This window comes from Noviherbaspirillum sp., from assembly GCF_036563305.1.
Taxonomy (GTDB): Bacteria; Pseudomonadota; Gammaproteobacteria; order Burkholderiales; family Burkholderiaceae_D; genus Noviherbaspirillum.
On the sequence record NZ_DATCMQ010000012.1, the window covers coordinates 1 to 56,847 of the forward strand.

49 protein-coding genes, 2 tRNA genes and 1 other RNA gene (1 of these 52 only partly in view) are annotated in these 56,847 nt (G+C 64.1%); 39 read left to right on the plus strand and 13 right to left on the minus strand.

All coding sequences use genetic code 11. From position 1 onward, the window contains the following. Together VIM12_RS09430 and VIM12_RS09435 are read left to right on the plus strand one after the other, a co-directional pair. On the plus strand, positions 1-274 hold a 274-nt coding region (locus VIM12_RS09430; RefSeq protein WP_331941368.1), incomplete at its 5' end, for an ABC transporter substrate-binding protein. Positions 275-382: 108 nt separating this feature from the next. Continuing rightward, positions 383-1,303: a delta(1)-pyrroline-2-carboxylate reductase family protein gene (locus VIM12_RS09435; protein WP_331941369.1), complete on the plus strand. Its 921-nt coding sequence runs from the start codon at positions 383-385 to the stop codon at positions 1,301-1,303. 88 nt (positions 1,304-1,391) lie between these two features. Here the strand turns inward: VIM12_RS09435 and VIM12_RS09440 are convergent, their stop codons facing one another. Beyond that, the gene (locus VIM12_RS09440) at positions 1,392-1,700 is read right to left on the minus strand and encodes a c-type cytochrome (protein WP_331941562.1); all 309 of its coding nucleotides are present in this window, start codon (positions 1,698-1,700) and stop codon (positions 1,392-1,394) included. Positions 1,701-1,831: 131 nt separating this feature from the next. On the opposite strand from VIM12_RS09440, the gene VIM12_RS09445 reads away from it, so the two are divergent. Further along, a complete protein-coding gene (locus tag VIM12_RS09445; RefSeq protein ID WP_331941370.1) occupies positions 1,832-2,047 on the plus strand; it encodes a TIGR04438 family Trp-rich protein in 216 nt (71 codons plus the stop codon). Between the two features lie 43 nt (positions 2,048-2,090). Here the strand turns inward: VIM12_RS09445 and ilvD are convergent, their stop codons facing one another. Continuing rightward, entirely contained in the window at positions 2,091-3,965 is a 1,875-nt protein-coding gene (ilvD, locus tag VIM12_RS09450) for a dihydroxy-acid dehydratase (protein WP_331941371.1), read from the minus strand. 122 nt (positions 3,966-4,087) lie between these two features. Here ilvD and VIM12_RS09455 point away from each other — a divergent pair, with 122 nt between their 5' ends. From VIM12_RS09455 to VIM12_RS09465, 3 genes are read left to right on the plus strand one after another with little or no spacing between them, the layout of a single operon-like run. After that, entirely contained in the window at positions 4,088-4,993 is a 906-nt protein-coding gene (locus tag VIM12_RS09455) for a LysR substrate-binding domain-containing protein (RefSeq protein WP_331941372.1), read from the plus strand. Continuing rightward, positions 4,994-5,803 carry a prolipoprotein diacylglyceryl transferase gene (gene lgt, locus VIM12_RS09460; protein ID WP_331941373.1) on the plus strand — a complete coding sequence of 270 codons (810 nt, stop codon included), beginning with the start codon at positions 4,994-4,996 and terminating at the stop codon, positions 5,801-5,803. Beyond that, positions 5,800-7,308, plus strand: coding sequence for a malonyl-CoA synthase (locus tag VIM12_RS09465; RefSeq protein WP_331941374.1), 1,509 nt, complete (start codon positions 5,800-5,802; stop codon positions 7,306-7,308). Before lgt ends, VIM12_RS09465 begins: the two co-directional genes overlap by 4 nt. Here the strand turns inward: VIM12_RS09465 and VIM12_RS09470 are convergent, their stop codons facing one another. The 5 genes from VIM12_RS09470 to VIM12_RS09490 form a co-directional block, all read right to left on the minus strand. Further along, positions 7,309-8,112 (minus strand): sulfite exporter TauE/SafE family protein, encoded by an 804-nt coding sequence (locus VIM12_RS09470; protein ID WP_331941375.1) that lies wholly within the window; start codon positions 8,110-8,112, stop codon positions 7,309-7,311. A 17-nt stretch (positions 8,113-8,129) separates the two neighbouring features. Then, positions 8,130-8,588, minus strand: a complete 459-nt coding sequence (locus VIM12_RS09475; RefSeq protein ID WP_331941376.1) for an EVE domain-containing protein — start codon at positions 8,586-8,588, stop codon at positions 8,130-8,132. Positions 8,589-8,716: 128 nt separating this feature from the next. After that, positions 8,717-8,894: non-coding RNA, 6S RNA (gene ssrS, locus VIM12_RS09480), on the minus strand. A gap of 69 nt (positions 8,895-8,963) precedes the next feature. Next, on the minus strand, positions 8,964-9,275 hold the full coding sequence (locus VIM12_RS09485) for a cell division protein ZapA (RefSeq protein WP_331941377.1): 312 nt from the start codon (positions 9,273-9,275) through the stop codon (positions 8,964-8,966). Then, a complete protein-coding gene (locus tag VIM12_RS09490) occupies positions 9,272-9,535 on the minus strand; it encodes a DUF904 domain-containing protein (protein WP_331941378.1) in 264 nt (87 codons plus the stop codon). Before VIM12_RS09490 ends, VIM12_RS09485 begins: the two co-directional genes overlap by 4 nt. A gap of 98 nt (positions 9,536-9,633) precedes the next feature. Here VIM12_RS09490 and VIM12_RS09495 point away from each other — a divergent pair. The 18 genes from VIM12_RS09495 to VIM12_RS09580 all read left to right on the plus strand — a co-directional run bounded on the left by VIM12_RS09495 (position 9,634) and on the right by VIM12_RS09580 (position 30,617). Next, positions 9,634-9,709 (plus strand) — tRNA-Ala (locus tag VIM12_RS09495). A gap of 212 nt (positions 9,710-9,921) precedes the next feature. Beyond that, complete coding sequence (locus tag VIM12_RS09500; RefSeq protein ID WP_331941379.1) at positions 9,922-11,436, plus strand: ArnT family glycosyltransferase; 1,515 nt, start codon at positions 9,922-9,924, stop codon at positions 11,434-11,436. 550 nt (positions 11,437-11,986) lie between these two features. Then, on the plus strand, positions 11,987-13,555 hold the full coding sequence (locus VIM12_RS09505; protein WP_331941380.1) for a hypothetical protein: 1,569 nt from the start codon (positions 11,987-11,989) through the stop codon (positions 13,553-13,555). Positions 13,556-13,567: 12 nt separating this feature from the next. Then, a complete protein-coding gene (locus VIM12_RS09510; RefSeq protein ID WP_331941381.1) occupies positions 13,568-14,272 on the plus strand; it encodes a WbqC family protein in 705 nt (234 codons plus the stop codon). Next, positions 14,269-15,222, plus strand: a complete 954-nt coding sequence (locus VIM12_RS09515; protein ID WP_331941382.1) for a glycosyltransferase family 2 protein — start codon at positions 14,269-14,271, stop codon at positions 15,220-15,222. Before VIM12_RS09510 ends, VIM12_RS09515 begins: the two co-directional genes overlap by 4 nt. Further along, positions 15,206-15,931 (plus strand): class I SAM-dependent methyltransferase, encoded by a 726-nt coding sequence (locus VIM12_RS09520; RefSeq protein WP_331941383.1) that lies wholly within the window; start codon positions 15,206-15,208, stop codon positions 15,929-15,931. Before VIM12_RS09515 ends, VIM12_RS09520 begins: the two co-directional genes overlap by 17 nt. A gap of 3 nt (positions 15,932-15,934) precedes the next feature. Next, positions 15,935-16,909, plus strand: a complete 975-nt coding sequence (locus tag VIM12_RS09525) for an ATP-grasp domain-containing protein (RefSeq protein ID WP_331941384.1) — start codon at positions 15,935-15,937, stop codon at positions 16,907-16,909. Next, positions 16,890-17,588 carry a metallophosphoesterase family protein gene (locus VIM12_RS09530; RefSeq protein WP_331941385.1) on the plus strand — a complete coding sequence of 233 codons (699 nt, stop codon included), beginning with the start codon at positions 16,890-16,892 and terminating at the stop codon, positions 17,586-17,588. Before VIM12_RS09525 ends, VIM12_RS09530 begins: the two co-directional genes overlap by 20 nt. Next, on the plus strand, positions 17,581-18,012 hold the full coding sequence (locus VIM12_RS09535) for a GtrA family protein (RefSeq protein WP_331941386.1): 432 nt from the start codon (positions 17,581-17,583) through the stop codon (positions 18,010-18,012). Before VIM12_RS09530 ends, VIM12_RS09535 begins: the two co-directional genes overlap by 8 nt. 2 nt (positions 18,013-18,014) lie before the next feature. Continuing rightward, positions 18,015-18,794 (plus strand): class I SAM-dependent methyltransferase, encoded by a 780-nt coding sequence (locus VIM12_RS09540; RefSeq protein WP_331941387.1) that lies wholly within the window; start codon positions 18,015-18,017, stop codon positions 18,792-18,794. 36 nt (positions 18,795-18,830) lie between these two features. Then, complete coding sequence (rffA, locus tag VIM12_RS09545) at positions 18,831-19,970, plus strand: dTDP-4-amino-4,6-dideoxygalactose transaminase (RefSeq protein WP_331941388.1); 1,140 nt, start codon at positions 18,831-18,833, stop codon at positions 19,968-19,970. Between the two features lie 180 nt (positions 19,971-20,150). Continuing rightward, a complete protein-coding gene (locus VIM12_RS09550; RefSeq protein WP_331941389.1) occupies positions 20,151-21,965 on the plus strand; it encodes a methyl-accepting chemotaxis protein in 1,815 nt (604 codons plus the stop codon). A 12-nt stretch (positions 21,966-21,977) separates the two neighbouring features. Next, the gene (locus VIM12_RS09555; RefSeq protein ID WP_331941390.1) at positions 21,978-22,439 is read left to right on the plus strand and encodes a chemotaxis protein CheW; all 462 of its coding nucleotides are present in this window, start codon (positions 21,978-21,980) and stop codon (positions 22,437-22,439) included. Further along, positions 22,436-23,704: a CheR family methyltransferase gene (locus VIM12_RS09560; RefSeq protein WP_331941391.1), complete on the plus strand. Its 1,269-nt coding sequence runs from the start codon at positions 22,436-22,438 to the stop codon at positions 23,702-23,704. The genes VIM12_RS09555 and VIM12_RS09560 overlap by 4 nt, the downstream gene beginning before the upstream one ends. Then, positions 23,701-24,363 carry a chemotaxis protein CheW gene (locus tag VIM12_RS09565; protein ID WP_331941392.1) on the plus strand — a complete coding sequence of 221 codons (663 nt, stop codon included), beginning with the start codon at positions 23,701-23,703 and terminating at the stop codon, positions 24,361-24,363. The genes VIM12_RS09560 and VIM12_RS09565 overlap by 4 nt, the downstream gene beginning before the upstream one ends. Further along, positions 24,360-26,651, plus strand: a complete 2,292-nt coding sequence (locus VIM12_RS09570; protein ID WP_331941393.1) for a hybrid sensor histidine kinase/response regulator — start codon at positions 24,360-24,362, stop codon at positions 26,649-26,651. Before VIM12_RS09565 ends, VIM12_RS09570 begins: the two co-directional genes overlap by 4 nt. Next, positions 26,648-27,664, plus strand: coding sequence for a chemotaxis-specific protein-glutamate methyltransferase CheB (cheB, locus tag VIM12_RS09575; RefSeq protein WP_331941394.1), 1,017 nt, complete (start codon positions 26,648-26,650; stop codon positions 27,662-27,664). Before VIM12_RS09570 ends, cheB begins: the two co-directional genes overlap by 4 nt. A 250-nt stretch (positions 27,665-27,914) precedes the next feature. Beyond that, a complete protein-coding gene (locus VIM12_RS09580; protein ID WP_331941395.1) occupies positions 27,915-30,617 on the plus strand; it encodes a putative bifunctional diguanylate cyclase/phosphodiesterase in 2,703 nt (900 codons plus the stop codon). On the opposite strand, the gene VIM12_RS09585 is transcribed toward VIM12_RS09580, so the two are convergent. Together VIM12_RS09585 and VIM12_RS09590 are read right to left on the minus strand one after the other, a co-directional pair. After that, positions 30,577-33,921 carry a UvrD-helicase domain-containing protein gene (locus tag VIM12_RS09585; protein ID WP_331941396.1) on the minus strand — a complete coding sequence of 1,115 codons (3,345 nt, stop codon included), beginning with the start codon at positions 33,919-33,921 and terminating at the stop codon, positions 30,577-30,579. The genes VIM12_RS09580 and VIM12_RS09585 overlap by 41 nt on opposite strands. A gap of 2 nt (positions 33,922-33,923) precedes the next feature. Beyond that, complete coding sequence (locus VIM12_RS09590; RefSeq protein ID WP_331941397.1) at positions 33,924-36,611, minus strand: PD-(D/E)XK nuclease family protein; 2,688 nt, start codon at positions 36,609-36,611, stop codon at positions 33,924-33,926. Between the two features lie 254 nt (positions 36,612-36,865). On the opposite strand from VIM12_RS09590, the gene trxA reads away from it, so the two are divergent. From trxA to VIM12_RS09635, 9 genes are all read left to right on the plus strand, one after another. After that, the gene (gene trxA, locus VIM12_RS09595; RefSeq protein ID WP_331941398.1) at positions 36,866-37,192 is read left to right on the plus strand and encodes a thioredoxin TrxA; all 327 of its coding nucleotides are present in this window, start codon (positions 36,866-36,868) and stop codon (positions 37,190-37,192) included. A 107-nt stretch (positions 37,193-37,299) separates the two neighbouring features. Continuing rightward, the gene (gene rho / locus VIM12_RS09600; protein ID WP_331941399.1) at positions 37,300-38,565 is read left to right on the plus strand and encodes a transcription termination factor Rho; all 1,266 of its coding nucleotides are present in this window, start codon (positions 37,300-37,302) and stop codon (positions 38,563-38,565) included. A 189-nt stretch (positions 38,566-38,754) separates the two neighbouring features. Continuing rightward, on the plus strand, positions 38,755-39,021 hold the full coding sequence (locus VIM12_RS09605) for a type B 50S ribosomal protein L31 (protein ID WP_331941400.1): 267 nt from the start codon (positions 38,755-38,757) through the stop codon (positions 39,019-39,021). Positions 39,022-39,175: 154 nt separating this feature from the next. Next, on the plus strand, positions 39,176-40,891 hold the full coding sequence (locus VIM12_RS09610; RefSeq protein ID WP_331941401.1) for a glycosyltransferase: 1,716 nt from the start codon (positions 39,176-39,178) through the stop codon (positions 40,889-40,891). Beyond that, positions 40,888-42,264 carry an MATE family efflux transporter gene (locus VIM12_RS09615; protein ID WP_331941402.1) on the plus strand — a complete coding sequence of 459 codons (1,377 nt, stop codon included), beginning with the start codon at positions 40,888-40,890 and terminating at the stop codon, positions 42,262-42,264. The genes VIM12_RS09610 and VIM12_RS09615 overlap by 4 nt, the downstream gene beginning before the upstream one ends. Positions 42,265-42,275: 11 nt before the next feature. Next, the gene (locus VIM12_RS09620) at positions 42,276-43,214 is read left to right on the plus strand and encodes a PfkB family carbohydrate kinase (RefSeq protein ID WP_331941403.1); all 939 of its coding nucleotides are present in this window, start codon (positions 42,276-42,278) and stop codon (positions 43,212-43,214) included. A 120-nt stretch (positions 43,215-43,334) separates the two neighbouring features. Beyond that, positions 43,335-43,502, plus strand: a complete 168-nt coding sequence (locus VIM12_RS09625) for a hypothetical protein (protein ID WP_331941404.1) — start codon at positions 43,335-43,337, stop codon at positions 43,500-43,502. Positions 43,503-43,642: 140 nt separating this feature from the next. Further along, positions 43,643-44,275 carry a hypothetical protein gene (locus VIM12_RS09630; RefSeq protein WP_331941405.1) on the plus strand — a complete coding sequence of 211 codons (633 nt, stop codon included), beginning with the start codon at positions 43,643-43,645 and terminating at the stop codon, positions 44,273-44,275. Between the two features lie 64 nt (positions 44,276-44,339). Continuing rightward, positions 44,340-44,804, plus strand: a complete 465-nt coding sequence (locus tag VIM12_RS09635; protein ID WP_331941406.1) for a hypothetical protein — start codon at positions 44,340-44,342, stop codon at positions 44,802-44,804. Positions 44,805-44,810: 6 nt separating this feature from the next. Here the strand turns inward: VIM12_RS09635 and VIM12_RS09640 are convergent, their stop codons facing one another. Together VIM12_RS09640 and VIM12_RS09645 are read right to left on the minus strand one after the other, a co-directional pair. After that, positions 44,811-45,359 (minus strand): thermonuclease family protein, encoded by a 549-nt coding sequence (locus tag VIM12_RS09640; RefSeq protein WP_331941407.1) that lies wholly within the window; start codon positions 45,357-45,359, stop codon positions 44,811-44,813. An 82-nt stretch (positions 45,360-45,441) separates the two neighbouring features. Then, entirely contained in the window at positions 45,442-45,897 is a 456-nt protein-coding gene (locus VIM12_RS09645; protein ID WP_331941408.1) for a response regulator, read from the minus strand. A 287-nt stretch (positions 45,898-46,184) separates the two neighbouring features. On the opposite strand from VIM12_RS09645, the gene VIM12_RS09650 reads away from it, so the two are divergent. Further along, on the plus strand, positions 46,185-46,445 hold the full coding sequence (locus VIM12_RS09650) for a hypothetical protein (RefSeq protein ID WP_331941409.1): 261 nt from the start codon (positions 46,185-46,187) through the stop codon (positions 46,443-46,445). 40 nt (positions 46,446-46,485) lie between these two features. On the opposite strand, the gene VIM12_RS09655 is transcribed toward VIM12_RS09650, so the two are convergent. Next, positions 46,486-46,971 (minus strand): DUF1579 domain-containing protein, encoded by a 486-nt coding sequence (locus tag VIM12_RS09655; RefSeq protein ID WP_331941410.1) that lies wholly within the window; start codon positions 46,969-46,971, stop codon positions 46,486-46,488. 599 nt (positions 46,972-47,570) lie between these two features. Between VIM12_RS09655 and VIM12_RS09660 the strand changes: the two genes are divergently transcribed. Beyond that, a complete protein-coding gene (locus VIM12_RS09660; RefSeq protein ID WP_331941411.1) occupies positions 47,571-51,392 on the plus strand; it encodes a patatin-like protein in 3,822 nt (1,273 codons plus the stop codon). A 74-nt stretch (positions 51,393-51,466) separates the two neighbouring features. Next, positions 51,467-51,958: a hypothetical protein gene (locus VIM12_RS09665; protein WP_331941412.1), complete on the plus strand. Its 492-nt coding sequence runs from the start codon at positions 51,467-51,469 to the stop codon at positions 51,956-51,958. Between the two features lie 241 nt (positions 51,959-52,199). Here the strand turns inward: VIM12_RS09665 and VIM12_RS09670 are convergent, their stop codons facing one another. Next, on the minus strand, positions 52,200-54,155 hold the full coding sequence (locus VIM12_RS09670; protein ID WP_331941413.1) for an APC family permease: 1,956 nt from the start codon (positions 54,153-54,155) through the stop codon (positions 52,200-52,202). 188 nt (positions 54,156-54,343) lie between these two features. Between VIM12_RS09670 and VIM12_RS09675 the strand changes: the two genes are divergently transcribed. The 3 genes from VIM12_RS09675 to VIM12_RS09685 form a co-directional block, all read left to right on the plus strand. Further along, positions 54,344-54,428, plus strand: a tRNA-Leu gene (locus VIM12_RS09675). A gap of 129 nt (positions 54,429-54,557) precedes the next feature. Beyond that, positions 54,558-55,487, plus strand: a complete 930-nt coding sequence (locus VIM12_RS09680; protein ID WP_331941414.1) for a 5'-nucleotidase — start codon at positions 54,558-54,560, stop codon at positions 55,485-55,487. Between the two features lie 122 nt (positions 55,488-55,609). After that, on the plus strand, positions 55,610-56,847 hold the 5' portion of the coding sequence (locus tag VIM12_RS09685) for an adenylate/guanylate cyclase domain-containing protein (RefSeq protein WP_331941415.1). 13 nt of this gene lie beyond the right edge of the window; 1,238 of the gene's 1,251 nt are visible here — the first part of the coding sequence; the start codon lies at positions 55,610-55,612; its stop codon lies beyond the right edge, outside the window.

The window sequence follows — 56,847 nt, forward strand, 5'->3', positions numbered from 1 at the left end:
GGAAGACTTCCGCGCAGCATTCAAGAAGAAGTTCAACGCCGACGTCCAGATCTACGCACCGTACGTGTACGACGCGGTCATGGTGATGGCCGAAGCAATGAAGAAGGCCGATTCCAGCGATCCGAAGAAGTACCTGCCCGAACTGGCCAAGGTCAACTACAAGGGCGTGACGGGCAATATCGTGTTCGACGCCAAGGGTGACATCAAGGACGGCACGCTGACCCTGTACACTTACAAGGGCGGCAAGCGTGAGCAACTCGCTGTCGTGAAGTAATCACTGCAGCCAGGAGTACGCCGGGCAGCAGGCTGTCCGGCACTTCCTGCGGGGGCGCCAATGGAGACATTGGCGCCCTTTGTCCTTTCAGAACCAGGCGACATTCTCATGAAGATTCTTGACCAGGCCCAGACGGCCAGTGCCCTTCCCTATACCGACCTGGTGCCGGCGCTTGCCCGGGCGGCGCAGGAACGTGCAGCCGGTGTCATCAAGGCGCCCGAGCGTCAGGTGGTCACGATCGATGCCGACAGCGTCCTGCTCGGCATGCCGGCAATCGCACCCGACCTCGGCGTCACCAAGCTCATTACCGTGCACGCACGGAATGCCCGACACGGTCTTCCCGCGATCCAGGGTGAGGTGGTGGTGTTCGATGCCGCGACCGGGCGCCGGCTGGCACTGCTCGACGGCCCCACCGTGACCGCGCGCCGCACCGCCGCAATGACACTGCTCGGCATACAGGAACTGGCGCCTGCGCGTCCAGCTTCCGCCCTCATCATCGGCACCGGCGTGCAAGCCGTTGCCCATGCCGATGCCATCGCCGGGTATTTCAGCGTCGGCGAATTCCACGTGGCCGGCCGTACCATGGCCGCCGCGGCGTCCTTCTGCCAGGCGCTGCAGTCGAGACTTCCAGGCGTGCGCGCCCTGCCCCTGGAGGCCGCATCGCTCGCGCATGCGGTGCCGGAGACCGATATCGTGGTCGCGCTGACCACCTCGAAAACACCGGTGATCCCGGCCGATATCGCTGCGCGCACGCTCGCGATCGGCGTCGGAGCATTCAAGCCGGACATGGCGGAGTTTCCTGCTGCGTTGCTGCACGCGCGTTCGATCGTCGTCGATGACCTCGCAGGCGCCCGGCATGAGGCCGGCGACCTGATCCAGGCTCGCGTGGACTGGGCCGGCGTGCAGGAACTGGGCGCGATCCTCGGCGACGGCCGGGCGCGTCCTGCCATGACACCGGTATTCAAGACAGTCGGGCAGGCCGCCTGGGACCTGGCGGCGGCTCGGGTGGCGGTTGCGGCACTTGCTTGACCGTGAAGATGGCGCGGGAAAACCGCGCGGCCAGAAAAAAAGCGCACCTGAGGTGCGCTTTGCCTTCCAGCCCTGGGATTTGCCCTGACTACTTCTGTGCCAGGATCCACTTCACGAGGGTGCGCGCCTCGGCCTCGGTGACCTGCGCGTTGGCGGGCATGGGGACCGCGCCCCAAACGCCGGCGCCGCCCTTGATGACCTTCTGCGTCAGCTTGTCTTCAGCGTCCTTCTGACCTGCATACTTTGCCGCGACATCCTTGAACGACGGGCCGACGACCTTGTTCGCCACGGAATGGCAGGCCATGCAATTCTTGGACTTGGCCAGATCCGCGTTGGCCATCGCCACATTGGATACCAGCGCGCCGGCGACCAAACAAACCAACAAAGAACCTTTCATTACTTCCTCCAGTAGAAATAGCCGCATCATTCTACACGTTGCGGCCTTGCTGAAACGTGCCCCATCCGGCGCTGGTTGACCGTGGGCAGAACAATTAAAATCTTTCTTCACTGCAGCGACACGGACCTACCATGCCGATCATCTTCGTTATTGTTTTGCTATCTGCCCTGCGCTACTTGGAAGTGGGTCCGTTCGCCGCGCTGTCCTGGTGGTGGATCGCCGGCCTGTTCGTGCTGGCGTTCGTCTGGTTCGAGTTCATCGAGCGCGCGCTCGGACTCGACAAGCGCAAGGAGCACAAGCAGGCGGAAAAAAACCGCAAGGACCGCATCAAGCGCACGCTGAAATGAAAAAGGGGCGGCACCGCCGCCCCTCTCCCCATCCCGCCGCGTCTCAGCGCTTCAGTTGCGACAGGTCGCGCACCGCGCCGCGATCGGCCGAGGTCGCCAGCGCCGCGTACGCCTGCAGCGCCTGGGACACGAACCGATCCCGGTTTTCCGGCTTCCAGGCCTTGTCGCCGCGCGCTTCCATCGCAGCCCGGCGCTGCGCCAGTTCGGCGTCGCTGATCCGCAGGTGGATCCGGCGCCCGGGAATGTCGATCTCGATGATGTCGCCGTCATTCACCAGGCCGATGGCGCCGCCCTCCGCCGCTTCCGGCGAGGCGTGGCCGATCACCAGGCCGGAGGAGCCACCGGAGAACCGGCCGTCGGTGAACAGCGCGCAGGCCTTGCCGAGGCCCTTGGACTTGATGTACGAGGTCGGGTACAGCATCTCCTGCATGCCCGGCCCGCCCTTGGGGCCCTCGTAGCGAATGATCACGACATCGCCTTCCTTCACCTGGTCGCCGAGGATGGCCTCGACCGCGGCGTCCTGGCTTTCGAATACCCGGGCAGTACCGGTGAACTTCAGGATGCTCTCGTCGACACCCGCGGTCTTCACGATGCAGCCCTTCTCCGCCAGGTTACCGTACAGGACCGCAAGACCGCCGTCCTTCGAATACGCATGGGCCTTGTCGCGGATGCAGCCGTGGGCGCGATCCAGGTCCAGCTTGTCGAAACGCTTGTCCTGCGAGAAGGCCACCTGCGTCGGCACGCCGCCTGGCGCGGCCAGGAAATGCCGGTGCACCGCGCTGTCCTGCGTCTGCATCACGTCATTGGCGGCGATCGCTTCGCCGAGGGTCTTCGCGTGCACGGTCGGCACGCTGGTATCCAGCAGGCCGGCACGATCCAGCTCGCCGAGGATGGCGACAATGCCGCCGGCGCGATGCACGTCCTCGATGTGGTAGTCCTGCGTCGCGGGCGCCACTTTGCACAGGCAGGGCACCTTGCGCGAGATGCGGTCGATGTCGGCCATCGTGAAGTCGACGCCGGCTTCCTGGGCGGCGGCCAGCAGGTGCAGCACGGTATTGGTCGAACCGCCCATCGAGACGTCGAGCGCCATCGCGTTCTCGAAGGCGCGCTTGGTCGCGATATTGCGCGGGAGCGCCGACGCGTCATCCTGCTCGTAGTAGCGCTTGGCCAGTTCGACGACAAGCCGACCGGCGCGCAGGAACAGCTGCTTGCGGTCGGCATGGGTTGCGACGATGGTGCCGTTGCCCGGCAGGGACAGGCCGAGCGCCTCGGTCAGGCAGTTCATCGAGTTTGCCGTGAACATGCCGGAGCAGGAGCCGCAGGTCGGGCAGGCGGAACGCTCGATGTTGGCGACCTGCGCATCCGACACGCGCGGATCGCCGGCCTGGATCATGGCGTCGATCAGGTCCACCTTGATGATCTTCTGTGTGCCTTCCTGCTTGCCGTGCAGCGCCTCGATCACCTTGCCGGCCTCCATCGGGCCGCCGGAGACGAACACCACCGGAATGTTCAGGCGCATCGCGGCCATCAGCATGCCGGGAGTGATCTTGTCGCAGTTGGAGATGCAGACCATCGCATCCGCGCAGTGGGCGTTGACCATGTACTCGACCGAGTCGGCGATCAGCTCGCGGGACGGCAGCGAATACAGCATGCCGCCATGGCCCATCGCGATGCCGTCATCCACGGCGATGGTATTGAATTCCTTGGCAACCCCGCCGGCCGCTTCGATCTCGCGTGCCACCATCTGGCCCAGGTCCTTCAGGTGCACGTGGCCGGGCACGAACTGGGTAAAGGAATTGACGACCGCGATGATCGGCTTGTCGAAGTCGCCGTCCTTCATGCCGGTCGCGCGCCAGAGGGCGCGTGCGCCGGCCATGTTGCGGCCGTGGGTGGTCGTGCGTGAGCGGTATGCGGGCATGTCGGTCTCCTGGGTTCGCCTGGGTTTGCGCCGCCGCAGGGACAGCGCAAAGAGCGCCAGAATGCCTTGCCCGGTACTGCGTGTCAAATATATGATTCCTTCGCTATTGATACGGAAAACATATGACTATCGAGCTTCGGCAACTGCGTTATTTCCTGGCGGTGGCGGAGGAAAACCACTTTGGCCGGGCGGCGGCACGGCTGCACATGACCCAGCCGCCGCTGTCGCAAACCATACAGGCGCTGGAGGCCGACCTCGGCACGCCGCTGTTCCAGCGCACCCGCCGGAGCGTCGGACTGACGCCGGCCGGCGCTGCGCTGCTGCCCGAGGCAAGGCGCATCCTGCAGCAGGCCGCCGCCCTGCCCGAGCTGGCCCGACGCGCGGCAGCGGGCGAATCCGGCACGCTCACCCTGTCCTTTGTCTCGACCGCCGACTACAACGTGCTGCCGCCGTTGCTGCGCGAGTTTCGCGAGCGGTATCCACAGGTGCGGATCGAGCTGCGGGAAGCCACCAGCGACGTGCAGCTGGCCGACCTGATGCAGGGGCGCATCGACGCCGGCCTGCTGATTCCCCCCCTGGACGAAAAGGCCAGGACCGAACTCGACTACATGACGGTCCTGTCGGAACCGCTGGTGCTGGCCGCGCCGCAGGGATTGAAGGCACTGCGCAGCAAGGGACGCGCGGCGGCGGCCAGCCTGCAGGCGGTGGCGGGACTGCCGCTGATCATTTTTCCGCGCCGCATCGCGCCGGCACTGCACGACGCCATTCTCGGCTGCTTCCGGGACGCCGGTCTGACGCCGTCCATCGGCCAGGAAGCGATACAGATGCAGACGATCGTCGGGCTCGTGTCCGCGGGCATGGGCATCGCGCTTGTGCCACAATCCGTGTCGAACCTGAAGCGGCCCGGGGTGGAATACCGGCCGCTGGCAGCCGCCAGCGCGACGGTCGACACCGGCCTCGCCTGGCGCCGCGACAATGCCTCGCCGGTGCTGCATGCCTTCCTCGAACTCTTGCGAAAGAAAAGTTAGATGCTCGTACACCCCCTTCCCGATCCGATCGCGTTTTCCCTGGGCCCGGTCTCCGTCCACTGGTATGGACTGATGTACCTGCTCGCCTTCGTGCAGTTCCTGGCGCTGGGCCGGCTGCGTGTCGGGCAGCCGCACATGGCGGCGGCGGGCTGGAAGAAGGAAGACCTGGACGACATGCTGTTCTACGGCGTGCTCGGTGTCGTGCTTGGCGGGCGGCTGGGAGAAGTGCTGTTCTACCACCCTGCCTACTATCTCAGCCATCCGCTCGAGATCCTCGCGGTGTGGAAGGGCGGCATGTCCTTCCACGGCGGCTTCCTCGGGGTGCTGCTGGCGATGGCGCTGTGGGCGCGCAAGCGCGGGCGCAGCGTGCTCGACGTCTATGACTTCATTGCGCCGATGGTGCCCCTCGGTTACGCCGCCGGCCGCATCGGCAATTTCATCAACGCGGAACTGCCCGGCCGCGTCGCCGACCCGTCCCTGCCCTGGGCGATGATCTGGCCCAACGTCGACAACCTGCCGCGGCACCCGTCGCCGATCTACCAGGCGCTGGTGGACGGCGTCCTGCTGTTCATCATCGTCTGGATCTTCGCGCGCAGGCAGCGACCGCCGCTGGCCGTCGGCGGCCTGTTCGTCGCGCTCTACGGCCTGGCCCGTTTCTGCACCGAGTACTTCCGCACCCCCGACTACGAAGTCAGTTTCGGCCCGGTCACGATCTCCGCCGGCCAGATGCTGTCGCTGCCGATGGTCGCCGCGGGCCTCGTCATGCTGGCCGTGACCTATCGCCTCAACCGTACGCCGCAAGCGCAATGAACGCCAACCTGTACGCCCTGTTCGCTTCGCACTTCCCTGCCGACCGCCAGGCCTGCTGCCTGGAGACCCACGACGGCAAGTACTATTCGTGGAATGACCTCGACCGTGCCAGCGCCAAGATCGCCAACCTGCTCGCCGGCCTGCAGCTGCCGCCCGACGCCCGTATCGCGGTACAGGTCGAGAAGTCGGCGGAAGCGCTGATCCTGTACCTGGCGACCCTGCGCGCCGGATATACCTACCTGCCGCTGAACACGGCCTACCGGGCCGCCGAAGTCGCCTACTTCATCGAGGACGCGGCACCGGCCGTCGTCGTCTGTTCGCCGCAGAACTTCGGCTGGGTCTCGCAGATCGCGTTCTCCGGCGGTGCAAAGCACGTATTCACCCTCGGCGACGACCGCACCGGGTCACTGCTGTCGCGCGCCGCGCTGCAGTCGAACAGTTTCGATACGGTGCTGCGCGACGCCGATGAACTGGCGGCCATCCTTTACACCTCCGGCACCACGGGCCGCAGCAAGGGAGCGATGCTCACGCACGGCAACCTGGCGTCGAATGCACGGGTGCTGCAGCAATACTGGCAATGGCGCGACGACGACGTGCTGCTGCATGCGCTGCCGCTGTTCCATATCCACGGCCTGTTCGTCGCGGCCCACGGCGCCCTGCTCAACGGCAGCAAGATGATCTTCCTGCCGCGCTTCGACGCCGCCGAGGTCGTCGGCCACCTGCCGCGCGCAACCGTGTTCATGGGCGTGCCGACCTACTACGTGCGGCTGCTGGCGGAACGGGATTTCGATGCCCCGCACTGCGCCGGCATGCGCCTGTTCATCTCCGGTTCGGCGCCGCTGCTGACCGACACCTTCACCGCCTTCGCGGAACGCACCGGCTTCACCATCCTGGAACGCTACGGCATGACCGAGACGGCGATGCTGACATCCAACCCCTATGCCGGGGAACGCAGGGCCGGCACCGTCGGGCTGCCGCTGCCGGGCGTGTCGGTGCGCGTGGTGAAAGCCGACGGGACGGCGTGTGCGACCGGGGAGATCGGCGACATCCAGGTGCGCGGCCCCAATGTCTTCAAGGGTTACTGGAACATGCCGGACAAGACCGCCGAGGAATTCACTTCGGACGGCTATTTCAGGACCGGCGACGTCGGCCGCTTCGACCAGGACGGCTACCTTGCCATCGTCGGCCGCAGCAAGGATCTCATCATCACCGGCGGCTACAACGTCTATCCGAAGGAGATCGAGTCGGTGATCGACGCGCTGGATGGCGTGCTGGAGTCGGCGGTGGTGGGCGTGCCGCACCCCGACTTCGGGGAAGCGGTGACGGCGGTGGTGGTCGTCCGCGATGGCGCTGCGCTGCACGAGGCCGGCCTCATCGACAGCCTGAAGCAGAAGATCGCCAACTACAAGGTGCCGAAACGGGTCCACTTCGTCGACGAACTTCCCCGCAACACCATGGGCAAGGTCCAGAAGAACCTGCTGCGCGCACGTTTCAGGGACGCCTGATCAGTCGAGGCCCTTGTACAGCATGTAGGCTGCCAGCAGATACAGCAGCACCGCAAACACCTTCTTCAGCGACTTCACCGGCAGGCTGTGGGCGACGCGCGCGCCGAACGGCGCGGTGGTCACGCTGGCAATGGCGATGACCAGCAGCGCCGGCAGGTAGATGAAGCCGAGCGAACCATCAGGCAGTCCGGACTCCTGCAAGCCGAAGTAGATATTGGACAGCGTGCCCGCCAGCGCGATCGGAAAGCCGAGCGCCGCACTGGTCGCCACCGCATTGTGAATCGTGACGTTACACCAGGTCATGAAGGGCACCGACACGAAGCCGCCGCCTGCACCGACCAGCCCCGACAGCACGCCGATCACGCCGCCCGCGCCGAACATCCCCGGGGCCTTCGGCAACTCGCGCGAGGCCGCGGGCTTCTTGTCGATCAGCATCTGCGTTGCCGAGAACGCCACGAACACCGCGAACGACAGCGCCAGGGTCGTGGAATCCATTTTTGCGCCGATCCAGGGACCGACCCAGGAGCCGATCAGGATGCCGGGCGCCAGCAGCCCGACCACCCGCCACAGCACGGCGCCGCGCTTGTGATGCGCGCGCACCGACGACAGGGAGGTGAACATGATGGTGGCGAGGGACGTCGCGATCGCCATGTGAACGATATGCTCCTCCGGAAACTGCTTGGCCGTGAGGATCATCGTCATGAACGGCACCAGCAGCATGCCGCCGCCGATACCGAGCAGGCCGGCCGCAAAACCGACCGCTGCGCCGAGGGCGAGCAGCCCCGCGACGAGGGATATGTCCATCCGAATCTTTCGTGAAATTATTCGAGTTCGCGGATGATACACCGCCACTCCGCGGCGGTGACCGGCGTGATTGAAAGCCGGTTGCCACGCCGGAGTACCTGCATGTCCGCCAGGTCCGGGTGGGCCCGCAGCGCCGGCAGGCCGAGCAGCCGCGTCTTGCGCAGGGCGCGCACGTCGACCAGCAGCCAGCGCGGCTGCTCCCGGGTCGACTTCGGATCGTAGTATTTGCTGTCCGGGTCGAACTGGGTCTCGTCCGGATACGCGCCGCTCGCCACTTCGGCAATGCCGGCAATGCCCGGCTCCGCGCATCCCGAGTGATAGAACAGCACGCCGTCGCCCGCCCGCATTGCGTCCCGCATGAAGTTGCGCGCCTGGTAGTTGCGCACGCCGAACCATGGCACGATCGCGCCCGGCGCTGCCAGTGCATCGTCGATGCTCACCTCCTCAGGTTCGGATTTCATCAGCCAGTACTGCATCTGTTGCTCCCCAACGCCGCGGCAGGCCGCGCAACCGGCACGCGCGCACATCGAACGCGCGCAAACCGCCTGCGCACAAATCGAACGCGCACAAAAAAGCGGCTGCATCAAATGCAGCCGCTTGTGAATTAAGTCCCGCCTGTGCCGTCTTTGCCGGCATCCCGAACCTTACGGTTCAAGGTGGCCGCAGTAGTTCAATTTCGGGTTCATCGGACTAGCGACGATCACGCCCATCAAACGATCCCGCGTCCTATGCACATAAATGGTTCAAGGAATATATGGCAATCGCGAACACGGCAGGAGAGCTTTAGTGTACTCGAAGCGTCCCGCGAATCAAACCCCCTGCATCAAAAAATTCGACCGGTTTCGCAAGGATCAAAACAGCTTTTCCTGGGGAGCAAGCGCGGCGTCCAGAACACGGTGCATCGCGTCGATCTGTTGCTTGACCTCCGCCACGGCCATGCCGGAGAAAGGCCCGTCCGACGATTTCGTCTCGAGCAATTCCGCGGCGATGCCGAGCGCCGCCATGACCGCGATGCGGTCGGTGCCCTTGATGCGCCCGGCATCCCTGATTGCGCACATCTTCCCGTCGAGGTAGGCGACCGCCTGCTGCAGCGTCCCCTCTTCCCCCTCGCGGCAGGCCAGCTTGTAGGCCTGCCCCATGATGGTGACGTCGAGTTGTATCATGCGGTCTCCTCCTTCTGATCGCTGCCTAACGGGATCTTGTCCAGCAGCGCAGACACGCGCCGGTGCGCTTCCTCGATCCGTCGCGCCAGTTCCGCATTCTCGGCCGTCAGCGAGGCGACGCTGAGTCGCAGCTCGGCATTCTCCCGGCGAAGCGAATCCGCCAGTTCGGCCAACTGTACGACTTTGCCGGAAAGTTGATGAAATTCGGAAATCATCCCGCCACTATAGTTGGCCGGAGGAATTTGCGTCAATAGATTCAAGTACTTGGCGGCTTTTTTTGATGGCCGACCTGAACGCCCCGCCGACGTCCATTGACGACTTGCATCGCGCCTTCGCACTCAATAAAATCACAGCCAATGGGGCGGTAGCTCAGCTGGGAGAGCGTCGCGTTCGCAATGCGAAGGTCGGGAGTTCGATCCTCCTCCGCTCCACCAATACGCGTAAAGACGGGGTGCCCTACGGCAAATTGTCGGGCGGTGTAGTCCGCATCTCCCCGTCACGCCCCGACGCGGGGCAGGAAATAGGTGGCGAATTTGGCCACCTCCGACTCCGACCTTCTTCTGGCAAGAATAATCCTGGCGTACATCGCGAAGAGTGTGAGGGTTGACGTCGTGGCGGCAATTGGCAGTAACAGAAAGATAATAAATTGGTAAATGACAAAAATTTCGCCGATCTCCATTCATTCCGGCTGCAGTGGATTCTTCTCACTGTCCTTGGAACGTTTTACTTCTTTTCCCGCCTGATCTATCTCGACGCCGATCTGCCTCCCTGGGAAATTGCGAACTATGACTCGATCGACGAGTTCTATTACACGGCGTCCGCCTTCGAAATGGTTGAAGGTCTTGGAACGCACAACCGCCTGCTAACGTCATCATTGGGTTGGGCGTTCAACTCCGTACAACAACTTCTTACCGCAACCACCTTAGCTGTCTTCGGCGACAACTACTATGGCCTCAGGCTTCCCTCTGTCGTAGCGGGTTTCATAGTTCTTGCATCCTTTTTCATCATCTGCTTCGATCGTTTCGGTCCCGCTCCCGCTTTTGCATTCGCGGCGCTCCTGCTTTCCGAGTTCAGTTTTACGCTGGCAAGCCGAACGGTAGAACCTACGATTTTCAGAATGGCAGGCGCGGCACTCGTTCTCCTGCATTTTTGCAAGCTCTCCGTGCAGGAGTCGGCCCGCCAACATGTGCAGACGGGCTTACTCGTCGGGGCTGCGTGGTTCCTTCTCTATCCAACCAATGCATTCTTAGGATTGTTCGGCGCCCTATCTGTCCTTTTTCTCTCCGAAACGCGTCGCCTGGCAGGGTTAGCATACTATCTCCTTGGAATAGCGATTTCCTTCGTCGTGTATGCAGCATGCTGCATATACCTTCCCGACCAAAACCTCTCGACTTTTATTCATCAATTTCAACCACTCCAGCCGCGCCTAGCCGGCACCGGTGCGAGCAGTCTTTGGCTGGATGTCTACGAGAAATTGCGTGAGACCCGGAGCGCAAATTTCCTACAAATGTATCAGGAAATGGAATACATACTGGTTGCCTCGGTTACCGTAATTTTTCTTTCGCTGGTTGTCGGATGGAGGCCGCGGCGCGCAGATATCCTCCTGTTTCTATTCCTGATCTGCTTTCTGCTGCAGACGTGCTTTGTTAACGATTATCCGAAGCGGAAGCTCGTTTTTCTATACCCCGTGGCCCTCTATGCAATAGTACTTGCTGCGGCTCTGCTCTTTAGAGCAGTCCCAAGACGGGCCAGAAGCATCGCAGGGATGACTCTCGTCCTCACTTCAGTATCTGCCTTGGCTACACCTACCATTTGGCACATTTATGCCAATCCCCAATTTGAGCAAAAGATGGCCATGCAGTCATTGAAGGACATCGGTAACGCACGATTGATCGGCGGTTGGAGTTTTGCGTTCAGGCTGTATAACACCTATCACCCGTTCCTTAATAAATACGCCTGGATATATAGGGACGCCGGCCAGTATTACGCTTGGCTTCACGAAGCCGGCGAACGCAAGGAGGCGGAGTATACGATTGAGTACGGAACGATGGATATCGAAGCGAAGCTCAACGAGATCGGTTTTTTCAGGAAGGAGTTGATATTGCCATCAAACGATGCGACTCGACCCAACGTTTACTTGTATAGTTTTCGCGGAAGCTGAGCGCGCAGGCAGGATTGGGGACAGCACTATCTCTTCTGTCTTCTTCAAGCATGGGATTCAACGGGGCGCGCGCTCAGCGAAATCCCACCCCTAAATTCTCGTCTCTGGTCCGCTCGTCGTATTGCAAGACTAAGCGGCTGCAAAGTTGACACTTCATTTCTACGATGAGGCATAGCTTTCGCTGATGCTTCTGTTAACGTCTCCAGTCGAATAAGCGCTATCGAATGAATGCTAGAGACAAGCGCAAGACAAAAATATTCAACGTCGCGACTAATTTTGCCCCTGGTACGGCCAGAGTTCTCGGGGCGACTGAATTCAGGCTTGTCGCACCGCCGCTTAAGAAGGGACGAACCGGCGACATGTCGCCAAAGACTAGATTTTTCGAGGCCCCCAAAATACCGCGGCGTACCGCGCACGTCGCGGGCACGTGCTTCTGCACCAGGCACCGACAGGACAGTTTCCGTCAGTAGTACATCATTGCTTTTAATGACGCATCCGTTCCGATAAATTAGAATAGCAGACTTTCCAATAAGAACTGCCGCACCAGCACATGACGGGGCCTCTGAAGACACTTTCCGGTCGCGAAAGGCCTTGCTTCGGCAGTTGGCACAAGCACTGCGCTGACGGTCCGGCAGCATCAAAGCCGGATCTCATCTGCCTTTTTTTTCTGTATCTTGTCATGCACGGCGGCATCCTGCTTCTGCCACACGCTGTGTACTGGGATGACTGGGTATTGTACGGCGCCTCGAAAGACGCCATCCTGGAAACCTTTGAGCAGGCAGGCGCGATGTTCAATTGGGCAGGCCATCTTCATGTCAGCCTGTTGGGCGCAGGGGTATGGACTTACAAAGTACTTACCTTTGCGCTTATGTTTCTTTCGGGAGTCCTACTTCATTCGATCTTGACAAGAACGGGGCTCCTGTCGCGAAGTTCGACTTTCTTTGCAACCTTGCTTTTCTTGGTTTTGCCATTCAATCTCGCTCGTATCGCGGCGGTCGACTTTCCATACACGCTTTGCTATTTTCTTTTTTTCGCAGGATGGTATCTCATTGATCGAAATAGGTTGCTTTCCTTAGCACTGTTCTTCCTAAGCTTCAATACAAACTCCTTGCTTGTGTTCTATGCACTCCCGGCACTGGACGCGCTGTACCGGCACGGGCTACTCGCACGAAGAGACAACATTCCCCGGTACGCTCTGCGCAATCTCGATTTTCTCGTTCTCCCCTTTGTGTACTACGTCATTAAGACAAATTTCTTCTCACCGTACGGCATGTATGAAGGGTACAACCAATCAATCAGCCTGCTTTTTGTTCCGCCTGCGGTCGCCGCGCAGTGGGCTGATTTGACCAACTTCGCAGTCAACCCATTTTTGGTCCTGATATTTGCATTGCTGGCGTTCGCCATACTCGCCATACGTGCCTCCTGCGATTTGGATGGAGAGCGATATACCTTTTCTTACTCTGCTCGGACTGCCTCAGTCGGACTCCTTGCACTTACCCTTGGCGCCCTCCCCTACTGGGTGCTTGGCCTTGTCCCTACCTTCGTGGAATGGACGTCCCGCCATCAGCTGTTGCTACCGCTGGGTGGCGCACTGCTCATTACCGCTGCACTTGACTTGATGAAAAACCGAAGCCGTCCACTCGGCTACGCCGTTGCGCTGGGATGTTGCATGGCATACGGTACTGAAACGTACTATAGATTTGCAATCGATTGGACAAAACAGACAATGCTGATGAAGCAGCTCGCGCTGGAAAAAGAAGTCGAAACTGCAAGTCTCATCATTGTCAATGACGAGACCGAGAATGACAATGCCCTTGGTCGCAACTTCCGTTTTTATGAATGGAATGGCATGCTCGCCGAGACGTTCGGCGACCAACGCCGATTCGTAGTTCGCCCGGAAGAGCTGGATTCGTACCTAAAAGGCGCACGGGACAAGTTTTTCTCCGAGAGATATAAGGCTGCCGATCACCGCCGAGGACCATCCAGTGCCGTTGTGAGGGTCCATATCACACGTGCTGCGACGACGGCGCCTGAATGGCGGGAAGTGCAGTCTAGGTACGAGCTGACAGTAAGCAACTGGGATGCGGGAAGAATGGGTGCCCCCATATCATCAAAGTAGGTAATCAATAGGATGCATAACAAAAAACGGGTTGCTGTACTCCAGTCGAACTACATTCCGTGGAAGGGGTATTTCGATCTGATTGCGGCAGTGGACGAGTTCATTTTGTACGACGACATGCAATACACTCGCCGCGACTGGCGCAACAGGAACCAGATCAAAACTCCACAGGGCATCCAATGGATCACTGTTCCGGTCCTTGCAAAGGGTAAGTATCATCAGAAGATCCGCGAGACCGAGATCGATGGTACGGAATGGGCGTCGGCGCACTGGAAGGCTCTACTGCAGAACTATCGTCGTGCGCCGCATTTCGCCGAGATCGCCACATGGCTGGAGCCGCTATACCTTGGCGATTCGTACAGCCACATCTCGCAGCTAAATCGAAGATTCATCGAAGCGGTCTGCGAGTACATTGGGATCAAGACCCCCATTACCAACTCATGGGATTACAGCCTAGTGGATGGCAAGACGAGCAGGCTTGTCGATCTTTGTAAGCAAGCCGGAGCTACCGAATACATTTCAGGCCCGGCGGCCAAGGACTACCTGGAGAGTTGCCTTTTTGAGGAAGCAAATATCGCCATTAGCTGGTTCGACTATACGAACTATCCAGAATACCCTCAGCTCTGGGGCGACTTCGCGCACTCCGTCACCATCCTTGATTTGCTTTTTAACTGCGGGCGAGCCGCACCGCAATATATGAGGTATGTAAAGGTATGAAGCTGTCTGTTGTCGCCACGCTCTACTTCTCCTCGTCATTCCTTAGCGACTTCTGCCGCAGAATCAGCGCGGCCGCCCAAGACGTTGTCGGCGACGCGTACGAGATTATCCTCGTCAACGACGGTTCTCCCGACGACTCGCTCCAGCGGGCGCTCGAATTGCAACGAATGGACAAGCATATTGAAATCGTCGATTTGTCTCGCAATTTTGGCCACCATGCAGCGATTATCGCCGGACTTTCCCATGCTCGCGGAGAACGGGTCTTCTTGATTGACTCCGACTTGGAAGAGCAACCAGAATGGCTTTCCCTTTTTTATCAAACCATGGAGGAGAAGAACGTCGACGTGGTTTTCGGCAAGCAGCAGGAGCGGATAGCTTCTCCTCTTTCCAATTTGTACGGTAGAACGTTCTGGTCAACGTTGAATTTGATGTCGAGCGTCCGGATTCCTCATAGTCCCATGACTTGTCGACTAATGACTCGCCGGTATGTGGAAGCACTGCTGACCGTAGGGGACCGTGTGCTCTTCCTGGCTGGAACCTTCGCGTGGGCCGGCTACAGTCAGACTGCGATCCCGCTGACAAAGACGCCGCGCGTCGGTGCCCAGAAATCGAACTACAACGTAAGACGTAAGATTATGCAGGTCGCCGATTCGATCTCATCCTTCAGCGTCGCCCCGCTTACGCTTATCTTCTTTTCCGGGCTGACCATTTGGGTAGGCTCTCTCCTGTACGGCCTGTTTCTTCTCGTGGCGAAGCTATTGCACCCGGAAATGGTCGTCTCGGGCTTTACTTCAGTCATGCTATCCCTGTGGTTCCTTGGCGGGACGGTCATCCTGTTCCTCGGCGTTCTTGGGCTGTATGTCGGCAAGGTGTTCCAGGAAGTGAAGCGCCGCCCCTTGTACATCGTACGGCAGACCTACTCAGGAGTGCGCCATGAACGACAATCTTGACCAGCACCTTGCGGCCTACGGCGAGGGATTCGGCTACGCGTTCGACAACAACATCATTCTGAACTGGTATCCGGAACGCATCATGCGGCTGTGCGACCCGTCATGCCGCGTCCTCGAACTTGGCATCGGCCACGGGTTCACGACTGACCGCTTTGCCCGCTACTTCGCGGATCATGTCGTCGTCGACGGTTCGGCATCGGTTATCGAACAGTTCCGACGCCAGTATCCGGATTGCACGGCCCGAGTGGTGCAGGCTTACTTTGAGGAGTTCGTGCCGGAAGGGCGTTTTGACGTGATCGTGTTGGGCTTCGTACTCGAACATGTCGCGGACCCGGCGGCAATCCTGAAACGTTACAGGCAATTCCTGCGGACGGACGGTCGATGCTTCATCGCCGTCCCGAACGGCGAATCCCTTCATCGTCGCTTCGGCCATGCGGCTGGCCTGCTCGATGACATGATGAACCTCGGGCGCGGCGACCTTGAGCTCGGACATCGCCGGCAATATTCAGTCTCCAGCCTGGCCAGCGAAATCGAGAACGCCGGCCTCAGCATCGTGCGTAAAGAGGGCATCTTCCTGAAACCTCTGATGACAGCGCAACTGGAGTCGCTGCAGCTTTCTCCGGCGATCGTCAAGGGCATGTGCGAAGTCGGCATCGATTACCCGGAGCTCAGCTGTGCGCTCCTCTTCGAAGCGACGGACGGGGCATAGACGGTGACGACAATCATGGTTACGGGTGTCGGGGCAATCATGGGGTACGGATTGTTGCGTTCGCTGAAGCGGGCCCTGCCCGATATTCATCTGATAGGTACCGACATTTACACAGACGCGGTCGGGCGTGCGTGGTGCGAAAGATTCGAGCAGGCCCCGTTGACCGCAAGTGAGCAATACCTGGAATGGCTGCAAGAAGTGACCATGCGCCATGAGGTCGACCTTGTTATACCTGGCATCGAGCAGGATGTGCAGCGCTTGTCGGACTGCCGGGAGCAAATTGCAGGGCTGCGCTGCCGTTTCGCGCTCAACAACCCGCTTCTGATCGCGCTTTCGCGTGACAAATGGCTGATGCATCAAGCCCTGCTGGATCTCGGCGACGAGGCGCGCATACCGAGCTACCTCTCCGGCGATTTCTCAACGCTGTCAACGCTGCTGGGCTTGCCATTCATACTGAAGCCCCGGCGCAGCTATGCGTCGAAAGGCTTGGTAAGGGTGCACGACGAAAGCACCTTCGCACTGCATGCGCATCTGCTTGGCGAGCATCTGCTTGCGCAGCCGATCGTCGGATCGGACGATGAGGAATACACGGTTGGGGTATTCGGCGACGGTCATGGAGGCGTGCCGGCCTCCATCACATTGCAACGGCGTCTTGCACAAGACGGATCGACAGCCAAGGCCCGGGTACGCAAGGATGCGGGCCTGGATGAAGTTGTCGGCCGGCTCTGCAAGCATTTCCGGCCCCTTGGACCGACCAATCTCCAGTTCCGCCGCGACGGGCAGCAATGGAAACTCCTGGAGATCAACCCGCGCGTGTCGTCGACGAGTTCCATGAGGACCGCCTTCGGCTTCAACGAGGCGGCGATGTGCGTCGATTACTACCTGCACGGTAAGCTGCCGGTGCAACCCAACATCAGGGATGGCTTTGCCGTCCGATATATCGAGGACTACGTGCTTCATGATCGCGCTCATTTCTGACATTCATGGGAACCTGGCGGCCCTTCGCTCGGTCCTTGACCGAATCGATGCCATGGGGATTACGCGCATCGTCTGCCTTGGCGATACCGCCGGCTATTATTGCGAGATCAACGAATGCTGCGACTTGCTTCGCTCCAGAGGCATCTATTCGCTGCTTGGCAATCATGATCGCTACGTCGCCTTCGATGAAACCTGCCCGCGCTCGAACAGTGCAAACGTTTGCATCGAGTACCAGCGGGCCGTCATTACCGACGAGAACAAGCAATGGCTCAGGACACTTGAGTCGCAAGGATCGTTCGACGGGCTGAATATCGTGCACGGCGGATGGAATGACCCCGTGGACGAATACGTCATGCCTTCGGAGGCCTATTTCTCGCGGCGGGAAGGGACGGCATTTGCGTCGGGACATACCCATGTCCCCTGCATCTGGAAAGGAACCGGCCGTACCTATTGCAATCCTGGCTCCGTTGGCCAGCCCCGGGATGGCGACGCGCGGGCATCGTTTGCGCTCTGGAACGGCATGGATTTTTCCCTTGAACGCGTCGAATACGACATATGTCGTACCCAGGATGCAATGCGCGCTGCCGGCTTTGAACCGTATTTCTACGAGAACCTCTCCATCGGCGCAAGAATTGGCGGCAAGATCGACAGGCTGGCAATGGACCGTTCCAATGCCTGACTCACCAGTACGGCCGGGCCGCATCCGCCTGCTTGCCCAGATGGACAGGCAGACGTTCGGTCAGCTCATGCGGTACGGCGCAGTCGGTTTCGCCACGAACGGCATCGGCTACCTTTTGTACCTCACTGTCACTCATCTTGGAATGCCGTCAAAGGCGGCGATGAGCGTGCTCTATGGAATTGGCGTTATTCTCGGCTTTTTCGGGAACCGCGGCCTCACGTTTTCCTACAACGGCGGCGTATGGAGTTCGGGTTTTCGCTATGGTCTGGTGTACCTGGCCGGCTATTTTCTCAATCTCGCCATTTTGACGTTGTGCGTCGACTTTCTTGGATATCCGCACTGGCTGGTGCAGGCCGTTGCCATCCTGGTGGTAGCCGCATTTCTGTTCCTGGCGTTGAAATTCTTCGTCTTCAAGCGCAAATGAAAATGTCAACGACACGCCTTCCATTTCAGTCGTCATCCTTCGCTAAGCTTGCGGAGGTTGAGTCCGGCCACTGGTGGTTCCAGGGACGCAATCAACTGCTGCTCTGGGCGCTGGCGCGCAAGGCCAAGCGATTCCAATCCTTCCTTGAAGTCGGCTGCGGAACCGGATACGTACTGGAAGCAGTCAGCACAGCGTATCCTTCCTCGGAACTCCATGGCGCCGAGTATTTTGAGGAAGGCCTTGAGTATGCACGCGCGAGGGTTCCGAAGGCCCGTTTCAGGACGCTTGATGCGACGACGATGGACGACGCCGAACGCTACGACGTGGTCGGCGCGTTCGACGTCATCGAGCATATCGAAGAAGACGAGCTCGTCCTCCGCAACCTCGCGCGAGCGTTGAAAGCGGAAGGGACATTGATGGTCACCGTTCCACAACATCAGTGGCTATGGTCAAAAAGCGACGAATATGCCTGCCATGTGCGCCGCTATTCCAGGGCCGATCTGATAAAAAAGACTGAACGGGCAGGCCTTCGCGTCACCTACGTGACATCGTTTGTCAGCTTGCTACTACCATTGATGTGCCTCTCCCGCGTCAGCGCGCAGGAAGGAGAGCGCGACCCGATGGCCGAGTTTCGGATTCCCGGCTGGATGAACGCGATACTTAAGGCCGTGATGCGCGTCGAGTTGGCAATGCTGAAACTCGGCATTCGCTTTCCTGCCGGCGGTTCGCTCCTGTTGGTTGCGACGAAACCCAAAGACAGTTGGGTTTCGAAACAAGCGTAAGTCCGGACACCGCCTGCCATTCGCACGAGATTTGAAATGAGCAAAGAAAAAATCCAGTTCAACCGCCCCTACATGACCGGCAAGGAGCTGTACTACATCGCCGAGGCAAAATTCGGCAACATGCTCGCGGGCGACGGTCCGTTCACCAAGCGCTGCCACCAGTGGCTGGAGCAGCAGGCCGGCTGCAGCAAGGCGCTGCTGACCCACTCCTGCACGGCCGCGCTGGAGATGGCGGCGCTGCTGCTCGACATCCATCCGGGCGACGAGATCATCATGCCCTCGTTCACCTTCGTCTCCACGGCGAATGCGTTCGTGCTGCGCGGCGGCGTGCCGGTGTTCGTCGATATCCGCGAGGACACGCTGAACCTGGACGAGCGGCTGATCGAGGCGGCGATCACGCCGCGCACGAAGGCGATCGTGCCGGTGCACTATGCGGGCGTCGCCTGCGAGATGGACACCATCCTCGCGATCGCGGAAAAGCACGGGCTGAAGGTGGTCGAGGACGCGGCACAGGGCGTGATGGCCAGCTACAAGGGCCGGCCGCTCGGCAGCATCGGCCATCTCGGCGCATACAGCTTCCACGAGACGAAGAACGTGATTTCCGGCGAAGGCGGCGCGATCCTGGTCAATGACCCGCTGCTCGCACAGCGGGCCGAGATCATCCGGGAGAAGGGTACGGACCGCAGCCGGTTCTTCCGGGGAGAAGTGGACAAGTACACCTGGCAGGAAGCAGGCTCCTCGTTTCTTCCGGGCGAGCTGATCGCCGCGTTCCTGTGGGCGCAACTGGAGGATGCGGAAGCGATCACCCGCGACCGGTTGCAGGCTTGGGACCGCTATCATGCCGCGCTCGCGCCGCTCGAGCAGCGCGGCCTGCTGCGGCGTCCGGTCGTTCCGGCCGACTGCCGGCACAATGCGCACATGTACTACGTGCTGCTTTCGCCGCATATCGACCGCCAGGCGGTCCTGTCGGAACTGAAGCAGAACGACATCTACTCGGTGTTCCACTATGTTCCGCTGCACTCCTCGCCAGCGGGCCGCCGCTTCGCGCGCACCCACGGCGCCATGGAAGTCACCGACACGCAGTCGGAGCGGCTGATCCGCCTGCCGCTCTGGGTCGGGCTTGCCGAGGAACAGCAGAGCTTTGTCGTCGATACGCTCGAGCGTGCGATGCGCTGAGCGGGCACGCGAAAACACCTCCCTTCGCCATCGGCCGCGGGCGGGCCGGATCATGCCGCCCCCGCAACTTGAGCTGCAACAACAGGTCTGTTCAAGCATAATGTCCGCAGGCATGCCGGCTTGCACCCCAGCTTCGGGGTTCGCTGTCCGCCATCGCACCCCGCCCTTCCAGGAGAACCGATGTTGCAAGACCTCAGCCTGCGCAAAAAACTCTATTTCGGCCTCGGCGCAATCGTCATCCTGCTGCTCCTGCTGCTTCTGAGCACCTACAGCAATTACCGCAAGCTGAGCGACGCCAACCAATGGGACCGCCACACCCTGCAGGTTCTGCTGAGGAGCAATGCCGTGGAGAAGACGCTGCTGGACTTGCAGGCGGAGTACCGCGGTTTCCTGCTGACGGGTGAGGATCGCTTCCTGGGGCGGGTGAACGGCAATCGGCGCGAACTCGACAACCATTTGCAAGAACTGGGGCGCCTGGTCGCCGACAATCCCGTCCAGCGCGCACGGGTACAGTCGATCGAAAAGTTGGGCCAGTCCTGGCTCAATGACGTCGTCGCACCGCTGATCGACAAGCGGCGCAGCCTCGGAAGGACGGCGACAGCGCCTGACCAGATTGCCCGCGATCCGCTGCTCGCGCAGGGCTTCCGGCACATCGACGACATCCACGGGCTGGTGGAGCAGATCAACACGGAAGAGAATCGCCTGCTGGCCGAGCGCAGCGCAAGCGCCACCGAACTGAACCGCTCGATGCTGACGCTGATCGTCGGGGGTGGCGTCGCCTGCGTGCTCGCCGCGCTGGCGATCGCCGTCCTGCTCGCCCGCTCGGTGGTGCCGCCGCTGCAGAACCTGACCGGCGCGGTCAACCGGCTGGCGGCCGGCGACCAGGATGCGCGCGCCGAGGTGTTCGGCAAGGACGAGATCGGCCAGGTGGCGGTGCAGTTCAACCAGATGGCGCAGGTGATCATGGACATCCAGACGCGGGAGCGCGAGGCGACGGCGCTGCTGCGCGAAAAAGTCGACTCCCTGCTGGAGGTGGTGAGCAAGGCGGCGGCAGGCGACCTGACGGGGCGCGTGACGGTGTCCGGCAGCGATGCGATCGGACAGCTGGGCAGCGGCCTCGCACGCATGTTCGACAATCTCCGGGTGCTGCTGGACCGGGTGCAGAAGGCAGGCATCCAGGTGGCGACCTCGACCACCGAGATTGCCGCTTCCGCGCGCCAGCAGGAATCGACCGGCGTCGAGCAGGCGCAGACCAGCGTGGAAGTGCTGAGCACGACCAAGGAAATTTCCGCCAATACGGCGCAGCTGCTGAAGGCCATGGAGGAAGTCACGCAGGTGACGGAGCGGACGTCGGCGGCAACGCTTGCCGCCCATGGCGGACTCGGCAGGATGGACCAGGCCATGCAGCGCATGGTGCGCGCCACCGACGCGATCAACGGCAAGCTGGCCGCGCTGTCGGAGAAGGCCAGCAACATCAACAATGTGCTGACGACGATCACCAAGGTCGCCGACCAGACCAACATCCTGTCCCTCAATGCAGCGATCGAAGCGGAAAAAGCCGGCGAGGCCGGGCGCGGCTTCTCGGTGGTCGCGACCGAGATCCGCCGGCTGGCGGACCAGACCTCGATCGCCACCTGGGACATCGAGCAGATGCTGAAGGAAATGCAGTCCGCCGTGTCTGCCAGCGTGATGGGCATGGACAAGTTTTCCGAGGAAATCCGGCGCAGCGTGGAGGAGAACCGTGAAGTCGGCGACAGCCTGAAATCCGTGATCGACCAGGTGCAGAAGCTTCCTCCGCGCTTCGACATGGTGCTGGAGGGCATGCATTCACAGGCTGTCGGCGCGTCGCAGATCAGCGAGACGATGACCCAGCTGAACGAGGCGACGCAGCAGGCGGTCGATGCCCTGAGGGCGACCAGCGAGGCGGTGCAGCAGTTGCAGTACGCCGCGCAGGACCTGCAGGCGGGGGTCTCCAGCTTTGCGGTTCACATGTAGGCTTGCGCAAGCATGCAGTTCCTGATTTTCCATCTTGGCAAGGACCGATACGGCGTGCCCCTCCGGGACGTGCGGCGGGTGCTGCCGCTGATGGAACTCAAGCGGCTGCCGCATGCGCCGGACTTCGTCGCCGGCATCATGAATCTGCACGGCGCGCCGGTGCCGGTGATCGACCTCTGCCGGCTCGCCTGCGGGAAGGATTGCGAGGCGCGGTTCGACACCCGCATTCTGCTCGTCGATTTTCCATCCGCCGATGCCGTGCTGCCCCTCGGACTGGTTGCCGAAGGCGTGAGCGGCGTGCAGGACATTGACCCGGGCGCCTTCGCCGCGCCGGGCATCCGCAGTCCCGACGCGCCATGGCTGGGCAAGGTCAGCACCGGGCAGGAGAACATGGTCCAGCTGATCGCACCGGCGCTGCTGCTGACCGAACCGGTGCGCGCAATGCTCTATCCGCGAGGCGAGGCAAGCCGGTGACCACGCAACATCTCGACAGGCTGCACAGGCTGATCAGGCAGCGCACCGGCATCCACATCGCTCCTGAAGCGCTGAACGCCGCCCTGCGACGGCTTGCCAAGGAAGAAGCGACCGGCGATCCTGCCGGCCACGTGGCGCACCTCTTGTCCGACCCCGATGCGCTCGGCGCACTGATCGATCTCCTGGTGGTTCCCGAAAGCTGGTTCTTCCGCGACGAGGAAGCGTTTGCGGCGGCCTGCCGGGCGGTGGCCGGGCGGACCGCCGTGCATCGGCCAGTGCGCATACTGAGCGTGCCCTGCGCCTGCGGCGAGGAACCCTATTCCCTGGCCATGGCGCTGCTCGACGCCGGCATCGCCCCCCACGCTTTCACCATCGACGCGATGGACGTCAGCCCCCGGGCGATCAGGCGCGCCGGCGAAGCCGTCTACGGCCGCAACGCATTCCGCACCCGCGACCTGGGTTTCCGCGACCGTCATTTCAACCCCGTCGGCGACAGCTATGCGCTGCAAGAGCACGTGCGGAGCATGGTGCGCCTTGCCTGCGGCAGCCTGCTCGACCTGGACATCCCGGATGCCGCGTTGTGCTACGACCTGGTGTTCTGCCGCAACCTGCTGATCTATTTCGACCCGCCGACGCAACAGCGCGCCGTCGCCATCCTGCACCGGCTGCTGCGCGACGACGGCATGCTGTTTACCGGGTATGCGGAAGCGATGAGTTTCAGCCAGCATGGTTTCCGGCGCCTGCCCATCCCGCGCGCATTTGCACTGGCAAAAGCGGGCGCGCCGCCGGTGGCACGCGCATCTCCAATGCCGGCGGCGCCGGCGACGTCCCGCCCGCGCCGGCGCCGCCCTTATATGCCGGAGGTGCCGCCAGTGCAGGCGGCGCCGGCAAGGCCACAGCCGTCGGCGCGGCTGCCCGACCCGCCGCAGCCGGCGCCTGCCGAGATGCTGGCGCGGGCCCGCCTGCTCGCCGACCGGGGCGAGACCCGCGCCGCCGCCGACGCCTGCCGCGCTTGCCTGCGTCAGTCGCCCGACGGCGCCGAGGCATGGTTCCTGCTCGGGCTGCTGAGCGAGCGCGACGGCGACGACGGCCTTGCCGCGGATTGCCTCAGGCGCGCGGTCTATCTCGACCCGACCCACTACGACGCGTTGTGCCATCTTGCGCTGCTGGCAGAACGCCAGGGCGACCCGGCACAAGCGGCACGCTGCCGGGCGCGGGCCGGCAGGGTGTTCGAGCGCCTGGCTGCAGGACGAGAGGAACGATGAGCGCGATCGACGATTGCTGGAACAGCAAGGGCGTGCGCGGCGACCGCAGCTGCGAACGCCTGCGGCAGCACGCCCACTGCCGCCATTGCGAGGTCTACGGGGCCGCCGCCGGCGAGGTGATGCAGCGTGCGCTGCCCGAGGCGTACCGCGCCGAATGGGCCGCGCATTTTGCGCTTCCGGAGGAAGTGGAGCGCGACGACGAGGCGGCGGTAATGATATTTCGCATCGGCCAGGAATGGCTGGCGCTGCCCGCATCGGTCGCCGTCACCGTGACGGAACAGACCAGGCCGCGGCGACTGCCGCATCGCAACGAGGGCATATTGCAGGGCGTCGTCAACGTCCGCGGCCAGATCCGGCCCTGCATCTCGCTGGCCGCACTGCTGCCGTCCGGTGCGCCATCCCCGGCCGCGGGAGCTGCCGGTTCGCGCGCCTTTCCCCGGCTACTCGCGGTACAACTGCAGCAGCAGGCGTACGCGCTGCCGGTCGACGAACTGCTGGGCATCCACCGCCATGCGCCCGCGGACCTGCAACCGGTGCCTGCAGCCGCCAACAAGGAACTCTACCGCTATGTCACCGCCATCCTGCGGGTCGACCGAATGTTCGTCGGCTGCCTCGATCCGGCGCTGCTCGGACGCAAGCTTGCGAGCGTGCTGAAATGAGCGGCGACGACAAGGACTACAGCAGCATGTCGCTGCATGCGCTGTTCCGCGGCGAAGCCGAGGGACAGGCGCACATCCTGACCGACGGGCTGCTCGCCCTTGACCGCAATCCCGACGACCTTGCCGCGATCGAGCCGCTGATGCGCGCCGCGCACTCGCTCAAGGGCGCGGCACGCATCGTCAACCTGGAGCCCGTCGAACGCCTTGCCCACGTGATGGAGGACTGTTTCGTGGCGGCCCAGAAAGGCAGGCTGCGGCTGACCAGGACCAGGATCGATCGCCTGCTGGCCGGCGTCGACATGATCGTGCGCATCGCTTCCGTGGACGAGGCAGAGACGGCAGGATGGATTGCACAGAACAAGCCGGCGCTGGCCAACCTGCTCGCCTCGCTGTACCAGGCGGCCGACCCGGCGGCCGATCTCGGCGGGTCGGGCGACCAGGCGGATGCACCCGCTCCTGCCCCGGCGCCCTCCCCGTCGCCTCCCCCTGGGGAACGTATCGCTGCCGGCGCACCGGGCCCGGCCGACGACACGGCGCCGGCCGGCGAAGCGGTGCTGAAAGTCAGTTCGCGCAGCTTCGACCGCCTGCTGTCCCTCGCCAGCGAGGCGCGCGTCGGCGCCCACGCACTGCAACCCTACCTGCAGTCGCTGCAGCGTTACAAGCAACGGCAGCAGGACATGTTCGCCGCGTTCGAACAGTTGCGGCAGACCTTGCTCGCCGGCGCATCGGGCGACATCGTGCTGGACCGGCTGGCGCTGCTGCAGCAGCGCGTCGCGCCGCTGCGCGAAGAACTGGCAGCGCGCATCGCCGAGTTCGAGGCACATGAAAGGCGGCTGCTGAGCGTGGCCCGCCATACCCTCGACGAAGTGCTGGCCCTGCGCATGCGGCCGTTCGCCGACGGCGTGCGCGCCCTGCCGCGCATGGTGCGCGACCTCGCCCGGAGCCTCGGCAAGGACGCGCGGCTCGAGATCGGCGGGCGCGACACCCTGGTCGACCGCGATGTCCTCGCACGAGTCGAGAATATCCTGAACCAGTTGCTGCGCAACGCGGTCGACCACGGCATAGAGCAGCCGCAGCAGCGCGCTGGCGCCGGCAAGCCGGTGCAGGCGGCAATACGCCTGGAAGCACGGCACAGCGGCGGCATGCTCGTCATCCAGGTCAGCGACGACGGCGCTGGCGTCGACCTGGAACGGGTGCGCGGCAGGATCGTCGAGCGGCAGATGGCCAGCACGGCGATGGCGGCGGCGATGAGCGACGCCGAACTGCTCGATTTCCTCCTGCTTCCCGCCTTCAGCCTGAAGGAAAGCGCGGGCACCGTGTCGGGACGCGGCGTCGGACTCGACGTGGTGCAGGCCGAAGTGCGCGCGATGAACGGTGCGCTGGCGCTGTCCTCCCGGACCGGCAGTGGCTTCACGGCAGAAATTACCCTGCCGCTGTCGCAATCGATCGTGCGTACGCTGGTGGCGGAGGTGGCGGGCGAGCCGTATGCGGTGCCGATCGCCCGCATCGAGCGCGTGCTCCGACTCGCCGCCGCCGACATACAGACCCTCGAGGACAAGCAGTTCTTCGCCATGGGCGACGAGCATGTCAGCCTGATCCCCGCCGCGCAGCTGCTGGAACTGGGCGAGGCGCGGAGCGCCGCCGACGGGATCCCGGTGGTCGTGATCGGCACGCCGCAGCGGCGATATGGTCTGGCAGTCGACGCGATCCTCGGCGAACAGAGCCTCGCCGTGCAACCGATCGAACAGGTGTTCGGCAAGCTGCGCGACGTCAGTGCGGCGGCGCTGCTGGACGATGGCACGCCGGTGCTGATCCTCGATGTGGCCGACATGATCGCGGGCATAGAAAGACTGGCGGCCGAAGGCGGCTTCGGACGCCTGCAACGTGGTAACAGCGCAGCGGAGCGACGCCGCAAGCGGGTGCTGGTGATCGACGACTCGCTGACGGTGCGGGAAATGGAGCGCAAGCTGCTGCAGGCGCGCGGCTATGAGGTCGACACCGCCGTGGATGGCATGGACGGCTGGAACGCGGTGCGCAGCAACGACTATGCGCTGGTCATCACCGACGTCGACATGCCGCGCATGGACGGTATCGAGCTGACGGCGCTGATCAAGGCCGACGGCAGGCTGCATGCGCTGCCGGTAATGATCGTGTCGTACAAGGACCGCCCGGACGACCGCGCGCGCGGCATCGATGCCGGCGCCGACTACTATCTGACCAAGGGCAGCTTTCATGACGAGACGTTGCTGGAAGCGGTGTTCGACCTGATCGGGGAAGCCGCGCCATGAGGATAGGAATCGTCAATGACGTGCCGCTGATCGCCGAGGCGCTGCGACGGCTGGTCGCCGGGCATCGGGAACATCAGGTGGCCTGGGTCGCCCGGAATGGCGAGCAGGCGATCCAGATGTGCATCGACGACCGGCCCGACCTGGTGCTGATGGACCTGCTGATGCCGGGCATGGATGGCGTCGAGACGACCCGGCGCATCATGCAGCAGTCGCCGTGCGCGATCCTGGTGGTGACGGCATCGCCGCAGGAAAGCACCAATCTCGTGTTCCGCGCGCTCGGCGCGGGCGCCCTCGACGTTGCGGCGACCCCAGTCCTGGCCGGCGATTCCTCACAGGACGGGGCACTGATGACGAAGATCCGCACCATCGGCAAGCTGATCGCTGCAAATGCGCCGGGCACCCGTGCCGCCGGCAATGAGGCGCCGCCCGCCGCGCTGCCCGGCGGGCAAGTCGACACGCTGGTCGCCATCGGCGCTTCCACCGGCGGCCCGGTCGCGCTGTCGCGGATCCTGCGGGACTGGACGCCGCCGCCGAACTGTGCGGCGGTCATCGTGCAGCACATCGACCAGGAGTTCAGCGACAGCTTCGCACGCTGGCTCGGGGAGCAGGTAGCGGCGCCGATCCAGGTCATCGCGCAGGGGCAGCTGCTCGCCCCGGGGAAGATCTACATGGCGAAGACCAACGATCACCTGGTGCTTGCCAACAACCAGCGCCTGGTCTATCGCAATACCCCGCTCGAGTATCCGTACCGGCCGTCGATCGACGTGTTCTTCCACTGCGTCGCCCGGCACTGGCGGCGGCGCGCGGTCGGCGTCCTGCTGACCGGAATGGGGCGCGACGGCGCGGAGGGCCTGCTGGCACTGCGTCGCAGAGGCCACGCGACGATCGCCCAGGACAAGGCCAGCAGCGCGGTCTATGGCATGCCGCGCGCCGCCGCCGAAATCGCGGCAGCCGACCAGATCCTTGCCCTCGACCGGATCGCGGCGGCACTCGGCGAGCACTGCCGGACCTGACGCACTCCTGATGCGCGTCATTGCGGAAGAGCGCCCGGTTTGACCCGGCCGATTGCCGCCGTGACATCTCATCGCCGCCGGACCGCGACCGACGGAACTTTGTTCCGCCGGCTCTCGTCTTATCATTCGTGCAACTCCACTCACTTTCCGGACAACCACTTTTCATCCCGGCCACTCATCGCCCTCCCCGGGCCACTTGCTGCCGGGTCTTGTTCCATTGACCCGCGCGATGCCGCCCGGAGACGCGCACATGCACCCGCCCAGCCGAACCTCGCACCGCTACCATGCGTTCGCCCGCGCGACAGCAATCGCGCTGGCGGCCGGCGCCCTGCTGGTGCTCGCGGCCTGGGCGGTCCCCATCCCGTCGCTCGCCGCCGCCCTGCCGCCCTGGCTGCGGGTGGAATCGGCGGTGGCGCTCGGCCTCCTGCTTGCCAGCTTCGCGTTGCTGCCGTCCGCCGCCGGTCCGCCCCAGGGGCTGCACCGGGCAGCCGCGCATCTTTCCGCCGCCGCCGTCATTGCCCTCGGCGCCGCCTCCCTGTACGAATATCTTGCCGGGCACGACACGGGCGTCAGCCGCATCCTGCTCACCGATGGCGGACGCATGTCAATGATCAGCGCCGCCGTCTTCGTCCTGCTCGGCATCGCACTGGTCCTGCGCATCGAGAACGCCAGGCCGCGCGCCACCGAGCTGCTGACCCTGGTCGCGGCGCTCAACGCTTTCGTTCCCGCGATCGGCTACCTGTACGGCAAGAGCGCGCTCTACGAGATTCCCTACTACGGCATGATCGGGTTGCCGGTTACCCTGGCCTTTCTCCTGCTCTGCGCGGCAATCCTTGCCGCCCGCCCGGAGTGCGGCGCGATGCGGCTGCTGACCAACGAAAGCGCGGGCGGGATCACGGCGCGCCGCCTGCTGCCGGCCGCCCTGCTGCTGCCGGTGCTGATGGAGCGGGTGCAGTTCTGGGGCTTCCAGGCAGGGTATTACGACATCACTTTCGGCATGATTTCGATCACGCTGAGCAGCATGCTGGTGTTCGGCGTGCTGATCGCGTGGACGGCACGCCTGCTGCTCCGGCTCGACGAGCAGCGTGCCGAAGCGGGCGAGGCGCTCCACGAGACGCTGGACGTGCTGGAGTCCAACCTGAATGCCTTGTCGGCGACGAATGCGCGCCTGCAGGCCGAGGCCAGCGAGCGCCGCGCGGCCGAGGAGAGCCTGTTTCACGAGCACGAGCGCGCGGAGGTGACGCTCAACTCCATCGGCGACGGCGTGATCACCACCGATGTCGACGGCCGCATCGTCTACATGAACCCGGCGGCGGAAAACATGAGCGGATGGAAGCTGGCCGAAGCCGGCGGCATGCCGATCCACGAAGTGTTCCGCATCGTCGATCCGATCACGCGCGAGGCCGTCGTGCCGAGCGTCGGCGGCACGCTCGCGGAAGACCGGGTCACGCACTTACCCGCGAACGCGATCCTGATCCATCGCGACGGCAGCGAATCGGCCGTCAATGATTCCTGCGCGCCCATCCACGGTCGCGACGGCCGGGTGATGGGCGCGGTACTGGTGTTCCATGACGTCAGCGCCATGCGCGCGATGTCGCAGCGCATGTCCTGGCTGGCGCAGCATGACGCGCTGACCGACCTGCCCAACCGCTTCCTGCTGCAGGACCGGCTCGCCCAGGCAATCGCGCTGGCGCTCAAGCACCGCACGCGGACCGCGGCCCTGTTCCTCGACCTCGACCGGTTCAAGCATGTCAACGACACGCTCGGGCATTTCATCGGCGACCGCCTCCTCATCGAGATCGCCGCCCGCCTGAAGCGGCTGGTGCGCGACCCGGACACCGTCGCCCGCCATGGCGGCGACGAGTTCGTGGTGCTGATGCAGGAGGCCAGCGATGGCTACCAGGCCGCGCGTACTGCTAGCCAGGTGCTGGCGGCGCTGACCGAGCCCTACCTCATCGAGGGCCACGAAATCCACATGACGTGCAGCATCGGGATCAGCATGTGTCCGGAAGACGGCGAGGACGCGGACACCATCATCAAGCATGCGGAAGCGGCGATGTACCAGGCCAAGGCGCAGGGGCGCAACAACTACCAGTTCTTCATGCGCCGCATCAACGAGCGCGCGATCAAGCGCTTCGCCCTCGAGGGCAGCCTGCGGCGCGCCATCGCGCGGGAAGAATCGGCCCTGTACTTCCAGCCGAAGATGGACATCGCCAGCCGCCAGGTGGTCGGGGCCGAAGCCCTGCTGCGCTGGCATGACCGCAACAGCGGCCCGGTGTCGCCGGCGCAGTTCATCCCGATCGCCGAGGAAAGCGGCCTCATCATCCAGATGGGGGAATGGGTGCTGCGCAAGGCCTGCGCACAGAACCGCAAGTGGCAGGACGCGGGATACAGGCCGATGCCGGTGGCCGTCAACGTCTCGGCGGTGCAGTTCCGGGACAAGCAGTTCCTCGACCTGGTGGCGCGCGTGCTCCACGAAACCCGGCTGCCCGCGCACTTCCTGGAACTGGAGGTGACCGAAAGCGTCACCATGTACGACCTCGAGCTGACGGTCGCGGTGCTGGAGGCCCTCAAGGACATGGGCGTGGGCCTGTCGATCGACGACTTCGGCACCGGTTACTCCAGCCTCAGCTACCTGAAACGCTTCCCGATCGATACCCTGAAGATCGACCGCTCCTTCGTGCAAGACGTGACCACGGATGCCGACAGTGCCGCGATCACCCGCGCCATCATCAGCATGGCGCGCAGCATGAACCACAAGGTGATCGCCGAAGGCGTCGAGACGGAGGAACAGTTCGCCTTCCTGCGCGACGAGGGATGCGACCAGGTGCAGGGGTTTTTCGTCGATCGCCCGCTGACGTCCACCGAATTCGAACAGAAGATCCTGTTGCCCGGCGCCGCCGCCGTGTCGTTTACAGCTGCTCCAGCTCCCACAGGCGCCCGTCAGCCGTAATCAGCGCGGCACGCAGCGCTCTCCCCGGGAACACCGGCCGCGCCGCCGCCAGGTAGCGTTCGAGCTGCATCCGGTAGCCTTTGCGTTCACCGTCCAGCAGGTCGCGCTTGTAGTCGATGATCCAGACCGCGTCGCGGCAGATCACCGCGCGGTCGAAACGCATCAGCTCGCCGCCCGCCAGCACCTCCAGCTCATTGCGGGCGAACTCGAAATGCGCCGGGTTGAAGAAGCGCTCGAGGTCCGGCTGGCCCAGGATGCGCTCTACCTGTCCACGCACCTTCTCGGCCACCGCCTGCGGACAGCGCAGCCAGCTTGCCAGCGCACGGACGCCAGGCAGCCGCGGCGGCCAGGCCGGCAGGCTGGTGAGGCGCTCCAGCAGCGCATGCAGCGCGATGCCTTCCTGGATGGCGGCATTGCCGACCGGTTCGCGCGCTGCGACCGGTCCGGCCGGCAGCGGTGCCGGCCGGAATACCGGGAGCCGGAACGCCGGATCCGGCAGGGCATCCCCGGCGCGGTCGTGCGCGTCCGGCGGCAGGAACGCGGGCACCGCCGACAGGCGGTCGTACCAGCTGCCTTCGATCGAACCGTCGTCCCGCGCACCGCGGTTGCCCTCCACGCCGCTGACGATCAGGATTTCCCGGGCGCGGGTCGCCGCCACGTAGAGCAGGTTCCAGTCCTCCTGCCTGCGGAATGCTTCCTCCGCCGCAAACAATGCATCCCGTGCGCTGCCCCGCTCTGCCGCGCGGCCGAAACAGGAGAAATGCGTGGGCGCCTCGGCATCCTGCGGCCAGTCGCAGAGGATGCCGCAGTCCTCGCGCATCGCCTCGCTGTGGTTGGCGTCGACCAGTGCGACGATCGGCGCTTCCAGGCCTTTTGCGCTGTGGATGGTCAGGATGCGCACCGCATCGACGGCGGCATCCACCGCCGCTTCGTCCGGCGCCTCGTTGTCGGCGCCGCGGCGCAGCAGCCTCAGGGCCTCGATGAACTTCGGCAGGCTGGGGTAGCGGCCCGCGTCCAGGTTCAGCGCCAGCTCGGTGAAGGCAGCGATGTTGCCGAGCACCTGTGCGCGCAAGGCCGGCGCCGCCGCCTGCGCGTAGCGCTCGACCAGCTCGCCCTGGTGCAGGATCAGGTCCAGCAGGTCGTGCACCGGCAGTCGGGGCGCTGCGGTCAGCCAGCTTTCCAGCAGCCGCACTGCGCGACCGAGCGGCGGCGCCAGCAATACGCCCTGCTCCTGCCGGGCCGACAGCAGGCGCAGCCACCAGGTCCTTTCCGCACGCTGGGCCAGCATGACGAGGTCATCGTCGGTGGCGCCGAATACCGGTGACTTCAGCACATGGGCCAAGGCCCGGTTGTCGCCAGGCGTTACAAGAAAGCCAAGCAGCGCAATTAGGTCGGCCACTTCGAGCGATTCCAGCAGCCCGCCGCGCTTATCCGAGATGAAGGGAATGCCGGCCTCCCGCAATGCGGTCTCGTAGGCGCCGAGATGGCTGCGCTTCTTCACCAGCAGCATCGCGTCGGACCAGGAGGCCGGCGCGCCGCGGCGTTCGCCGAGCTCGCGCAGGGCCTGCAGCAGGCCGCGGGCCAGCGCACGGCCCTCGTCGAGCCGGCGCGCATCCTCCTCCTCGGCGCGCGGCGCGGTCAGCGGATCGCGCAACGCCAGGCCGGCATCCGCCGCCTCCGCTTCGGGTGCGTCTTCCGGCGCCGCGGCACGCACAAGCGGCAGCCGCCATACCGCCCCGCCCGCGCTGCCAAGGGTCGTCTGGGGGGCGTAGATCGGGTTGCCGGAGAAGGTCGCGTTGAGCACTTCGATGATCGCGGCCGCGTTGCGGCGGGTCTGGTTCGTGCGCAGCACGTCGGCGCCGCCGGCGGCAAGCAGGTCGCGCGCCGCGGCGAACACGCGCGGCTCGGCGCGCCGGAAACGGTAGATCGATTGCTTGGGATCGCCGACCACGAACACGCTCGGCTTCTGGGCGTCGTCGCCATACGCATGCAGCCATGCGCGCACGATACTCCACTGCAGCGGATTGGTATCCTGGAATTCGTCGAGCAGGATGTGGCGGTACCGGGCGTCGAGCCGGCTCTGCAGGTAGGCGGCATGCGCCTCGTCGGTGAGCAGCCGCCACGCATGCCACTCGAGGTCGCCGAAGTCGAACACCCGCTGCTCCGCCTTCACCGCCTGGTAATGCTCCAGCAGCGCCGGGCCTACCGCGAACAGCGCCGCGTTCTGGGCGAGCACCTGCCGCTCGCAGCTGCGGCGCTGCAGTTGCAGCAACGCCGCGCCCGCTTCCGCGAACGCCTGGTCGAACGCATCCGCGCCGCCAGGGCCGAAATGCGCCTCGAGCACGGCCAGCAGCTTGCCGCGCCGGTTGTCGTTGCCGCGCAGGACGCCCTTGTCGTCGAAGAACTGCGCCAGCAGGCGGGCAAACCGGTCGAGGCCGGGTCCGTCGGTGATCGCCGATTCGATCGCGACCGCACGATCCTGGTTGCGCTTCACCCCCTGGCCAAGCAGCGCCGCGATCGCCAGCAGCCGCCCGCGCAGGTCCTCGTCCTCCCACAATGCAAGGCGCGCATCCCGCTCGCCATCCTCGCCGCACAATGCGCACAGGGCATCGTACGGCGCCTGCGGATCGTGCCGGGACGCGGCCCACCATTCGGTGCGCCGCTCGATGAAGGCGTCCATCAGGCGGCGGGCATTGCTGTCGCCCGCGATCCGGTAAAGCTGTTCCAGCGCCTCGCGCAGCGGCTGCTTGTCCGTCTCGCGCAGCGACTGCATGAAGCGCCGGTAGGCGTCGCTCATCAGTTCGCCGACCGATTCGGTCAGCGTGTACCCGTGCGGCACGCCGGACGACAGCGGCGCAATCTGCAGCAATCGGGCAAACCAGCTGTGGAAGGTGTCGATCGACAAGCTCTGCGGGCTGGCAAGCACCCGGTCGTACAGGCGCCGCGCCATCGGCAGCGCGCGTGCCAGTTCTTCCTCCGGCACGCCGCGCTCCAGCAACAGGACGCGCACCTCGGCCTCCGGCTGCAATGCCAGGTCGCTGAGCAATTGCAGCAGTCGCTCCCGCATCTCCTGTGCGGCCTTGCGGGTGAAGGTAATGGCCAGCAGCTGGGCGGGCTCGCATCCGGCCAGCAGCAGGCGCAGCATGCGCGCCACCAGCAGCCAGGTCTTGCCGCTGCCCGCGCATGCCTCGACAACAACCGAGCGCGCCGGGTCGCAGGCAATGCGGGTGAACCGCAGCGCGTCCACTGCCTCTCCGTTTGCCTCGTAGGCGCGCGGCGCGCCCGCCTGGTTCCGGTTCGTCATGCTCACCATGCCCCCTTGCGGCACAGGCCGCGCATCTCGCAATAGGCGCAGACCCGCTCGATGCCGCTGGCCGGCAGCGGCGCGCCCGCGCCGATGTCGCGCAGCGTGGCGACAATGCGTTCCTCCAGCAGCGCCTGCCACTGCCTGAACTGTTTCGCCTCGGCGTCACCGGTCTTGTCGCGCGTCAGTTCAAGCGCGACATAAGTCCCCGCGTGCACGGGCAGGTCGGACAGCAGGCCGTAGAACGCGAGCTGGTGATCCTCCGCCTCCTTCAGCTTTTCGCGCAGGGACTGCACGTTGCGCGTCTTGTAGTCGAGCACCGCGCGTTCACCCTCCGCGTTCTCGTCGATCCGGTCGACATAGCCATGCAGCGTGATCTGGCCGCCGTCCCAAAGCAGGATCTTCTCGAAATGCTGTTCGCCGATCAGGAAGCGCCAGCCCTGCGCTTCACGCGCATTGGCCCACTCCAGGTAGGCCGGCATCGCCTTCTGCCAGCGCGTGTAGTAGCCGAGCGCCGCCCCGCCCTGCGACAACGCTTCTGCGAACACCTCCTCGGTGATTGCCTGCAGCAGCGGCGGCCGGGCTTCGGGAGGAGTTGGCTGTTCACGCAGGCGTTCGTGATAGCGGCGCAGGATGGCATGCAGCCATTCGCCGTAGTCGCGCTTTTCCGGCATGTCCGACAGCTCCTCCAGCACGTCCAGCTTCAGCATGCGGCTGGCAAAGAACTGGTAGGGACAGGCAACGAGGCTGTTGTAGCCGCTCGCCGACAGCTTGCGCGGCAGCAGTTGCGGCGCGCACGGGGCCGGTGGCTGCGGCGCTGCATGCTGCAGCCTCGTCTCGGCGAGCGGAGCGACATGCGGCGGTATGCGTCCCGCCGCCGCCCGCGCCAGCACCAGCTGCAGACGCTCGATCCAGTTGCTCACCGCGTTGGGCTCGCCGTCGCGCTGCGCCTGCCATGACAGCACGACCTCGGGACTGGACGTCAGCAGTTCGGCAAAGTCGCGCAGCTGCATGCGCTGCATCTGCTCGCGCGTGGCGAGGCCCAGCTCGCGTCGCACGCCATTGGCAAAGAACAGGGTTTCATTCAGCTGCGACGGCAGGTGCGCGGCGTCGGCCCCCACCATCAGCACCGCGTCGAAGCTGCGCAGCTGCGCGCCGTTCAGCTGCAGCATCACCACGCGGCGGTCGACATGCTCGGGCACGAACGGCGTCGACTCCAGCTGCAGGCTGAGGAAGGCGCGCCATTCCGCAAACGAGAACGGATGGTCCATCTCGGCGCAGTCCTGCAGCAGCATGTCGAGCAAGGCGATGACCTGGGCACCCGCCGCGTCGGTTTCCATCGCCTGCCGCATGCCGAGCGCCTCCAGCACCTTTCCGGTGGCCAGCCCCCACTGCCCGAGCGTCCTGCGTCCAGCCAGGCTGCGCGCCTGCTCGGCCACCAGGGCAAGCAGCGCGCGGGCTTCCGGCAGCGTGTCCAGCGCCGCCAGCGCGGCATCCCATCCGCCCGTCACGTTCCGCCGCAACAGTGCCCGTTCGATCTCCATCACCCGGTCGGCCTTGTCCGTGCGCTGCGCCAGCAGGCACGGCGCCTTCAGCAGGTCGAGCAGCGCGGCGGTCTCGGCGTGGGTGGTCACCACGTCCAGCAGGGCCGCCAGGCCGGCGGCGCTGCGGGTGGTCGAGAGCTTCCAGCCGGTCTCGTCGGCCACGAAGACCTCCGCCCGCTCCAGCAATGCCCGCACGCGGCGCGCGACGACCCGGTCCTGCGCGATCACCGCAACACAGCCCTTGCCGGCGGCCAGCCAGTCGACCACGGTCTGCGCCGCATGCTGCGCCTCCGCCTCGAGGCCCCCGGCGGCATGCAGGGAAAGGCCCGGAATCAGCGTGACGTCGCCGGCGGGCGGGCGCGCCGGGTCAGGGTCGAGCATCTCCTCCCAGCCCAGCGCGAAGGCGGGGGCGACTGCGTCCGCATGCCAGTCGAGCGTGACCGGCAGGACCGGACGGCGCTGGGCGTACGCCTGCAGGAAGGCTTCCTGCAGCGGCTCCGGCCGCGCCGGGTGAATCCATACGAGGGGAGCGTCGGCGTTCTCGGCCAGGCGCAGCATTTGTTCGAAGGACGCCGCCAGCGGGTCATGGCGATCGAGCTGGGTCTTCCACAGCGTCCACACGAGCTGCGCCTCGTCCGACAGCAGCTCGCGCACGGGCGGCGGCAACTGTTCCAGCGCCGACTCCCAGCGCTCGTCCGCCGCGGCGCTCTCCAGCCGCATGGCGGGCAGCATCGCGGCGCTCAGTTCATCGAACAGGGTCAGCAGCGTCTGCGCCAGCGGCAGGAGGTCGGTATTGCGGCGCGCGGTGAACAGCTTCTTCAGCCAGGCATGCTGGCGCAGCTCGGCATAGAGCGACATCATGCGCTCGCCCCGCGTCGCCGAGGCCGACTCTCCTTCCTGCGGCGGCAACAGCGACAGCCAGGCCGGCAAGGTCGTGATGCGCGGCGGGATCAGCGGCTGCCGCGCCTCCGCGCCGAGTGCCGCCTTCAGCGCCTGGGCGTGGGCGAACCCCGGGACAAGGACCCGGATCTCCGACAGGTCGCTCCCGCGGCGTGCGGCGGCGAGGTGATGCGATCCGAGCAGGATGCGCGCCACCTGGGGCCAGAAGCCGGGGCCGGGAGGGATCAGGAGCGGGTTGTTCAGCATGTGGAGGGCAGGTGATCCGGGCAGGCGCTCATTTTATGTGAGCAAGGCCCGAAATTGCGGGGCAAACCACACTTTTCATGAAAATGGGTTATGATTTACCAACTTCCCGCCGCACCACGTCTTGCGGGCACCGTCCGCCTTGAATTCACGCACGACGTCTCCACTTGCCTGTTGCAATCCCGGACACAATCGCGAGGATTGCGCAAGTGCCAGCAGGCGCCTGTTTACACCTTTGAACCTCTTCCGGGGAAACCATGAGCGACAACATTAAATACATCACCGATGCATCGTTCGATACGGACGTGCTGAAATCCGACAAGCCTGTCCTGGTCGACTTCTGGGCCGAATGGTGTGGTCCTTGCAAGATGATTGCGCCGATTCTTGAAGAAGTGGCAAAGGAATACGACGGCAAGCTGCAAATCGCCAAGATGGATGTTGACGCCAACCAGCAGGTGCCTGCAAAATTCGGCATCCGCGGCATCCCGACCCTGATCCTTTTCAAGAACGGCGTGCCCGCAGCGCAGAAAGTCGGCGCAATGGCCAAGGGCCAGCTGACCTCGTTCATCGACAGCAACATCTGATGATTGGCGCGGCGGTACTCCCGTACCGCCGCTTTTGTTTTCCTGACTGACTCTTTCCTCGCAGTTCCCTCCCCCACCTTTATTCATCCCATCCCGGGACTTTCACTATGCATTTATCTGAACTCAAGCAGCTCCACGTCTCGGCCCTGCTGGACATGGCGATCGGCCTTGAAATCGAGAACGCGGCCCGCCTGCGCAAGCAGGAGCTGATGTTCGCCATCCTGAAAAAGCGCGCCAAGGGCGGCGAACAGATCTTCGGCGACGGCGCCCTCGAGGTGCTGCCCGACGGCTTCGGCTTCCTGCGCTCGCCCGATGCGAGCTACATGGCGTCGACCGACGACATCTATATCTCGCCCTCGCAGATCCGGCGTTTCAACCTGCACACCGGTGACTCGATCGAAGGCGAGGTCCGCACCCCGAAGGACGGCGAGCGCTACTTTGCATTGGTGAAGGTGGACAAGGTCAACGGCGAACCGCCGGAGGCATCGAAGCACCGCATCCTGTTCGAGAACCTGACGCCGCTGCATCCGAACAAGCCGCTGCACCTCGAGCGCGAGATGCGTGGCGAGGAAAACATCACCGGTCGCATCATCGACATGATCGCGCCTATCGGCCGCGGACAGCGCGGCCTGCTCGTGGCGTCGCCGAAGTCCGGCAAGACCGTCATGCTGCAGCACATTGCGCATTCGATCACGACCAACCATCCGGACACGGCGCTGATCGTGCTCCTGATCGACGAGCGTCCCGAGGAAGTGACCGAGATGCAGCGCTCGGTGCGCGGCGAGGTGGTGGCATCGACCTTCGACGAACCGGCCACCCGTCACGTGCAGGTCGCGGAAATGGTGCTCGAGAAAGCCAAGCGCCTGGTCGAGATGAAACGCGACGTCGTGATCCTGCTCGATTCGATCACCCGTCTCGCGCGCGCCTACAATACCGTGATTCCGGCCTCCGGCAAGGTCCTGACCGGCGGTGTGGACGCCAATGCGCTGCAGCGCCCGAAGCGTTTCTTCGGCGCCGCCCGCAACGTCGAGGAAGGCGGCTCCCTGACCATCATCGCGACCGCGCTGATCGAGACCGGCAGCCGGATGGATGACGTGATCTATGAAGAATTCAAGGGCACCGGCAACATGGAAGTGCACCTCGAGCGGCGTCTTGCCGAGAAGCGGGTCTACCCGTCGATCAACCTGAACAAGTCGGGCACCCGCCGGGAAGAGCTGCTGATCAAGCCGGACCAGCTCCAGAAGATCTGGATCCTGCGCAAGCTGCTGTACGGCATGGACGAGATCGAGGCGATGGAATTCATCCTCGACAAGATGAAGGCGACCAAGAACAACGCCGAATTCTTCGAGATGATGCGCCGCGGCGGCAGCTGAGGCCGACCCGCCTGATGGCAAAAGGCGCATCTTCGGATGCGCCTTTTTCTTGGGCTTTGCTTTTGCAAATGCCTGATTCGATTGTATAATCGCCGGTTTTCACCCCCGGCAAGTGACCGGCAATCGGGTCAAGAAGCAGCAGAGACCGACGAAGTGCCGATTGGCTACCGACCTATACAAGAGGAAAACATGAAAGAAGGCGCTCACCCCGATTACCGCGAAGTCGTGTTCCAGGACATGTCCAACGATGAGAAATTCATCATCCGTTCGACCGTCCAGACCAAGGAAAAGATCACGATCGACGGCAAGGAATATCCGCTGGTCAAGCTGGAAGTCACCGCCGTGTCGCACCCGTTCTACACCGGCCAGCACAAGATCGTGGATACCGCCGGCCGCGTCGAGAAATTCCGCCAGAAGTTCGGCAACCGCGGTTCCCGCACCCAGGCAGCCGGCTGATCACAGCCTGCAGCGCACCAAAAAAGGCAGCCCCGGCTGCCTTTTTTGTTTCCTGCCTGTCCATCGCTTTTCCGGCACAATATCGCCCAGCCTGGCGACCCTGGTTGCCGCCGGCGCAGCGACCGTCGCAAGAACAAGACCAACATCCTCCTCCATGAAGCCAGTCCGCCTTCCCGCTGCCGCCACCAACGCGCTCCCCCGCCGGATCCTGTTCGCGTTGTGCCTGCTGTACATCCTGCCCGGCCTGTTCGGCCGCGACCCATGGAAGACCGACGATGCGGCGACCTTCGGCATCATGTGGACGATGGCGAGCGGCGGCCTGGAAGACTGGCTGTGGCCTCACCTCGTCGGCCAGCCGATGGCGGAGAAGGGGCCGCTCGCCGCCTGGGCGGGCGCCCTTTGCATCAAGCTGTTCGGCTGGCTGCTCGGCGACCCCATGGCCGCCAGGATCGCCACGATCATCTTCTTTCTGCTCGGTTCCTCGGCGGTCTGGTACACCACCTACCTGCTGGGCCGCAAACCCGAGGCACAGCCGCAGCGGCTGGCATTCGGCGGGCAGCCCTCGCCGAGCGACTATGGCCGCACGCTGGCCGACGGCGCCCTGCTGATTTACCTCGGCTGCCTGGGCCTGCTGCTGCACAGCCACAGCACCAGCAGCGAGGCGCTGCAGGTGTCCATGGTGGCACTCTCCCTGTACGGGGCGGCCCGCCTGTTCGAAATCCGCAGCATGGCCGCCGCCGCGCTGTTTGGCCTGGCCCTCGGCCTGTTGGCGCTCACCCGCGGATGGGTGCTGCCGCTGGCCATCTGGACCGGGATGCTGACCCTAGTCTCGATCCGCGAACGGAGCCTGATCTGGCGCCTGGTCCTGGTCACCCTGCCGGTCGCGGTCGCGGTCGCCGGCAGCTGGTACCTGGCAAGTCGCATCGTTCGCCCGTTCACCAGTTCACCGTTCGATGCCTGGATGGCATGGAACTACAGCCAGGTCGGACTGCCGTCGCTCACCGCGCTACGCTTCCTGGTAAAGAACGGCATCTGGGCGGCCTGGCCGGCCTGGCCATTTGCATTCTGGGCCATCTATGCCTGGCGGCGCCAGTACCAGGCACCGCACATCACCCTGCCGCTCACATTCTTCGCTGCAACGGTGCTGCTCTCCCTGTTCGCCACGCATCCGGACGAAGGGGTCCTGCTGCCGATGCTGCCGCCGCTGGCGATCCTGGCCGCCTTCGGTCTGCCGACGATGAAACGCGGCGCGATCAATGCGGTCGACTGGTTCTCGGTGATGACGCTGACGACCTGCGCGGCTTTCATCTGGCTCGGCTGGATCGCCAAGCAGACCGGATGGCCGGCATGGCTCGCGCGCAATGCCTTCAAGCTGGCGCCCGGCTTCAAGCCGGAGTTCGGGCCGGTGGCCTTCCTGGCTGCGCTGTTGGCCACCGTCGGCTGGTTCGCGCTGGTGCAATGGCGGGTCTCGCGCCGGCCCAAGGTGCTCTGGCGCGCGGTGGTGCTGTCCTCCGGCGGCGTCATTTTGTGCTGGCTGCTGATCACGACGCTGTGGATGCCATGGATTAACTACGGCAAAAGCTATGCGGGCGTGGCGAGGCAGCTGGCCGGGAAACTGCCGTCGGGCGACTACTGCGTCGACACCAATGTCGGCTCGGCGCAGCGCGCCTCCTTCGCCTATTTCGGCGGCGTGCCGTTTGCCGGCTTCACCGACACCGGCTGCGGCTACCTGCTGCTGCAGGACAACCGCCGCGGACGTGACGACGTGATGGTCCTGCGGCGCAGCAAGGAGAAATGGCAGCTGCTGTGGGAAGGACGCCGTCCTTCGGACCGTCATGAACGATTTCGCCTGTACAAGCGCATAGATTGAAAGACACCAGACAAGATACCCGGCGCATCGTCGCGCTGGCCTGGCCGATCCTGATCGGCCAGCTGGCGGTGATCGCCAACGGCGTGATCGATACCGCGATGACCTCCCGGTTCTCTGCCACCGATCTCGCCGCCCTGGCGCTCGGGGCATCGATCTATGTCAGCATCTTCGTCGGCCTCAACGGCGTGCTGTCGGCGCTCTCCCCCGTCCTCGGGCAGCTGTTCGGCGCCCGCCGCCATGCGGAAGTGGGCGCCGAAGTGCACCAGGCCACCTGGCTGGCGCTGTTCCTGACCGTTGCCGGCAGCCTGCTGCTGCTGTTTCCGCAGCCGCTGCTGGCGCTGGCACATGCGCCGCCCGAGCTTGCCGAGAAGGCGGTCCTCTACCTGCGGGTGCTGGTGCTGGCCCTGCCTGCGACGCTCGGTTTCCGCATCTATGCCAGCCTCAATACCGCGATCGCACGGCCGAAGATGGTCATGGCGCTGCAGGTGGCGGGCCTGGTGCTGAAAATACCCCTCAACGCGCTCTTCATCTTTGGCGGCCTGGGAATACCGGCGATGGGCGGTCCGGGTTGCGCTGCCGCGACCGCGCTTGTCACCTGGCTGTGCTTCCTGGCGGCGCTTGCGGTCCTGCGCAACGACACGACCTACGCTCCCTTCCGCATCTTCGGCAGCGGCATCGGCCGCCCGCGCTGGCCGGCACAACGCGAACTGCTGCGCCTGGGGATCCCGATGGGACTCAGCTATCTGATCGAGGTCACCGCCTTCACCTTCATGGCCCTGTTCATCACCCGCCTCGGCGCCAATGCCGTGGCGGGGCACCAGGTCATCGCCAACTTCGCCACGGTGCTCTACATGCTGCCGCTCTCCGTCGCCAGTGCAACCGGGGCCCTGGTGGCGCAGGCGATCGGCGCCGGCAGCCATGCCGACGCGCGCCGCATCGGCCACTCCGGCATCCGGCTCGCGGCGGTGCTGTCAGTCAGCATCGGCTGCCTGGTCTGGCTCGCCCGTGACCTGATCGTCCGGGCCTACACGCCGGACCCGGTGATCATTGCGGCGGCGCTGCCGCTGTTTGCGTTCATCGCGTTCTACCAGTTGTTCGACTCGGTGCAGGTGACGGCGGCCTTCGTGCTGCGCGCCTACAAGGTGGCGGTGATCCCAACCGTGATGTACGCGATCGCGCTCTGGGGGATCGGCCTCGGCGGCGGCTATCTGCTCGGCCTCGACCCGTTTGGCATCGCCCCCGCGGCACTGCGCGGCGCCGCTGGTTTCTGGATGGGCAACAGTGCCAGCCTTGCGCTGGTTGCCGCCGGCCTGCTCTGGTACCTGCACGTGGTGCAACGGCATGCGGCGGGCGGTCGTCCGGTGGCTGGATGACGGAGCACGACATGACGACGACGCGGGTTATTTGCATCGGCAACACGACGCTCGACCGCGTCTGGCCGCTGGCGCAACTGCCGGCCGCCGCCGGCAAGTACCGGGCAAGCGACTACCTCGAAGTGGGCGGAGGCATGGCGGCCAATGCGGCCGTGGCGGTTGCGCGGCTCGGCGGCGACGCCGCGTACTGGGGACGCGCAGGCGAGGACAGCGCCGGCCGGACGATGCGGCAGGAAATGGCGGACTACGGCGTGGACGTCACCCAGTTCAGGCTGTTTGCCGGCGCCCGCTCCTCGACGTCCGCAATCCTCGTCAGCGGCGACGGCGAAAGGACCATCGTCAATTTCCGCGGGACCGGCATTCCGGACGAAGCCGGCTGGCTGCCGCTCGATACGATTCGCAGCGCCCACGCGGTGCTGGCCGACATCCGCTGGATCGAGGGTGACGTGAAGGTGCTGGGAGCCGCGCGCGCAGCGGGCCTGCCCACCGTCCTCGACGGCGAGATCGCCACGGCTTCGGCATGGACCGCCGTCCTGCCGCTGGTCGACCACGCGATTTTCTCGGAAGCCGGCCTGCGTTCCTTCGTGGACCAGCCGGTCGCCACCGATGCCGACCGCATTGCGGCATTGCGCAAGGTGCGCCTCGCCGGCTGCCGGATGGCGGCCGTCACGAGGGGCGGCGACGGCACGATCTGGCTGGACGAGACCGGTATCCACTTCCAGATGGCATTCACGGTAGACGTGGTCGACACCACCGGCGCGGGCGATGTCTTCCATGGCGCCTACGCACTCGCGCTTGGCGAAGGCCAGCGCATTCCCGACGCCATCCGCTTCGCCAGCGCAGTGGCGGCGCTGAAATGCACCCGACGCGGCGGACGCGCCGGCATCCCCGCGCGCGACGAGGTTGCAGCCTTTCTCGCCCGCCAGGGCAACCTGCACATGCCGCGCTGACGTGCCCGGCGCCAGCCGAGAACCCGTTCAGCCGTTGCGCGTCCAACATGCAACACACTACGGGAGACCGGTATGCGATTCGGCATGACATGGATGGCGGCCTTGCTGTTGAGCGGATGCATGATCTCACGCGAAGGCGTGCAGGTGAGCGCGCCGCCGCCCTCGGTGCAGGGCTCCAACGATGTGCAGGGATCGCCGCTGTCCGTGCCGGGGAGCGGCATGGGGGTGGGCTCCGGCAACCCGTCCGGCACGACGCCGGCCGCCAGTCCAGGGGGCACGGTGCGCTGACGGACCGCTACACAGTATGTAGTTTCTACCTTGCCCTGACCACGGCGGACCCGCTCGACTGCGCCGATCCGCCAGAATGGGAAGGCATGGCATGGTGCTTGCAGCCGGCCCGGGCTCCAATCACTGAAAGGAGCACGACGATGAACGCAACGTTTACCGCGATCGCTGCAGCGGTCACCCTGTCTTTCTCCGCGGGCGCGCATGCACAGTCCGGCGGCAGCAGCGGCTCGTCCGGCCAGCAATCCCAGAAGCAGCAGATCGAAGAACAGCACAAGGCTGCGATGGAGAAATGCGACGGCATGCAGGACAACGCGCAGAAAATCTGCAAGGCCGAGGCCGATGGTCAGAAGAAGGTCGCCGAAGCACAGCAGAAAGTCACCGGGCGCGACACCCCGAAGAACCGGCTGGAACTGGCGGAGACCAAGGCCAAGGCACAGTATGAGGTGGCGAAGGCCCGTTGCGGCGACCAGGTCGGCGACGCAAAGAAGACCTGTGAAAAGGAAGCGAAGGCATCACAGGACCTCGCACTGGCACAGGCCAAGAAGGAGTCGCAGGCAGGCGCAAGCAGCAGCGGTGGCAGCGGCAGCAGCGGCAGCGGCAGCAGCGGCAGCGCTTCCTCGGGCGCCGGCTCAACGCCTGCAGGACAACAACAGAGCGGCGCTGCCCCTGCCCAGCCTGCTCAGGGATCGCAAGCGTCCCAGCCGGCGGGCCAGCCTGCACAACCGCAGCAACCCCAGGCCCAGCCCCCGCAGCCTCAGACGCAGACGCAGTAGCGGCGCCGCGTCCGGCAACGGAAAAGAAAAAGCCCTCGCGTCGCCGCGAGGGCCAGGACAACCTTTGGATGCTTCCCTGTCTTTATCGGCCTTGCCGGCGTCAACTTTAGGCGTGCGCCGGAAGATTGGTGTTACACAAATGACCGCATGGAACTGTTTCCGTGGGCCTCTTCGATTGCGTAACATCAAGATTCACAGCCCCTCGTCCTCTACATTTGTTACAACAAGATACAAACAGGGGGAAGAGGTGGGAGCTTCGGCCGACGATCTCGAAACAGTGTCGCTCTTCATCCACTGCTTGCTGGCGGTGCTGGCAATGTGTGCCGTGATCCTTTTCGGTGTCGTGATGCGCGCGGCGAAGCGCAGGCGAACCGGGCTTGCGAGAGAAGAGATGGCAGCAGTGGTCCAGGGTGACTTCGAGGATGATTCCGTCCTGATGCTGCCGCAGGATCTTGCGTCTGCGATGGACGCCAAGGGGAGCACATCCGCGCCGCAGGCGAAGCCGGTCGCATCCGTCGAGAATGCCTGAAACCGGCTAGCAGCCGTACCGTTTCACCCCTTCGACGATACGGTACTCGCCGTGGCGCCCGACGAAGCAGATTCCTTCCACGGATTGTTTCGATGCCACCGCTTTCTTGATGCGCGGCTTGCGGTGCTCCCACGGCGGCACGGCATTCGCATGGGACCAGAGCCCGCGGCGGTCGCGCTTCGCAATCGCCTCGAGGCCCGGCAGGGAGAGGTCCTTGTTGTAACGCGTGTAGACCCAGGCGAGTCCGCGCTCGACCTGGATACGGCCGGTGTCTACGCCGTCGCAGCTGACGCTCGCCACCACCCTGCCGTACACATCCACATCCTGCTTCTTGAACTGCGCGTCCTTGCCCATGCACATCGCGGCCAGCGACTGTTTTGCCTGTTCGGAAAATGCCTGTGTCTTTTCCGGCGCGTCAATGTTGGCCAGGCGTACGATGACCGGCGCATTGTCGACCAGCAGCGTCAAGGTGTCGCCATCGGTGACACCAACAACCTTGTGCGCCCATGCAGGGGCAAGCAGCGTCAGTCCAAGCAGCGGAATAAGCAGTTTCATGAAGCCAATTGTACGGATCGGCGGCGACCGCGGCATGACAAGTTGCGCAATAGCAACGTAAGAATGACAGTACGTGGGAAACCTACTTCAATTGCGGCACCCGTGCGGATCCCTGCGGCGGCTCGTTATGCACGGTCCAGTAGCAGCCGAGGTCGGCAACCACACGGATGAGTTCCTGGAAATCGAGCGGCTTCACCACATAGGAATTGACGCCGCCGGCATAGGCGGAAGCAACGTCGGCTTCCATGCGGGACGCGGTAAACATCACGACCGGGATCTGCGCGAGTTCGGGCGTCCCGCGGATCACCTTGAGGACTTCGATGCCGTCGATTTTCGGCAGCTTCAGGTCGAGCATGATGAGAGAGGGATTGCCCGGCGCGCGGTCCGCGAACGAGCCCCGGGCGAACAGGAAATCGAGTGCGGCTTCGCCGTCGCGGGCGACAACGACCTCGTTGCCGAGGCGGTGCTTGGTCAATGCATGCAGGGTCAGTTCGAGGTCGTGCGGATTATCCTCGACCAGCAGGAGCGGTTTTGCCATGGCAAAAGTCGTTACTTTAGGGAAGCAAGCATTAAACCGAATCCCGCAGCGCGATGCAAGGGATGAACGGCAATGGATGCTGTCGCCGGGAGGGAGGCTTGCGCGCCGGCCGAATCGGCTAGAATCTTTTGCAAGCCAGAAAAACGCTTTTCGCCCCGCATGAAAAACCCTTCACCGACCCCGCTTCAACCCCAGGCCGCCAGGCAACAGGCGCAAGGCGATTCCCGGTCTTGCATTTCTGGCCTCGTTCCATCTTGTCGAGTCGCCCCTGCCCGACGGGATCGCGGATGATTGATCCCGCAGACTCCGTCACGCTCGCCCTGCCGCAGCCGACACGCCTGCGCTTCGTGTCCGGCACCCGCGTGTACACCGCCCTGCTTGACCAGGACCTGTTCGGCGACTGGACGGTCGTGCAGTCATGGGGCGGAAGGGTCAACGGACGGGGTGGCGGGCGCGTCACGCGTGTCGGCAGCTTCGAGGCCGGCATGGCCATCCTCCAGGGCCTGGTCAGGAAGCTCGGCAAGGACGGCTACCAGCTCGATGTCTGAAGACGGCCGGCCTTCGCCATCGGACCGACCGCTGCCAAGGCTACGGCGCGCGGGAGAAGGCCATGATCCAGTTCGTTTCCCACGTCTCGCCGCCGTCGGCCGAAAACGCCTGTTCCCAGCGCGGTTGCGGTCCGCGGGCATCCCAGGTGAAGCGGATCCTAATCGGGCGCCCATCCAGCATGTCTTCCGCATAGAACAGGCCGACGCCGTCTGCAAACTTGCCGACGACCGGGGTATCGAGGCTGCCGGGCAGCCGTCCATCCAGCCACCATATCGACCAGTTGCCTGTGCGGCGATCCCATGATCGCAAAGCAACCGCCCGGTACGCGCCGGCGGGCAGGTGGATGAGGTTGTCCTCGAGGTTGCCGAAGCCGCCAAGGATCTTCCGCGTGGAAGACTGTCCCTCGAACTCTTCCCAGTCATCGCTGGACTGCAACGGCAGTTTCAGCCGGCGGTGCCGCACTGCCCAGTCGCCGATGGCAAAGTCGAAGTCCTGCGGCGCATCATGTTCCTGGTCGATCAACATCGGTTCCTCCTGAATGGCGGGCTGGTGCGCGGGGTATTTGCGCGACAACACGGGCCTGCGTCGCGGCCCGCACATTCTACGTGTCCGCAGAGCGCGGACGCGATTTTCCGACCGAAGCGCGTCTTGAACGATTGCCGGACGGCGCCGATCACGGCGCTTGACGCAGGGGAATGTCGCGCATCCGCATCTATGTCCACGCCAACCGTTGGCCTTTGTGCGAGATCAAGACGACCCGCGGGCCGACGCGCGCATCATGAATCGTCGTCGAGCCGTTCGCCGCTGGACGAGCCACACAAGAAGATGTCATCCGGAGAGTGTCAGGGCGCTGCGGGCGGCCGGCCTCCGGTCGGCATGAACAGCGCCAGGAGTCCACGGCATGACTACGCTGGCAGACGCATCCCCACCGACCTCCGGGCACGCAGGACACCTCTATCGCCCTTGCGGTATCCGCCCGTCCTTCGCCTGTTTCAACGGCAGCACGCCAATTCCGCTCCTCGCGCATCCGCCCTGAAGGTTCGCCGCGCATGCAACCCGCCATCGGCGCCCGACTTTATTGCTCAAGCGCGGCAGCACCGCCGCGCACCTATCCCGAGGACATCATGCAGCTCTCCGCTCAACAACCCGCCCCGGTCGCCCTGGAGAGACCGGACGCCCCCCTCATGCCCGATGCGCCGGGCGCGGTCATCGACCGTCGCGACCGATCCGGTCCACAGCACCAGGATAACGCCGGCCGCACGCAGGACGCGCCTCTGCCGGAGGCAGCCCCGCGGTCCTACGCGCCGCTTCCTGCCTACGCATCGGAGGTGCGCTTCGGCATCGTGATGTATGGCGGCGTTTCGCTGGCCGTGTACATCAACGGGGTCGCCAACGAGATGTACGAGATGGTGCGGGCGACACCGGCCGACGGCATCAGCGAGGAGACCTGCAAGGGAACCCGCGAGGTGTATCGCCGCCTGAGCTGGCTGGCGGACAATCGCGAACTCAGGGAGAAGTACCATGAGCAGATTGTCAGGCGCGACGAGCTCGCCAGGAATCGCGCCGGGCGGCCGGGAGATGGCGGCGAGGATGCGGCCGGCCCGCAGAGCGCCCCGCCGGATCCGTGGACAAGCATCGAGGACGAGATCCGCAGAACCACGCATGGCCTGCATCCGATGCGTTTTGTCGTCGATGTCATTTCCGGCACTTCGGCTGGCGGCATCAACGGCATTTTTCTCGCCAAGGCGCTCGCCTGCGGCCGCAAGTTCAAGCCGATCAGGGACTTGTGGGTGAAGGAAGGCGACATCGAGGTGCTGCTGAATGACGGTCGCTCCGTGGGCGACCTCAGACCGAAAATCAAGCTGGACAGTCCGCCGCGCTCCCTGCTGAACGGCGACCGCATGTACCTGAAGCTGATCGACGCCCTGGACCAGATGGACAACGAGCCGGCCGGTACCGGCAAACCACTGGTCGACGAACTGGACCTGTTCGTCACGACCACCGACATCGCCGGCACCGCCGTGCCGCTCAAGCTTTCCAGGCAGGTCGTCTACGAGTACAGGCACAAGCAGAACTTCCATTTTGGACTCTGCCAGGAGAGGAAGTACGGTCCCTTCGCCAATCAGAACAACTGCCTGCTCGCCTTTGCCGCCCGCTGCACTTCAGCCTTTCCCTTTGCATTCGAGCCGTTCACGCTTGAGCGTGCCGCCATGCTCGCACCGAAGAAGTGGGAATCCATCGGCAAGGACTGGCCGGGCCATTTCTCGCGTCCCGCAGGGCTGCCCGTATCGGACGACGCATCGCGGAAACGCGCCTATGGCGACGGCGGCTATCTCGACAACAAGCCGTTCACTTATGTCGCGCAGACCCTGTCGACACGCCAGGCCGATGTTCCCGTGGAACGCAAGCTCGTCTACGTGGAGCCCGCGCCGCAGGAGATCGATCATGCGACGGACGAGAACACGGCGCCGCCCGTTCCCGATGCCCTGGCCAATTCGCTGGCGGCACTCAGCGCCATACCCCGCTACGAGACCATCCGGGAAGACCTGCAGGAGATCCTGAAACGCAATCGCAGCATCGAACGCGCCGAACGGATCGTCAGGGAAGGCGAAGAAGACCTGCGACGCGCCCTGCAGGAAAACCAAGGGAACCGCGTCAACCCCTATATCCGGCTCATCAAGGACAGCGACGGCAGGGTCCCGCCCTGGCCGCAGTTTACGCGGTCGAAGATGGTGCGGTACTACGGCACCGCGATCCTCGCCTACCGGCGCCTGCGGGCGTCCTCCGCCACCGACGACCTTGCGCGCAGCATCGGCAAGCGCTGGCGGATCGACACGGACTCCGACCGCCTGTACGTCCTCACCGCGCTGGTGCGCGCCTGGCGGGAAACGAAGTACAAGGAAAGCGACAACACCGACTGCAACAACATGAACCTCTTCCTTGAGCACTACGACATCCACTACCGCATACGCAAGCTGAGCTTCCTGCTGCGCCAGGTCGATCACCTGCGCGGCCTGTTGCGGCGCTGCCGGGACGGGTTCCTGAAATCCGACGAACGGGAGCTTCTGTCGAAGACCGACAGGCTCAGCATCAAGCGCCTCGAATACCTCGGCTGGCCCCTGCTCACTGCCTCGCCCGATCATGCGGCCCTGCATGAAGGACTGGAAGCCCTGCATGTGCTGAAGATGCAGTTGAACGAGGCACAGCGTCACTGGCGCCGCGTCGCTGTCGCTCGCGACCAGCCCCTTGAAATGACGGCCGAGCGCGGCGAGCTTGCGAAGGAGCTGGAGACCGTGCTGTCCATGCTGCTCGGGGAAAAAGGGTACAAGTGCATCCGGCTGCGCGCCGGAGAGGAAGAAGTGCGGGTATCGCTGCCGCCGGATGCCCTGCGTCGCGCGGCACGCGCCCGGACCATGCAGGAAAGCGTGATGGAACGGGCCAAGGGCCTGCTCAACCTTGCAAGCGGAACGGCAAATTCCGGTGCGGGCCAGGAGCGGCGGACGCGAAGATCCGGCGATCGACGGACTTCCGCCGGCGCGGTGCCCCAGGGCGCAGCGGAAGGGCCCGTTCCGAAGCTGTACGCCGAGATGCTTGCCGAGCTGGACGTGCTGCGGCTGGCAAAACCGGAAACAGGCCTGAAGGCCATCCTCGGCCGGCCCACCTTGCGGCTCGACCCGCCCTTTGACCGCGTCAGGGCGGCCGGGGACCCCTCGTACCGGGAGGCCGACAGCGAAAACGTGGTCGTCGAGGTCGAGCCCGTCCGCAATGCGACCCTCAACACCCCGAAGGGGACGATCCTGCGCCAGCTTCTCGGCGAGCACTACCTGTACTTCGACCTGTTCGACCAGATGAGTTTCGCCCTCTATCACGACGCCGGCATCGGCGAGCCCGCGACCGTCGACGTCACCCGCATCAGCCCGCCGGACGCCAACAGCCTCGTCGACGAACGCAAGGCGAACCGGAAGAAGCTTGCCGGCACCGCCCTCGCCAACTTCGGCGCCTTCATCGACCGCGAGTGGCGGCTCAACGACCTGATGTGGGGGCGCCTGGATGGTGCGGAACAGCTGATCCGGGTGCTGCTGCCGATGCAGGATCCGAAATCCCGGCGTGTCCGCGACGAACTGATCCACATCGCCCACGCCCATATCCTGCGCGAATCGCACGTGGTGAAGGACGACGTGAAGCTGACGGAGACCCTGTGCGACGCACTTGCCGAACTGCGGAAGGGCGAGGCACCGACCAGGGCCGGCGCCGCATTGCTGAACCGTGTCCTGCCGGGCGGCAAACCGGAAGACCAGATGCGGCACCTGCTCGACCTGCTGGACGTCCATGTCGACGACAAGCATCTTTTCGACTACGTTCGCGATCCGGCGCACACCAGGCGCGAGACGAACCCGCGCACGGCGCTCGTCAACCTCTCGCGGGCGCTCAGCATATCGGGAAGGATGCTGGAAGCGATCGGCCGCGACAACAACCGTACCTCGTTCGCACTCCGGTGGCTGGCGCGCGGCGGACTGATCTTCCAGGGCCTCGTCGCGATCTCGCTGCCTGGCACGCTCAAGGCGCTCTGGTGGGGCAATGTCATGAGCCTGCTGTACCTGGCCGGGGCCGTGCTGGCCCTCGGCGGTCTCCTCACAGGCAGCAGCCAGGTCTTCAGCCTCGCCTTCGCGACGATATTCGCCACGTTCGTCGTCAATGTGCTTGTCTTCGTGCTGGCCGACATCATGCGCAGCGAGAACCGGCGCACCAGGAAGGCGATGCACGCTGCCGGCGTCATCATGATCGCGCTGGCGGGCTTCGGCGCCTGGAACCTGCACGATGCCGTACAGGTTGCGCTGACGGAGGCGGCAGAGGTGAAGGCCTACGAACGGGTCAAGGCAAGGTTTCAGGCGAAGGAGCAATCCGGGACGCCGGCCCGAACAATGGCAGGCGACCCTCCTGGTTGATCGCCAACTTTCTGTTTACAGTATTTCCCTAATGAAATACGATATAAGTTCCATAACCATTATATGTAGAACCGATGCATTACCTCGTCATCTTTGTGCTCGCTCTTTGGTTGATTATTGAAGCAATCAGCTGGATTTTTAGCAATGCCGTCACCATTGGCGGTGCCCTGCTGGTACTGACTTGCATCGGGATCTGGGTGCTACGGAAAAAAATTCCGGAAGAAAGAATGCTGCCATTGGCGAAAGTATCCGCCATTGCCGGCGCTGGCGTCGTTATCTTCATCCTGGGCATAGTGCTGGAAAGAGAAGATCGGAAGAAGATTGAAATCGCAAAGACGAACCAGGTCGAGTTAGAAAGAAAAATCAGTGCCGAGGTGGATGTCGCGTGCAAGTCCGAATACGAAAAGGTGCAGTGGGCGCGCGCCTTCGTGAACTATGAACCTTCGCCAGGGGGAATCGACCATCGCGTCTACTGGAAAGACGATCCCGAGAAAAACCTTGAGGAAGCGAGGCGTGCCCTCTCCTCCTGCAAGGACAGCGTTGCGGCGCGCATCAAAGGGAGTTGAATAATTGGCAGAAACCCGGCGGTTGCCGGGTTTTTTATTTCTGGCCGTGCATTGTGAGTGCCGTATTCAGAAATCCGCGGACGGATGGAGCGCCCCCTGTTCGCGCTGGGTGGCTTGCGCATCTTCGCAAGAATTGCGCTGAGGCCGCGCTCACCGGCATCTCGAGAGGTCCTTCGCCCCGAGCGCGGGGAAGACGGCACCGACGCCAACGCAAGATGGCATCGGATGGCCTTGGACACTCCTAGACCTTCATCGGCAGAATCACCATCTGCAGGCTCTCGAAATGCAGCCGCCGCTGGATCGCCAGCGCCGCCTGATTGTGCAGCAGGCGGGTGAACCAGTTGTCCTGCTCGAACACCAGCTTGGAGGTAAAGAAGATGGCGTTCGGGTATTCCTGGCTGATGGTCTCGCACAGCTTCGTCACTTCATCCACCACGTCAGTGCCGAAACCGAGATAGGCGGAAGAGGCCATGCCGTGGCTGTGGCAGAAGTCGACGAAGTACTTCAGGGTTGCATTTGCCTCCGCCCGCATCTGCTCCATTGCGCCTTCGCCGCCATAGGCGTGCGAGTCGACGGTACGGGCATTGACGAAGATGAAGTTCTTGAAATGGCCGGGGAACATGCGCTGCACCCACAACAGCGCATGCAGGCCGCCGCCGCGCGACGAGCCGACGATGAAGACTGCCGTCTGGGCGTCGGGGTCGGGGTCGATCGGCTGGGTATTGGCGCCGAACGGCTGGTTGGCGAAGACCTGGTCGACCGAATGAATCGCATCCTTGGTCGCGCGGTAGTGGTTGCGGATGTACAGGCACAGGGCGGCGATGGCGCCGATGATGAGCGCCGCGGCCCAGCCGCCCTGGGCGAACTTCTCGACGATCAGGATCGCGAGGATGGCGGCGCAGATGACGAAGCCGGTGAGCGACAGCAGCAGGCGCCGCAGCCAGTACTTCTGCTCCTTGTGGGTCAGCCAGTAGACGACCAGGCCGAACAGCGAGATGGCGAAGGTCAGGAAGACCGAGACCGAGTACAGCACCACCAGCACCGTGACCTTGCCGCCGGTCCAGAACAGGATCGCGAGCGCGGCGATGCCCATCACGAGGATGCCGTTCTGCGTGACCAGACGGGTCGACAGGTAGCGGAACTTGTGCGGTACCCACGAGTCGGCCGCCATGTTGGACAGGACCGAGGGACCGCCGAGGAAGCCGGTATTGGCGGCGACGAACAGCAGGCCGGCCTCGAAGGCCAGCACCACGATCAGCATGACGTTGCTGGTCCAGGGACTCAGGCCGAAACTCTCGATGATGGCCTTGAACGTGGTCGCGTTGAGCGTCTGCCCTTCCACCGGTTTCGCGTCCCACAGCAGGTACAGCAGGATGATGCCGCTGGCGGTGAACGCGAGCGACAGCGCCATGTAGACCATGGTCATCTTGCCGGTATGGACGCGCGGCTCGGCCAGGATGTTGACGTTGTTGGAAACCGCTTCCAGGCCGGTATAGGTGCCGCCGCCCTGCGAGTACGCGAGCAGCAGCATGCCGGCGACGCTGATCCAGCCGATGTCGCCGGCAAGGCTGCGGGTTTCCTCCAGCGTCACCGGCACCAGGTCGGGAAGGTAGGACGCATGGGCGAAGATGCCGTAGACGATCAGCGCAAAGTGCGTGATCACGAAGCCGAGGAAGATCGGCAGCAGGATGCGTATCGCTTCCTTCATGCCGCGCAGGTTGAGGATGATCAGCAGCCCGATGAAGAACGCCTCGGCCCATAGCTTGTACGGATGAAAGCCGAGGGGCAGCATCGAGAACATCGCCTCGACACCGGCTGCGACCGAGATGGCAATGGTCAGCACGTAATCGAGAATCAGCGCGCAGCCGGCAATCAGTCCGAGATGCGGGCCGACCAGGCGCGAAGCGACGCGATAGCCGCCGCCGCCGGTGGGGAAGAGCTCGATCACCTGGTTGTAGGCGAGCGCGATGATGAAGACCGTCACTGCGGTCGCGATCGCCATGTAGAGGCCGAGATGGCTGTGTTCGCCCAGCGCCCGGAACGTCTCCTCGGGCCCGTAGGCGGAGGACGAGAGGCCGTCGGCGCCCAGGCCCACCCACGCGAGGAAGGCCACCAGGGCCAGCGAGTGACGTGTTTCGGATTTCAACGGGTCGAGCGCTTTGCCGAGCACTATTTCGCGGATCTTGGCAGACTTCATTCTTGTTGCACGCGGCTCGCCGCTGTTCATGGGAAGTAGGCGATGATACGCCCATCGATTCCAGTGTGACAATCGTATGCGCCGCCGCTTGGTTGCTCGTTCGGTGCAAATCGGGGATAATTGCCGCTCGCGCGGCCAAGCAGCAGCGGCCGGCGCAGCGAACTGAAGGTCTTCAGCTTCCGCGAATCGCCCGGGTGGTGAAATTGGTAGACGCGCCGGACTCAAAATCCGGTTCCGAAAGGAGTGTCGGTTCGATTCCGACCCCGGGCACCACACCCGCACCTGCTTCCCCCGCACCGGAACATTCCTGCAGGACCACACCGGCACACCGGCATGCATGGCGGCGTATACTCCCTTCTTTGTTCACCGATCCTGCCTTGCGCATCGCGCATGGCCAAACCGATGCCAGTTTCCCTAGACAACCTGCTCGTCGTCGGCATCTCGTCGCGCGCGCTGTTCGACCTCGAGGCGGAGGAAGCGATCTTCCGCAATGAAGGGCTCGAGGCCTACCGTCGCCACCAGCTCGACAACGAGAACGAGATCCTGAAACTGGGCGCGGGGTTTGCGCTGGTGCGGGCGCTGCTCAAACTGAACGTGCTGGTGCATAACCAGCGGTTCGTCGAAGTCGTGATCATGTCGCGCAACTCGACCGAGACCTCGATGCGGATCTTCAATTCGATCCGCCACTACGACCTCGATATCACGCGTGCGGTGCTCTCGGGCGGCGCGCCGCTGGCGCCCTATCTGCACGCCTTCAACGTCAGCCTGTTCCTGTCGCTGCATGAGGACGACGTGCAGGCGGCGATCGATTCCGGGGTGGCTGCTGCCAGGCTCTACCAGAAGCCCGACAACGCGCTGGCCGAACTGGGCCAGATCAGGATCGCGTTCGACGGCGACGCCGTGATTTTTTCGGACGAGTCGGAACGGATCTACCAGACCCAGGGTATCGAGGCATTCGAGAACCACGAGCGGGAGAACGCGCTCAAGCCCCTGCCGGAAGGCCCGTTTGCGCGGCTGCTGAAGGCGCTCTCCTATATCCAGAACAACGTGAAATCCGCCGATGGCCGCTCGGCGCCCATCCGCACGGCGCTGGTGACGGCGCGCTCGTCCCCGGCCCACGAGCGGGTGATCCGGACGCTGCGAGCCTGGGACGTCGCCATCGACGAGACGTTTTTCATGGGCGGCGTCGCCAAGTCCGATGTCCTCGCCGCGTTCAAGCCGCACATCTTCTTCGACGACCAGCCCGGCCATTGCGAGCGCGCCGCGCCGCTGGTGCAGACCGGGATCGTGCCGCTGAAGAAGCCCGGACAGGTGAATTCGCAGGAAAGATAACGAAAGATAAACAATGACGGCAGTCAAGTTGATCTACGACAATGTATCTTTGCGTCAATAAATGGCCGGTGAGCGGGTAAAATGACGGGTTCCGGGCCCCTGTCCAGCTCATCCGCCTTTCCATGAACGACGCGCCGTTACCGATCAAACAGCTGAATCGCACCTTCATAGGCAGCGTGCTCTTCATCGACATCGTCGGCTACTCGATGCGGACCGTGCCGGACCAGCTGGAAATGAAGGAATTGTTCAACCGGCTGCTGGCCGACGCGGTGCATAACGTCGCGGCCAGCGAACGCATCATGGTCGATACCGGCGACGGCGCGGGAATCGCCTTTCTCGGCGACCCCGAGGATGCCCTGTTCGCGGCGCTGACCCTGCGGGATGCGGTGGATGACGGCACGGTCGGACTGGGCGAACCCGGTTTCGTCCGCATGGGCATCAATCTCGGTCCGCTGAAGATCGTGCGCGACATCAACGGCCACACCAACATGATCGGCGACGGCGTCAACGATGCGCAGCGGGTGATGAGCTTCGCCGAACCGGGTCAGGTCATGGTGTCCCACTCGTACTACGACATCATCTCCCGCTTTTCCCGCGACTACACCCAGCTGTTCGTCTACGAGGGTACGCGCCACGACAAGCATGTGCGCGAACACGAGGTGTATCGCTTCGGTCCCGCGAAGGACAATGAACCGCTCGCGGAGAAGATGCGGGAGCGCTCCCGGGCGCGCGGCCTGCCGCATGCCGACGACCCCGTACTGACCCGGCCGGCAGCGGCACAGGCATCGGACACGGCGCGCGCAGGAAAGCTGCCCGTGCGGGCAGGACTGGCCGCCACGGTGATCGGCGCGGCGACCATCGTCGGCGCGGTCTGGTCCTGGACCGGATCAGGCAAACCCGACGGCCCGGCACACGTCGACGTGACGGCGACGCAAACGGCGGACGGCGATGCGCCGGCGGCGGCGGCAACCGCGGCGGCAGCCCTGCCAGAGGTGCCGGCGGACGGTGCGCAAGGGCCGGCAGTTGTCAAGGAGACGCCCAGGGAAAGCCCGACAGAAAACCGCAAGGAGCCGGTGAAGGAGGCGAAAGCCGCCGAAGGCAAGGCAGCCGCGGGCAATGATGCCGGCGCCAAGGGTGCAGTGGATGCGGAGCCGGCGGCACCGGTCAAGCCGGGCACGGTCAGGCTCGCCATCCAGCCATGGGGGGAGATCTATGTCGACGGCGGCCGCCGCGGCGTCAGCCCGCCGATGAAATCGATCAGCCTCGCGCCAGGCAAGCACAGGATAGAGATCCGCAACGGCGACTTCACGCCGTACAAGGAAACCGTGGAAGTAAAGAGCGGTGGCGAGACCACCGTGCA

What these genes read in the sequence shown, in the direction of transcription:
- VIM12_RS09435 (WP_331941369.1), top strand. Translation starts at nt 383, where the DNA reads ATGAAGATTCTTGACCAGGCCCAGACGGCCAGTGCCCTTCCCTATACC.
- VIM12_RS09440 (WP_331941562.1), bottom strand. Translation starts at nt 1,700, where the DNA reads ATGAAAGGTTCTTTGTTGGTTTGTTTGGTCGCCGGCGCGCTGGTATCC.
- VIM12_RS09445 (WP_331941370.1), top strand. Translation starts at nt 1,832, where the DNA reads ATGCCGATCATCTTCGTTATTGTTTTGCTATCTGCCCTGCGCTACTTG.
- ilvD (WP_331941371.1), bottom strand. Translation starts at nt 3,965, where the DNA reads ATGCCCGCATACCGCTCACGCACGACCACCCACGGCCGCAACATGGCC.
- VIM12_RS09455 (WP_331941372.1), top strand. Translation starts at nt 4,088, where the DNA reads ATGACTATCGAGCTTCGGCAACTGCGTTATTTCCTGGCGGTGGCGGAG.
- lgt (WP_331941373.1), top strand. Translation starts at nt 4,994, where the DNA reads ATGCTCGTACACCCCCTTCCCGATCCGATCGCGTTTTCCCTGGGCCCG.
- VIM12_RS09465 (WP_331941374.1), top strand. Translation starts at nt 5,800, where the DNA reads ATGAACGCCAACCTGTACGCCCTGTTCGCTTCGCACTTCCCTGCCGAC.
- VIM12_RS09470 (WP_331941375.1), bottom strand. Translation starts at nt 8,112, where the DNA reads ATGGACATATCCCTCGTCGCGGGGCTGCTCGCCCTCGGCGCAGCGGTC.
- VIM12_RS09475 (WP_331941376.1), bottom strand. Translation starts at nt 8,588, where the DNA reads ATGCAGTACTGGCTGATGAAATCCGAACCTGAGGAGGTGAGCATCGAC.
- VIM12_RS09485 (WP_331941377.1), bottom strand. Translation starts at nt 9,275, where the DNA reads ATGATACAACTCGACGTCACCATCATGGGGCAGGCCTACAAGCTGGCC.
- VIM12_RS09505 (WP_331941380.1), top strand. Translation starts at nt 11,987, where the DNA reads ATGACGGGGCCTCTGAAGACACTTTCCGGTCGCGAAAGGCCTTGCTTC.
- VIM12_RS09510 (WP_331941381.1), top strand. Translation starts at nt 13,568, where the DNA reads ATGCATAACAAAAAACGGGTTGCTGTACTCCAGTCGAACTACATTCCG.
- VIM12_RS09515 (WP_331941382.1), top strand. Translation starts at nt 14,269, where the DNA reads ATGAAGCTGTCTGTTGTCGCCACGCTCTACTTCTCCTCGTCATTCCTT.
- VIM12_RS09520 (WP_331941383.1), top strand. Translation starts at nt 15,206, where the DNA reads ATGAACGACAATCTTGACCAGCACCTTGCGGCCTACGGCGAGGGATTC.
- VIM12_RS09530 (WP_331941385.1), top strand. Translation starts at nt 16,890, where the DNA reads ATGATCGCGCTCATTTCTGACATTCATGGGAACCTGGCGGCCCTTCGC.
- VIM12_RS09535 (WP_331941386.1), top strand. Translation starts at nt 17,581, where the DNA reads ATGCCTGACTCACCAGTACGGCCGGGCCGCATCCGCCTGCTTGCCCAG.
- VIM12_RS09540 (WP_331941387.1), top strand. Translation starts at nt 18,015, where the DNA reads ATGTCAACGACACGCCTTCCATTTCAGTCGTCATCCTTCGCTAAGCTT.
- rffA (WP_331941388.1), top strand. Translation starts at nt 18,831, where the DNA reads ATGAGCAAAGAAAAAATCCAGTTCAACCGCCCCTACATGACCGGCAAG.
- VIM12_RS09550 (WP_331941389.1), top strand. Translation starts at nt 20,151, where the DNA reads ATGTTGCAAGACCTCAGCCTGCGCAAAAAACTCTATTTCGGCCTCGGC.
- VIM12_RS09555 (WP_331941390.1), top strand. Translation starts at nt 21,978, where the DNA reads ATGCAGTTCCTGATTTTCCATCTTGGCAAGGACCGATACGGCGTGCCC.
- VIM12_RS09565 (WP_331941392.1), top strand. Translation starts at nt 23,701, where the DNA reads ATGAGCGCGATCGACGATTGCTGGAACAGCAAGGGCGTGCGCGGCGAC.
- VIM12_RS09570 (WP_331941393.1), top strand. Translation starts at nt 24,360, where the DNA reads ATGAGCGGCGACGACAAGGACTACAGCAGCATGTCGCTGCATGCGCTG.
- cheB (WP_331941394.1), top strand. Translation starts at nt 26,648, where the DNA reads ATGAGGATAGGAATCGTCAATGACGTGCCGCTGATCGCCGAGGCGCTG.
- VIM12_RS09580 (WP_331941395.1), top strand. Translation starts at nt 27,915, where the DNA reads ATGCACCCGCCCAGCCGAACCTCGCACCGCTACCATGCGTTCGCCCGC.
- VIM12_RS09585 (WP_331941396.1), bottom strand. Translation starts at nt 33,921, where the DNA reads ATGACGAACCGGAACCAGGCGGGCGCGCCGCGCGCCTACGAGGCAAAC.
- VIM12_RS09590 (WP_331941397.1), bottom strand. Translation starts at nt 36,611, where the DNA reads ATGCTGAACAACCCGCTCCTGATCCCTCCCGGCCCCGGCTTCTGGCCC.
- trxA (WP_331941398.1), top strand. Translation starts at nt 36,866, where the DNA reads ATGAGCGACAACATTAAATACATCACCGATGCATCGTTCGATACGGAC.
- rho (WP_331941399.1), top strand. Translation starts at nt 37,300, where the DNA reads ATGCATTTATCTGAACTCAAGCAGCTCCACGTCTCGGCCCTGCTGGAC.
- VIM12_RS09605 (WP_331941400.1), top strand. Translation starts at nt 38,755, where the DNA reads ATGAAAGAAGGCGCTCACCCCGATTACCGCGAAGTCGTGTTCCAGGAC.
- VIM12_RS09610 (WP_331941401.1), top strand. Translation starts at nt 39,176, where the DNA reads ATGAAGCCAGTCCGCCTTCCCGCTGCCGCCACCAACGCGCTCCCCCGC.
- VIM12_RS09620 (WP_331941403.1), top strand. Translation starts at nt 42,276, where the DNA reads ATGACGACGACGCGGGTTATTTGCATCGGCAACACGACGCTCGACCGC.
- VIM12_RS09625 (WP_331941404.1), top strand. Translation starts at nt 43,335, where the DNA reads ATGATCTCACGCGAAGGCGTGCAGGTGAGCGCGCCGCCGCCCTCGGTG.
- VIM12_RS09630 (WP_331941405.1), top strand. Translation starts at nt 43,643, where the DNA reads ATGAACGCAACGTTTACCGCGATCGCTGCAGCGGTCACCCTGTCTTTC.
- VIM12_RS09640 (WP_331941407.1), bottom strand. Translation starts at nt 45,359, where the DNA reads ATGAAACTGCTTATTCCGCTGCTTGGACTGACGCTGCTTGCCCCTGCA.
- VIM12_RS09645 (WP_331941408.1), bottom strand. Translation starts at nt 45,897, where the DNA reads ATGGCAAAACCGCTCCTGCTGGTCGAGGATAATCCGCACGACCTCGAA.
- VIM12_RS09650 (WP_331941409.1), top strand. Translation starts at nt 46,185, where the DNA reads ATGATTGATCCCGCAGACTCCGTCACGCTCGCCCTGCCGCAGCCGACA.
- VIM12_RS09655 (WP_331941410.1), bottom strand. Translation starts at nt 46,971, where the DNA reads ATGTTGATCGACCAGGAACATGATGCGCCGCAGGACTTCGACTTTGCC.
- VIM12_RS09660 (WP_331941411.1), top strand. Translation starts at nt 47,571, where the DNA reads ATGCAGCTCTCCGCTCAACAACCCGCCCCGGTCGCCCTGGAGAGACCG.
- VIM12_RS09665 (WP_331941412.1), top strand. Translation starts at nt 51,467, where the DNA reads ATGCATTACCTCGTCATCTTTGTGCTCGCTCTTTGGTTGATTATTGAA.
- VIM12_RS09670 (WP_331941413.1), bottom strand. Translation starts at nt 54,155, where the DNA reads ATGAAGTCTGCCAAGATCCGCGAAATAGTGCTCGGCAAAGCGCTCGAC.
- VIM12_RS09680 (WP_331941414.1), top strand. Translation starts at nt 54,558, where the DNA reads ATGCCAGTTTCCCTAGACAACCTGCTCGTCGTCGGCATCTCGTCGCGC.